The sequence below is a fragment of the Streptococcus sp. 3167 genome (assembly GCF_013277175.1).
Lineage (GTDB): Bacteria > Bacillota > Bacilli > Lactobacillales > Streptococcaceae > Streptococcus > Streptococcus pseudopneumoniae.
The window spans coordinates 1-57,671 of record NZ_VMML01000028.1 but is presented as its reverse complement, the minus strand read 5'-3'; the positions used below and the strand labels follow the sequence as shown (position 1 = coordinate 57,671).

54 protein-coding genes, 7 pseudogenes and 1 riboswitch (1 of these 62 running past the window's edge) are annotated in these 57,671 nt (G+C 37.9%); of the genes and pseudogenes, 12 read left to right on the top strand and 49 right to left on the bottom strand.

Going from position 1 to position 57,671, the window contains the following annotated elements:
* The 18 genes and pseudogenes from HT678_RS05260 to HT678_RS05175 all read right to left on the bottom strand — a co-directional run.
* Positions 1-790: the 5' end (the start) of an iron ABC transporter permease gene (locus HT678_RS05260; protein ID WP_001216175.1), read on the bottom strand. The gene continues 902 nt to the left of window position 1, outside the view; only the first 790 of its 1,692 coding nucleotides appear in the window; the start codon lies at positions 788-790; its stop codon lies off the left edge, out of view.
* Positions 791-801: 11 nt separating this feature from the next.
* Complete coding sequence (locus HT678_RS05255; protein WP_050207478.1) at positions 802-1,812, bottom strand: ABC transporter ATP-binding protein; 1,011 nt, start codon at positions 1,810-1,812, stop codon at positions 802-804.
* Between the two features lie 102 nt (positions 1,813-1,914).
* On the bottom strand, positions 1,915-2,982 hold the full coding sequence (locus HT678_RS05250) for an extracellular solute-binding protein (RefSeq protein ID WP_000738377.1): 1,068 nt from the start codon (positions 2,980-2,982) through the stop codon (positions 1,915-1,917).
* A 24-nt stretch (positions 2,983-3,006) separates the two neighbouring features.
* Entirely contained in the window at positions 3,007-3,666 is a 660-nt protein-coding gene (locus HT678_RS05245; RefSeq protein WP_000793811.1) for a DUF1868 domain-containing protein, read from the bottom strand.
* 163 nt (positions 3,667-3,829) lie between these two features.
* Positions 3,830-4,840 carry a UDP-glucose 4-epimerase GalE gene (gene galE / locus HT678_RS05240; RefSeq protein WP_000996560.1) on the bottom strand — a complete coding sequence of 337 codons (1,011 nt, stop codon included), beginning with the start codon at positions 4,838-4,840 and terminating at the stop codon, positions 3,830-3,832.
* A 12-nt stretch (positions 4,841-4,852) separates the two neighbouring features.
* On the bottom strand, positions 4,853-6,328 hold the full coding sequence (gene galT, locus HT678_RS05235; protein ID WP_172922061.1) for a UDP-glucose--hexose-1-phosphate uridylyltransferase: 1,476 nt from the start codon (positions 6,326-6,328) through the stop codon (positions 4,853-4,855).
* A 12-nt stretch (positions 6,329-6,340) separates the two neighbouring features.
* Entirely contained in the window at positions 6,341-6,982 is a 642-nt protein-coding gene (locus HT678_RS05230) for a phosphate uptake regulator PhoU (RefSeq protein WP_084675175.1), read from the bottom strand.
* 57 nt (positions 6,983-7,039) lie between these two features.
* On the bottom strand, positions 7,040-7,786 hold the full coding sequence (locus HT678_RS05225) for a protein phosphatase 2C domain-containing protein (RefSeq protein WP_084675176.1): 747 nt from the start codon (positions 7,784-7,786) through the stop codon (positions 7,040-7,042).
* Entirely contained in the window at positions 7,770-9,926 is a 2,157-nt protein-coding gene (gene pfbA / locus HT678_RS05220; RefSeq protein WP_172922062.1) for a multi-ligand-binding adhesin PfbA, read from the bottom strand. The genes HT678_RS05225 and pfbA overlap by 17 nt, the downstream gene beginning before the upstream one ends.
* 1,163 nt (positions 9,927-11,089) lie before the next feature.
* On the bottom strand, positions 11,090-12,316 hold the full coding sequence (locus HT678_RS05215; protein WP_084675178.1) for a DegT/DnrJ/EryC1/StrS aminotransferase family protein: 1,227 nt from the start codon (positions 12,314-12,316) through the stop codon (positions 11,090-11,092).
* Positions 12,317-12,358: 42 nt separating this feature from the next.
* Entirely contained in the window at positions 12,359-13,051 is a 693-nt protein-coding gene (locus HT678_RS05210) for a sugar transferase (protein WP_000922216.1), read from the bottom strand.
* Between the two features lie 183 nt (positions 13,052-13,234).
* Positions 13,235-14,977 (bottom strand): ABC transporter ATP-binding protein, encoded by a 1,743-nt coding sequence (locus tag HT678_RS05205; protein WP_001180122.1) that lies wholly within the window; start codon positions 14,975-14,977, stop codon positions 13,235-13,237.
* Complete coding sequence (locus HT678_RS05200) at positions 14,967-16,712, bottom strand: ABC transporter transmembrane domain-containing protein (protein WP_000022577.1); 1,746 nt, start codon at positions 16,710-16,712, stop codon at positions 14,967-14,969. Before HT678_RS05200 ends, HT678_RS05205 begins: the two co-directional genes overlap by 11 nt.
* A gap of 54 nt (positions 16,713-16,766) precedes the next feature.
* A pseudogene (locus tag HT678_RS05195) lies at positions 16,767-17,398 on the bottom strand (DUF421 domain-containing protein).
* The gene (locus HT678_RS05190) at positions 17,395-17,850 is read right to left on the bottom strand and encodes a DUF3290 family protein (protein ID WP_000675346.1); all 456 of its coding nucleotides are present in this window, start codon (positions 17,848-17,850) and stop codon (positions 17,395-17,397) included. Before HT678_RS05190 ends, HT678_RS05195 begins: the two are co-directional and overlap by 4 nt.
* A 126-nt stretch (positions 17,851-17,976) precedes the next feature.
* A complete protein-coding gene (locus HT678_RS05185) occupies positions 17,977-18,618 on the bottom strand; it encodes an SdpI family protein (RefSeq protein WP_079247579.1) in 642 nt (213 codons plus the stop codon).
* Entirely contained in the window at positions 18,599-18,886 is a 288-nt protein-coding gene (locus tag HT678_RS05180) for an autorepressor SdpR family transcription factor (RefSeq protein WP_050222921.1), read from the bottom strand. Before HT678_RS05180 ends, HT678_RS05185 begins: the two co-directional genes overlap by 20 nt.
* Positions 18,870-19,769: a type II CAAX endopeptidase family protein gene (locus HT678_RS05175; RefSeq protein ID WP_101514727.1), complete on the bottom strand. Its 900-nt coding sequence runs from the start codon at positions 19,767-19,769 to the stop codon at positions 18,870-18,872. The genes HT678_RS05180 and HT678_RS05175 overlap by 17 nt, the downstream gene beginning before the upstream one ends.
* Before the next feature lie 219 nt (positions 19,770-19,988).
* Between HT678_RS05175 and HT678_RS05170 the strand changes: the two genes are divergently transcribed.
* The 4 genes from HT678_RS05170 to HT678_RS05155 all read left to right on the top strand — a co-directional run bounded on the left by HT678_RS05170 (position 19,989) and on the right by HT678_RS05155 (position 23,510).
* The gene (locus tag HT678_RS05170; protein WP_000767458.1) at positions 19,989-20,816 is read left to right on the top strand and encodes an exodeoxyribonuclease III; all 828 of its coding nucleotides are present in this window, start codon (positions 19,989-19,991) and stop codon (positions 20,814-20,816) included.
* A gap of 11 nt (positions 20,817-20,827) precedes the next feature.
* Positions 20,828-21,214 (top strand): VOC family protein, encoded by a 387-nt coding sequence (locus HT678_RS05165; protein ID WP_000386216.1) that lies wholly within the window; start codon positions 20,828-20,830, stop codon positions 21,212-21,214.
* 233 nt (positions 21,215-21,447) lie between these two features.
* Positions 21,448-21,543, top strand: a riboswitch (purine riboswitch).
* Positions 21,544-21,666: 123 nt separating this feature from the next.
* Entirely contained in the window at positions 21,667-22,248 is a 582-nt protein-coding gene (locus HT678_RS05160; protein WP_000770400.1) for a xanthine phosphoribosyltransferase, read from the top strand.
* Positions 22,248-23,510 carry a nucleobase:cation symporter-2 family protein gene (locus tag HT678_RS05155; RefSeq protein WP_023940821.1) on the top strand — a complete coding sequence of 421 codons (1,263 nt, stop codon included), beginning with the start codon at positions 22,248-22,250 and terminating at the stop codon, positions 23,508-23,510. Before HT678_RS05160 ends, HT678_RS05155 begins: the two co-directional genes overlap by 1 nt.
* A 55-nt stretch (positions 23,511-23,565) precedes the next feature.
* Here HT678_RS05155 and HT678_RS05150 read toward each other — a convergent pair.
* Positions 23,566-25,056, bottom strand: a pseudogene (locus tag HT678_RS05150) (Sau3AI family type II restriction endonuclease).
* Positions 25,057-25,173: 117 nt separating this feature from the next.
* On the opposite strand from HT678_RS05150, the pseudogene dcm reads away from it, so the two are divergent.
* Positions 25,174-26,438, top strand: a pseudogene (dcm, locus tag HT678_RS05145) (DNA (cytosine-5-)-methyltransferase).
* Positions 26,439-26,501: 63 nt separating this feature from the next.
* Here the strand turns inward: dcm and HT678_RS11505 are convergent.
* The 22 genes and pseudogenes from HT678_RS11505 to HT678_RS05035 form a co-directional block, all read right to left on the bottom strand.
* Positions 26,502-26,882, bottom strand: a pseudogene (locus HT678_RS11505) (DpnD/PcfM family protein); the annotation flags it as partial.
* Positions 26,878-27,640 (bottom strand): annotated as a pseudogene (locus HT678_RS05130) (DpnI domain-containing protein). The pseudogenes HT678_RS11505 and HT678_RS05130, both read right to left, overlap by 5 nt.
* Positions 27,641-27,779: 139 nt before the next feature.
* A pseudogene (locus HT678_RS11500) lies at positions 27,780-28,118 on the bottom strand (hypothetical protein); the annotation flags it as partial.
* A 256-nt stretch (positions 28,119-28,374) separates the two neighbouring features.
* Positions 28,375-28,725 (bottom strand): 30S ribosome-binding factor RbfA, encoded by a 351-nt coding sequence (rbfA, locus tag HT678_RS05120; protein ID WP_001273597.1) that lies wholly within the window; start codon positions 28,723-28,725, stop codon positions 28,375-28,377.
* Positions 28,726-28,890: 165 nt separating this feature from the next.
* On the bottom strand, positions 28,891-31,767 hold the full coding sequence (gene infB / locus HT678_RS05115; RefSeq protein WP_172924648.1) for a translation initiation factor IF-2: 2,877 nt from the start codon (positions 31,765-31,767) through the stop codon (positions 28,891-28,893).
* A gap of 16 nt (positions 31,768-31,783) precedes the next feature.
* Entirely contained in the window at positions 31,784-32,083 is a 300-nt protein-coding gene (locus tag HT678_RS05110) for a YlxQ-related RNA-binding protein (protein WP_101514479.1), read from the bottom strand.
* Complete coding sequence (locus HT678_RS05105; RefSeq protein ID WP_000857562.1) at positions 32,076-32,369, bottom strand: YlxR family protein; 294 nt, start codon at positions 32,367-32,369, stop codon at positions 32,076-32,078. Before HT678_RS05105 ends, HT678_RS05110 begins: the two co-directional genes overlap by 8 nt.
* Positions 32,370-32,390: 21 nt before the next feature.
* Positions 32,391-33,527, bottom strand: a complete 1,137-nt coding sequence (gene nusA / locus HT678_RS05100; RefSeq protein WP_172922070.1) for a transcription termination factor NusA — start codon at positions 33,525-33,527, stop codon at positions 32,391-32,393.
* A 43-nt stretch (positions 33,528-33,570) separates the two neighbouring features.
* Positions 33,571-34,050 (bottom strand): ribosome maturation factor RimP, encoded by a 480-nt coding sequence (rimP, locus tag HT678_RS05095; RefSeq protein WP_001808916.1) that lies wholly within the window; start codon positions 34,048-34,050, stop codon positions 33,571-33,573.
* Positions 34,051-34,175: 125 nt separating this feature from the next.
* The gene (gene trmB, locus HT678_RS05090; protein WP_023938706.1) at positions 34,176-34,811 is read right to left on the bottom strand and encodes a tRNA (guanosine(46)-N7)-methyltransferase TrmB; all 636 of its coding nucleotides are present in this window, start codon (positions 34,809-34,811) and stop codon (positions 34,176-34,178) included.
* Positions 34,808-35,602: a phosphotransferase family protein gene (locus tag HT678_RS05085; RefSeq protein ID WP_016399198.1), complete on the bottom strand. Its 795-nt coding sequence runs from the start codon at positions 35,600-35,602 to the stop codon at positions 34,808-34,810. The genes trmB and HT678_RS05085 overlap by 4 nt, the downstream gene beginning before the upstream one ends.
* A gap of 161 nt (positions 35,603-35,763) precedes the next feature.
* Entirely contained in the window at positions 35,764-36,375 is a 612-nt protein-coding gene (locus tag HT678_RS05080; protein ID WP_023938707.1) for a type II CAAX endopeptidase family protein, read from the bottom strand.
* A gap of 29 nt (positions 36,376-36,404) precedes the next feature.
* Positions 36,405-36,653 carry an immunity protein BlpZ gene (blpZ, locus tag HT678_RS05075; RefSeq protein WP_023938708.1) on the bottom strand — a complete coding sequence of 83 codons (249 nt, stop codon included), beginning with the start codon at positions 36,651-36,653 and terminating at the stop codon, positions 36,405-36,407.
* A gap of 40 nt (positions 36,654-36,693) precedes the next feature.
* Positions 36,694-37,383: a CPBP family intramembrane glutamic endopeptidase gene (locus HT678_RS05070; protein ID WP_023938710.1), complete on the bottom strand. Its 690-nt coding sequence runs from the start codon at positions 37,381-37,383 to the stop codon at positions 36,694-36,696.
* Between the two features lie 51 nt (positions 37,384-37,434).
* Positions 37,435-37,818: pseudogene (locus HT678_RS05065) on the bottom strand (immunity protein).
* Positions 37,819-38,443: 625 nt separating this feature from the next.
* Complete coding sequence (locus HT678_RS05060) at positions 38,444-38,848, bottom strand: immunity protein (RefSeq protein ID WP_101514701.1); 405 nt, start codon at positions 38,846-38,848, stop codon at positions 38,444-38,446.
* Positions 38,845-39,009, bottom strand: coding sequence for a hypothetical protein (locus HT678_RS05055; protein ID WP_049511538.1), 165 nt, complete (start codon positions 39,007-39,009; stop codon positions 38,845-38,847). Before HT678_RS05055 ends, HT678_RS05060 begins: the two co-directional genes overlap by 4 nt.
* Before the next feature lie 286 nt (positions 39,010-39,295).
* Positions 39,296-39,415 (bottom strand): PncF family bacteriocin immunity protein, encoded by a 120-nt coding sequence (locus HT678_RS05050; protein WP_101514702.1) that lies wholly within the window; start codon positions 39,413-39,415, stop codon positions 39,296-39,298.
* Between the two features lie 278 nt (positions 39,416-39,693).
* Positions 39,694-40,050 carry a hypothetical protein gene (locus HT678_RS11930; protein WP_101514703.1) on the bottom strand — a complete coding sequence of 119 codons (357 nt, stop codon included), beginning with the start codon at positions 40,048-40,050 and terminating at the stop codon, positions 39,694-39,696.
* Positions 40,051-40,118: 68 nt separating this feature from the next.
* Positions 40,119-41,468: a sensor histidine kinase gene (locus HT678_RS05045; protein WP_172924646.1), complete on the bottom strand. Its 1,350-nt coding sequence runs from the start codon at positions 41,466-41,468 to the stop codon at positions 40,119-40,121.
* Positions 41,469-41,481: 13 nt separating this feature from the next.
* Positions 41,482-42,219, bottom strand: a complete 738-nt coding sequence (locus tag HT678_RS05040) for a LytTR family DNA-binding domain-containing protein (RefSeq protein WP_001219132.1) — start codon at positions 42,217-42,219, stop codon at positions 41,482-41,484.
* A gap of 4 nt (positions 42,220-42,223) precedes the next feature.
* On the bottom strand, positions 42,224-42,562 hold the full coding sequence (locus HT678_RS05035; RefSeq protein ID WP_000682128.1) for a LytTR family DNA-binding domain-containing protein: 339 nt from the start codon (positions 42,560-42,562) through the stop codon (positions 42,224-42,226).
* A 358-nt stretch (positions 42,563-42,920) separates the two neighbouring features.
* On the opposite strand from HT678_RS05035, the gene HT678_RS05030 reads away from it, so the two are divergent.
* Both HT678_RS05030 and HT678_RS05025 read left to right on the top strand, forming a co-directional pair.
* Entirely contained in the window at positions 42,921-43,172 is a 252-nt protein-coding gene (locus HT678_RS05030) for a hypothetical protein (RefSeq protein ID WP_001130045.1), read from the top strand.
* A gap of 28 nt (positions 43,173-43,200) precedes the next feature.
* Positions 43,201-43,524: a hypothetical protein gene (locus HT678_RS05025; RefSeq protein WP_000131861.1), complete on the top strand. Its 324-nt coding sequence runs from the start codon at positions 43,201-43,203 to the stop codon at positions 43,522-43,524.
* Positions 43,525-43,585: 61 nt separating this feature from the next.
* Here the strand turns inward: HT678_RS05025 and HT678_RS05020 are convergent, their stop codons facing one another.
* Positions 43,586-44,635, bottom strand: a complete 1,050-nt coding sequence (locus HT678_RS05020; RefSeq protein WP_000653756.1) for an ABC transporter permease — start codon at positions 44,633-44,635, stop codon at positions 43,586-43,588.
* Positions 44,632-45,363: an ABC transporter ATP-binding protein gene (locus tag HT678_RS05015; RefSeq protein WP_000889950.1), complete on the bottom strand. Its 732-nt coding sequence runs from the start codon at positions 45,361-45,363 to the stop codon at positions 44,632-44,634. The genes HT678_RS05020 and HT678_RS05015 overlap by 4 nt, the downstream gene beginning before the upstream one ends.
* 67 nt (positions 45,364-45,430) lie before the next feature.
* Here HT678_RS05015 and HT678_RS05010 point away from each other — a divergent pair, with 67 nt between their 5' ends.
* Positions 45,431-45,841, top strand: a complete 411-nt coding sequence (locus HT678_RS05010) for an HIT family protein (RefSeq protein ID WP_001278321.1) — start codon at positions 45,431-45,433, stop codon at positions 45,839-45,841.
* Between the two features lie 9 nt (positions 45,842-45,850).
* Entirely contained in the window at positions 45,851-46,138 is a 288-nt protein-coding gene (locus tag HT678_RS05005; protein ID WP_000777749.1) for a hypothetical protein, read from the top strand.
* A 637-nt stretch (positions 46,139-46,775) separates the two neighbouring features.
* Here HT678_RS05005 and dnaJ read toward each other — a convergent pair.
* From dnaJ to HT678_RS04975, 6 genes are all read right to left on the bottom strand, one after another.
* A complete protein-coding gene (gene dnaJ / locus HT678_RS05000) occupies positions 46,776-47,915 on the bottom strand; it encodes a molecular chaperone DnaJ (protein WP_172924644.1) in 1,140 nt (379 codons plus the stop codon).
* Positions 47,916-48,193: 278 nt separating this feature from the next.
* Positions 48,194-48,595 carry a hypothetical protein gene (locus HT678_RS04995; RefSeq protein WP_000114360.1) on the bottom strand — a complete coding sequence of 134 codons (402 nt, stop codon included), beginning with the start codon at positions 48,593-48,595 and terminating at the stop codon, positions 48,194-48,196.
* 1 nt (position 48,596) lies between these two features.
* A complete protein-coding gene (gene dnaK, locus HT678_RS04990) occupies positions 48,597-50,420 on the bottom strand; it encodes a molecular chaperone DnaK (protein ID WP_000034669.1) in 1,824 nt (607 codons plus the stop codon).
* Between the two features lie 366 nt (positions 50,421-50,786).
* On the bottom strand, positions 50,787-51,311 hold the full coding sequence (gene grpE / locus HT678_RS04985) for a nucleotide exchange factor GrpE (protein ID WP_000046032.1): 525 nt from the start codon (positions 51,309-51,311) through the stop codon (positions 50,787-50,789).
* A gap of 26 nt (positions 51,312-51,337) precedes the next feature.
* On the bottom strand, positions 51,338-52,372 hold the full coding sequence (gene hrcA, locus HT678_RS04980) for a heat-inducible transcriptional repressor HrcA (RefSeq protein WP_000255739.1): 1,035 nt from the start codon (positions 52,370-52,372) through the stop codon (positions 51,338-51,340).
* 139 nt (positions 52,373-52,511) lie between these two features.
* Positions 52,512-53,045, bottom strand: a complete 534-nt coding sequence (locus HT678_RS04975) for a DUF2812 domain-containing protein (protein ID WP_001088699.1) — start codon at positions 53,043-53,045, stop codon at positions 52,512-52,514.
* Between the two features lie 607 nt (positions 53,046-53,652).
* Between HT678_RS04975 and HT678_RS04970 the strand changes: the two genes are divergently transcribed.
* The 3 genes from HT678_RS04970 to HT678_RS04960 form a co-directional block, all read left to right on the top strand.
* Positions 53,653-55,986: a DEAD/DEAH box helicase family protein gene (locus HT678_RS04970; protein ID WP_000229094.1), complete on the top strand. Its 2,334-nt coding sequence runs from the start codon at positions 53,653-53,655 to the stop codon at positions 55,984-55,986.
* A 12-nt stretch (positions 55,987-55,998) separates the two neighbouring features.
* Complete coding sequence (locus HT678_RS04965; RefSeq protein ID WP_000029046.1) at positions 55,999-57,462, top strand: class I SAM-dependent DNA methyltransferase; 1,464 nt, start codon at positions 55,999-56,001, stop codon at positions 57,460-57,462.
* The coding region (locus tag HT678_RS04960) for a hypothetical protein (protein WP_032495955.1) at positions 57,462-57,671 on the top strand (210 nt) is incomplete at its 3' end. The genes HT678_RS04965 and HT678_RS04960, both read left to right, overlap by 1 nt.

Genomic DNA, 57,671 nt, shown 5'->3' with positions numbered 1-57,671 from the left:
TAGTAAGCAAAATTGTAGTTGCAATACCTAAAATAATTGCAAGTAAGGCAGCTAAATCACGAGAATTCCCCATCCCTGCAAATGTAATAATCATTGGATTTATAGTTTGAAATTCTTTACCACCAACAATCATGGGTGCTGCTACTGCAGATAAACCACTAAGAAAAACCATAATAGTAAGTGCAAATAGAGTTGGAATTAAGGTTGGTAACACTACTTTTCGGAAAACAGTAAATGGTTTTGCTCCCATATTTCGAGCAGCCTCAATAGTGTGATAGTCAACGCTTCGAATTGTATTTGTTAAAAACAATGTATGATTAGCCGTTCCTGAAAATGTCATAATGAATAAGACTGCACCATACCCAATAAACCAGTTAGGGTCTAAAGAAGGGATAATATTTTGTAAAAATTTTGTAATCAATCCATAAGGACCATAGACAAATTTATATCCAGTCGCTAAAACCACTCCTCCATAAATTAAAGAGGTCATATAACCTAATTTTAAAATTTTAGCACCTTTAATATCAAAGTACTCTGTAAATAGAACACAAAGAATACCTACGACATTAACTGTAATAATGAGTGAAAATGCTAACTTAAAACTGTTCATAATACTCTGAAGTGCCCTCTGAGATTTTAGAACACGATGTACAGCATCAAGGGAAAATTCTCCTCCTTTTACAAATACATTCACTACTAGATCAAAGTTTGGATAAATAATAAATGTTACTAAGAACCAGATTAACCCTAAACGAATAAGCCAATCTTTTAAATTTAATTTATGACGCATACTGCACCTCCTTAAAATTGCAGAACGTCTGATGGAGTGATAAATAATTCCACACTTTCTCCGACAGATCTAATAGCAGCCTGACTATCAATACTTGTTACATTAAGAATCTGACTTTCAGAAACTTTTATTGTATAGTGAATTGTAACTCCAGAAAACTCAACATCAATAATTGTCCCTTTTAGAGTGAAATCTTGTTCAGTTTCACGATTGAATCGAACTTTCTCTAATCGAATGTATCCTTTTTTATCTTCTAAGAAAACGCTTGTATTTTTCAATAATACTTCGTGGACTGTTTCATCGGTCAAAACATTAATATCTCCAATAAAATCACATACAAATTCAGTTTGAGAATTATGATAAATTTCTACTGGTGTACCGACCTGTTCGATGTATCCATTGTTAAAGACTGCAATTCTATCAGATAAAGTCAAGGCTTCCTCTTGATCATGAGTAACATATAAAGTAGTAATACCTAACTCTTTTTGAAGTCTTTTCAACTCTTTTCTCAAATCTACACGTAATTTTGCGTCAAGGTTTGACAATGGTTCATCTAGACAAAGAATTTTAGGTTCAAGAACCAGAGCACGAGCCAATGCTACCCTTTGTTGTTGACCCCCAGATAATTCTGATACATTACGCTGTAACTGTTGATCAGAGATCTTAATTTTTGCTGCTACTGCTGATACTTTAGCTTTAATAACATCTGGAGCTACCTTCTTAACTTTTAAACCAAATGCAATATTATCAAAAACAGTCATAGTTGGAAATAGCGCATAAGATTGAAATACAATACCAATTCCACGCTTTTCAGGTTCCAAATGAGTGACATCTGTTCCATTAACTTCAATACTTCCTGATGATGGATTTAGAAAACCTACCAAAGCTCTCAAAGTAGTTGATTTACCACATCCTGAAGGCCCAAGAAATGTAAAAAATTCCCCTTCATGTATATCTAAATTCAGATTATCAATTGCAACAAAATCACCATATTTAATTTGAATATTATCAAATTTAATCATCTCACTAACTCCCTCTATTACTAAACCAAAAGCCTCTCTTTATTTCTTCCATAAATTTAGAAATAATAGAGAGACTTGGACATAAAAATTAACTCTTATTTCTTATTGTACGTATTCTAATTCAGCTTTTTCTACCCATTCATCCAAATGCTTTCCAACAGCTTCCCAGTCAATATTTTGTGGTTTCACTTGATCAACAAATTTCTTAGTATCTTCTGGTAGATCTTTGAGGGCATCTTTATTTGCAGGAATAGATCCAAAGTTCTTACTATATTCTACTTGAATTTCTGATTGACCAAACCAATCAATAAATTCTTTAGCTAACGCTTGTTTTTTACTAGTGCTTAAAACCATAGTTTGTTCAGTTACAAATGGTACACCGATCTCAGGAGTCATAACTTTGAAAACAACATTTTGTTCTTTTTGTCCAACTAATGCACCAGAACCCCACATCATTCCATATTGTATTGGATCTTCTTTGTCTAACATCTTAACAATTGAACTTTCTCCCTTTTGAAGAGTGTATGCATTTTTCAAATATTCTTTTGCTACTTCCCAACCTTTTTCGGAAACACCTAATTCACCTTTATCATCAAGGTATCGAACTAAGATACTTGCTAGAATTGCACGTCCTGTACCACCTTGAAGACCAGAAATTGAATATTTACCTTTATACTTACTACCTAATTCAGTCCAATCTTTAGGCATTTCTTTTACATCAGGCGCCCCAATTAAAACTAATGGTTGAACAATCACAGGATTATAATAATTATCTTTATCTGATAAAGATTGATCAATTTTATCTAACCATTTAGGCTTGTACTGTACTAGTAATTTTTGATCTCTAATTTTATTTGAATCAACAGCACCAATTCCAAATACCATATCTGCAACTGCATTATTCTTCTCAGCAATAACACGGTCTGCTAATTGAGCGCCAGGGATATCAACCATTTTGATATTAAAACCAGCTTCTTTTGCTTTAGCAGTTAACCAATCACCACGACCATTTGAGACTGAGTTCGAATAGATTACTAGTTCTTGACTTTTATCAGCTTTTTCTTCAGATGAAGAAGCAGTCGTAGAATTTGAACCTCCAGAGCAAGCAGCAAGTGTAGTAAGAGCAACTCCCGTTGCAAGTACAGTAGACCAAACTTTCATTTTTTTCATGATAAGTTCTCCTTTTTTATTATTTTATTTAAATTTTTCGTGATATGGAACAAATTGTCTCATATCTTCAAATACAGTATAGTCAATACGGTTTACAGTAATAGTTGGAATCTTCTCTAATAAAATTTCAGTTAATTCTGCTCTGACTTTAGTAAACTCTTCTTCCTCCTCTTCGGTTAGAGGAATCCGAAGATACCCAATTGAAATATGGAATTGATATCTATCATGATTAGGGAAACGAACACCTGCTTTTTCTGAGACATAAGTACGAATTTCTTCTAATCTCTTTGCAGAAGCTTCATCTGCAGGTTCAACTAGTATGTTTTGTTTTCCCATTTCAGTTACACGCATATGAATTTCTTCATCCAACAATGGAAAAATTTCAAGTTGTTTAGCAAAGTAATCATGTATTTCCTGTAAAGGTGTATCTAGAGGAAGATTACTGCTCCAAAACTCCGTTTCACGATTTTCATGGCACAACAATTCAATTACAGTCATGTGAATAGAATTCCTTGGAGTTAAAGTAAACTTATCGATAAATGGTAATTCTCTATAACGTGATTGAATAATATCAACAACTTCCATCAAATCTTGTTTAGTATAAAGATTTGCTACAACTGTATTCCCAGGGAAATGATTAAATTCCCCATTCTCTTTGAACTTAATTTTTGTTAAGTTTTTCATATAAAGACCTTCTTTTTTTATATTTGACATCGGTGTCATCATGTTTACATTATACAATGAAACCGTTTCCTTTGTCAAGCGCTGTCAAACATTTTTTTAATTTATCTTTCATTAAAAGGTTAAGTAATTTTTCCAAAATACAGCACTCATATAGACAGTATCATCAATTATAGCCATTGGGATTTTTTGATTGCCAATTCCATGTATCTCTACACATGTCTTCAATCGATTTTGTTGTTCTCCAATTTAATTCCTTATATGCTTTGTCTGCATTTGCATAACAAGTTGCAACGTCTCCTGAACGTCTTGGAACTATTTTATAAGGAATAGGGATCTTATTAACACTTTCAAATGTATTTACAAGTTGTAATACACTAGTGCCTTCTCCCGAGCCTAGGTTATAGATATAAACATCTGTTTTTTCAGATACTTTTTCTAAAGCTTTTATATGTCCTATTGCTAAATCTACTACATGGATATAATCACGCACACCAGTACCATCAAGCGTATCATAATCATTTCCGAACACACTTAGCTCTGACAGCTTACCTACCGCTACTTGTGCAATATAAGGCATCAAGTTGTTAGGAATTCCTGAGGGATCTTCCCCAATAAGCCCAGACTCATGAGCACCAATTGGATTGAAATAACGAAGCAACGCAATACTCCATTCTGAATCTGCCACATGAACATCTTTTAAAATTTGCTCAAGCATCACTTTCGTATACCCATAAGGATTTGTCGCACTTGTTTGCATCGTCTCAATTAGAGGTGACTGATTGTTAATTCCATATACAGTCGCGCTTGAAGAAAAGACAATCTTTTTAACATTAAATTCTGACATCACTTCAACAAGTGCCAATGTACTCATAATATTATTTTTGTAGTACATCACAGGCTTTTGCACGGATTCTCCGACAGCTTTATAACCTGCAAAATGAATTGCAGCATCAATCGATTCTTGTTCAAATACCTTTCTCAATGCTTGTTTATCACAAACATCTAATTCGTAAAACACAGGACGTATTCCTGTAATTGCTTCAATACGGTCTAGCACCAAGATGCTAGAATTCGAAAGGTTGTCGACAATGATAACTTCCTTTCCTAAATTTAGTAATTCTACTACGGTATGGCTACCAATATAACCAGCTCCGCCTGTTACCAATATTGCCATTTGGGTTTCCTCCTAATTAATTCCAACCGACTTAACAAATCTCATAAACGCTTCATGTCCAGATGAAGTATTCTTATAAACACCTGCATCTTCTAGGACTCTCGCAAATGCTTGTCCTACTTCGTGTTGAACTACGCTATTAACCTCTTCTTTTTTAATGTTAGGATATTTTTCTTTCAATTGGTCGGCCCATTCTAAATGATAATCCGCAATTGCGTTTTCCTCTCCTAAAAGATATTTTCCAACTTCTTCTAACTCTGGTTTCAAACGAGGTGGTAATATCGCAAGTCCCATCACTTCGATTAATCCGATATTTTCCTTTTTAATATGTTGTACATCTTGATGAGGATGGAAAACACCATCTGGGTATTGTTCAGTAGTATGATTATCTCTTAGAACAATATCTAATTCATATCTCCCGTCCACTTTACGAGCAATAGGAGTCACCGTATGGTGTGGGACATCTTCAGTCATAGCAATGATGTCTACTTCTAAATCTGAATATTCTCTCCACTTATTTAGAATTTTAGTAGCTAAATCTAACAAGCGATTTTTATTTTCACTTTGTAACCTAATTACTGACATTGGCCATTTTACAATACCAGCATTAATATCCTCAAAGTCTTTAAAACGAAATTCACTCTCAAATTTTGCTTTTTCCATTGGGAAAATATGTTTCCCTCCCTGGTAGTGGTTATGACTAAGAATGGAGCCTCCTGAGATAGGAAGATCAGAATTTGAACCAGCAAAATATCCTGGCAAAATATCAACAATCTCCAATAATTGTTCAAATGTTTTAGAGGTAATAGCCATTGGTACATGTTGACTATTTAAAAATATCGCATGCTCATTAAAGTATGAGTAGGGAGAATACTGGAATCCCCATACTTCGTCACCAAGTTTCAACCGAATAATTCTATGATTCGAACGTGCTGGATAATTTATTCGCCCCTGATATCCTTCATTTTCCATACATAGTAAACATTTGGGATAATTAGTTGCTTTTACTAATTTTTCAGCAGCAATTGTTTTTGGATCTTTTTCGGGTTTTGACAAATTTATCGTAATCTCTAGCTCTCCATATTTAGTTGATGCTCTAAACTCAATATTCTTAGCAATAGCAGAAGTTTTAATATAATCACTATCTTTACTTAACTTATAAAATTCTTCAACTGCTTCTTGAGGTGATATATCATATGAACTCCAAAAAATATCATTTAATCGACTAGGTAAAGGAACTATGAAATTCATTAACTCTGCTCCTAAACATTCCTTTTCCTCAATTAAATCTTTAATTTTACCGTTTTTTAAGGCGATTTCCACTAAGCAATCTTTTATTTGTTTCAGGTCATTTTCATCGGAAATACGATCAGTTCCCTCCTCACCTATTAACGCTAGTACTCTATTTTTCACATATATTTTGTCAATTTCATTATACATTCCGTATTCAATTACTCTATCAACAAAATTATCAATAATTGTTTTCATATATTTTTCTTTCTAATTTATGTTCCCATATTTTCTATACATTATCCATTTATAAATTGCTTGCGTAGTATGAGCAATTTTATCAAGGTGATGAATAATATCTAAAGCACCAATTACTTCAGAAACGTTCCCATCATCTTCAAATATGTAATTCATTATTTTCTTTTCAATATTTATACTAAGCTCTTCTATCTCATTCTGTTTTTGTATAACAACCATATCTAAACATCCAGATTGTTCCTCTCTATAACAAGATATAGCCCTATTCATATGCAGTCCGATAACTTCATGAAGTATTTTTATTTCTGAAATAATTTTCTTCAAATTTTCATTATTTTGAATAATCTGTAGATTTTTTAAAATTTCAACAATTCTATCCCCAATACGTTCAATGTCAGTTGATATTTTTATTACACTAATAATTCTTCTTAAGTCATATGAAACAGGATGTTGTAAACAAATTAACTCAAATCCTTTTTTATCAATATTTAGAACTGACTCATTTATGATTAAATCTTCTTTAATCAATTCTACTCGTTCTTCATTTGATAAATATTCAAATAACTTCTCGTATTTATCAAGCACAGATACCCAAATAGTCTCTAAATTATTTGATAATTCTATAATTTCATTTTCTAAATATAACCTTAACATTTAGGTACCTCTTCTTAACAAAGTTCAATAGTAACAATTAATATTTTAAACAATATATCAAACATCAATAACTAGAATACTTGCATCATCCTTCTTTCCATAGATTGGATCAATAGCAGAAGAATTAAATCTCATCTTAATTAACTCTTCAAAAGTCTTATTTTGATTATTTTGATAGAATTCATAAAAGCCATCGCTCATTAAAACAATTTGTTCACTAGTAACATCTATTTGATTAATAATAGCATGGTCTAAAAATCTCTCATCCAACGAACCTATCCAGTACCCACTCGGTTGATTAGATAATTTTCTGATTTTTTGTAAAATAATTTTTTTATTTAAAGCACTATTTGTACCAATTGAATCTTTTATCTCATTTTTTCCTTTTTCAAATAAGTTATCTACTCTATGATCAGTTATTTCCATTTCGTTTACTAACATGACGCAGTCACCTAGCATCATATACTCCAACTTTTTTTCTGAAAGTTTAGCAAATATAAAAGCAAATGTTGGTAAGCGATAATACTCTGTTAATTCATATGAGTTTAAACCGATTTCATCTTTAACCTCTAGTAAAGCAGTTTCAAATATTTGTTTAAGAGTTTTTGATTCTTTACAATTAACCGACAAACTTTCTGATAAAATATGTACAACTTCTGAGACTGAATAACCTATCTCCTCTTTAGAATTATATAAATCTGTAGCTCCATCGATAATCCAAAAATACTGATTTTGTGAACCTACAGTATCCTCATTTTCTACAGAACTTCCTTGTATCGAACAAATTTTATTTATCTTTACCATAATACTTCAACCCTTTTAGTGTCAAAAGTAAACCAATTCCTGTCACTGTTAAGAATAGTTCCATAATCTTGTTCGAACCAGTCTTTGGTAATTTTTGTTTTACATCTACTATTTCTTTAGATTTATTAATATGATTTTCAGTTTCTCTGCCATCTCCAACTATTTTATAGTTTACTTCTTCTGTCTTATTATCTTGTTTATTGTCGATCTTGTCATTAATTTGTCTATTATCTTTACTTGAGTTAAACTCTCCTTTCTTCTGGTTACTATCAATTACATTATTTGAATTAGATTGTTTTTCATGCACATATGAACTTGTTTTAAATTTTTCCTCTTTGTTTTTTTCTTTTTCGTTTTTATCACTTAAGTTATTTGTTACAATTTTATAAAGCCCATTCTCCGTTACAATATTGAAATTACCATCGCTATCACGTATAACAGGTTCTTTCTCATTTGCATTAGATTTGATGAATGATATATACTTACCGGATAAATTATAAAATTGGTTATTTAAAACGGTTATTTTACCCTTTGAATCCTCAATAACAATTCCTTCTTTACCACCGAATATACTATTCTCTGAGACTACTAAATTATCACTAACTCGTAATAATTCAATATTTGGTTGTTCTGTTTCCTTAGAATTATTATTAATTACATTTTTTGTTACAGTAATATCTGATACTTTTCCTAAATATTCTGCACTATCTTTTGCAACTCGTATCGCTTTTGTTTTAGGATCGGCAATATTAAATATATTTTCGGCGATAACCACCTGTTTATTTAAATCTAATAGGTCTTTAGTGTTTTTATAGCTATAAGCATTTACTAAAGCTGCTCCGCTTTCTCGATAATGTACACTCTCTCCTTTAACTTTCTTATCAAAGCGATTTCCTTTGATTAATACATCAGTGAATCCTGTAAAACGTACACCTGCATACATCATGTTATCAAAATGATTATTTAAAATTTTAATATTAGAGGGGTTCTGTGTCGACAATGTTTGATAGTGTGTGCCAATTGCTGTTACTAATTCTCCAGATTTATCACTTTTGCCAAAATAGGAATTTTGAATAGTCACATTTTCAGATTTTTTCCCATCATCATTCAAGGCATAAGGAAAACCTTTTCTAGTTAATGGTTCAATCTGAATGCTCTCCTTACTTATGATTTGCCCATCCTTCATCGTTTTGGGTAAGGCTTGCCCAAGAAAACGAGAATTATCAACTAATACATTTTTCGAACCTGCAATTTGAATAGCATGCCCTTGATAACTATCCTTGAATGTTACATTTTTTATAGTTACGTTATTTGAATTCCCAATAGCAAATGCACCTGAAGAATTTATAAGTGGTAGATTTTTTGCTTTAGTTCCTTCTTCATTCAAAGCACCGTTCATATCAATAGTACCACCAGAATAACTAATATCTTCTGTTGGGCTCCATTCTACTTGCGCACCATCATCCGTAAATAAACCTGTCATAAAAACAATGGAAGGGTGATTCTTAATATTTATACCATTTAGAATTGTAGCTTTCTCATTCAATTCTAAGTGTGTATGACTTTTTAAAAAAACAATTTCTTTTACTAAATAAGTTCCTTCAGGAAAATATACATTTCCTCCACCTAGTCCTTTAGCTGCAGCATCTATTGTATCTTGAATTGCTTGACGATCATCATTAACTCCGTCACCTATTGCTCCATAATCTTTTACACTTAAAGCAGTATCTTCAAATTCTTTTTTGATAATTCTGTCACTTATAACATCTTCCTTATAACTCTTATTTTCATTAGTAGATGTTACTGTAGATTCAACTGTTCTGTTGTCTAATTGTGAATTAGAACGAATAGTACCATTAGAGCTGATACTATTAACACTTAACGAATTATCTAAACCATTAGTGGTTGAATTAGAGGCAATCATTTCAGCAGAACGATTCTGATTAACAGTTGGTGAATTATCTAAATCATTAGTAATTGCATTAGAAGACTCTTTTGTAGCCATCGGTGAAGAACTAGTAACAACTTCATCCGATAAAATACCTTGGCTTCCCAAAATTGAAATTGCCAATAGTACCGAGCAAGTCCCCACCTTTAATTTACGAATACTGAATACCTCATTAGGAACAAAATATTTCATCAGAACCTCCAATTTTTTTACTATTTTTTAACAATTGATTATTACTTTTCTTAAAATAGATAGAATGACACCGCTGTCATTATCTTTATCATATATTTTCCAAATTGAATTGTCAAGGAATAACACAAGAAAATATTAAAATTTATACTCTTCGGAAATCTCTTCAAACTAGGTCAGTGCCGCCTTGCCCTAAGTCTAGGTTACTGACTTGGTCAGTTCTATAGTAGATTGAAACTAGAATAGTACACCTCTACTTCTAAAACATTGTTAGAAATCGATTTGACTATCCCGATTGATTTGTCCTATTCTTATTTCATTTTACTATATCTACAACCTCAAAGCAGGGTTTTGAGCTATCTATGGCCAACTTCCTAGTTTGCTCTTTAGCCTTCCATTTAAAAATGATGCTATCTTTCTTAGCTTGAATATAAAATATCCCATTTACTATATTTAAATTTATTGATATGTTGTAAATTATAAATGAAAGAACAAATACCTTGTCATACAAGCATTCGCCAGGGATATTTACCTGAATATCGCTCATATGGCGGATTGAAACTAAAACACTACAATATATTTCTTAAATAGACCTTCTATAAAAGCTAGATTTAACCTCGATAAAAATAGATGCAGTGCTTCTAAAATACTGGAATAGGGTATATAGGTAATCGTAGACAAGTGTTTTATAGATTGTCTCGCAGGAGATCTAATGATGTATAGCAAGCTTCACTAAACATATGGGATATTTGTATTATTATAATATCAAAACGCTATAAATTCTATCATGCAAAAGAATGACTAGAACATGAAAGACAGGCACAAAACTTTGAACAATATTCTGAAAACAAAAAAAGACGCGAGTTTCCACAATCTCACTCATGGAAACTCACGTCTTTCAAAAAATAGGGTGAATTGAAAACTAGAACAAGACACTAGATTTTCTAAATGATGTCTAGTAAGGATTCTAAATGCTACACCAAATTGCTCACATCTTATTTCAAACCACGGGACTCCCACAAGAAAGGAAAATCCTATAAAAATTCTCTCTCTGAGGAGAAAGGAGCCTCAACTACAGGTGTAAACTATTATCAATTGAAAACAACAGTTTTTACACTCAATTAGACTTTTTAAGGACAGGATCACTTTCGCTTGTCTGTAGTTTGTCATTTTTTTGATAAAGTTAGTACTTTTTCAGAAACTGTTTTGAAAGTCTCAATGATATAGTCTACTTCTTCATCGCTTAATTTAGTATGAAGAGGGAGGGTAATTTCATTCTCAAAGAAGGCATAGGCCTTAGGATAGTTCGTCATATCAAATCCAAGATTCTTATAGGCTGTCAAGAGAGGAAGCGGTTTGTAGTGAACATTACTTGCAATTCCTGCTTTAGCCAATTCTTGGATGATGAGGTTGCGTTCTTCTAGGCTTGCTCCTTCTACACGGGTGATGTAGAGGTGGCGTGAAGATTCGACAGTTTCAGTCTTGTGTGCCAAAGGATGGATGCGAGAACCTGCAAAACCACTATCATAGCGGTCCACAATGTCCTTACGGCGTTGCAACAAACTTGGATAGCGGTCCAATTGTACCAAACCAAGTGAAGCCATGATATCGGTCATGTTGCACTTATAGGCTGGTGTAACGATATCGTATTCCCATGACCCCAATTGCATCTTGGCAAGAGCATCCTTAGTTTGCCCGTGAAGGGAAAGGATTTGGAATTCCTTGTACATCTCTTCGTCATCAATCACTGGATTGGCTTTCCAAGTCGCACTTCCACCTTCTGCCGTTGTAAAGTTCTTAACGGCATGGAATGAGAAGGAAGTAAAGTCAGCGATAGAACCAGAAGGTTGTCCTTTATAAGTAGATCCCAAAGCGTGGGCACTATCAGAGACAATGACAATACGGTTAAAGGCCTTTTGCCACTTGCTTGAAGCGGTAAAGAAGTCACGTTTTTTCTCCACGACTTGGAACAAACGGTCATAATCGCAAACAATCCCTGCGAGCTCTACTGGGATAATCACCTTAGTTTTCTCAGTGATAGCTTGCTCCAGCAAGTCATAGTCCATTTCAAACGTATCTGCTTGGATATCTACCATGACAGGGGTCGCTCCTACGTGCGTGATGACACTACATGAAGCTGTATAGGTCATGGCTGGAACGATGACTTCATCACCAGGCCCAACTTCAAGCACACGCAAAATTAACTCCAGAGCGGCTGTCGCAGAGTTAAGGCAGACAGTCTTAGGCGTCTGTGTGTATTGGGACAAGCGACGCTCCAGTTCTTTGGTCTTAGGACCTGTTGTAATCCAACCAGAACGAAGGGTATCCGCTACTTCAGCAATTTCTGATTCCGTAATATCGGGTGGTGAAAATGGAATATTGTAATTTGGCATTGATTTGCTCCTTTTATCTGTACTCATTCTCTTATGACTACTTTATTTTAGTACCTCAAATACGGTTTGAAACATGATTTTGATGTCTCCAAGGAAACTAAACTCTCGGAGATAGACGAGGTTATAGCGCATCTTTTCAGGAAGGACGTGTTCGACATAGGCTTGGTCAACCGACAGACCTTTCTCCGTCATTTGACTGATGATAGTGTCCTCATCCTTGTAGTTGATGCTGGTTGGAGAGGTAATCCCTGCTGGTAAGAGCAAGGTCGCCATCATTTCAGGGCTATACCGCTCTGTGTAACGAGGCACTTCAGGTCGTGTACCGACAAAGGACATTTCGCCTTTCAGGACATTGACCAACTGAGGAAGTTCATCCAAACGCACACGGCGGATGAAATTACCAACCTTGGTAATGCGGCTATCGTTAGCAGAAGTCACCAGGCTCCCTTTTTTATCCGCATCCGTCACCATGGTACGGAACTTCCAAATCTTGAAAGGTCGATTGTACTGGGTCACGCGCTCTTGCTTGTAAATCACTGGCCCCTTGCTATCCAACTTGATCCAAATGCTCAAGATGAGAAAGATGGGTGAGGTCAGAACCAGTACTACCAAGGCTAGAACCCAATCCAAGCAACGCTTGAAAATCAGCGAACTCTTCCTTTTAGAGACAAGCTGGTAGTAAGACTCAACCTCGCTTGATTTCATTTCCACGGGCAAGTCTTCCCATTTCAGCATGCTGTTTCTCCTTTGTTTTTATTATACTATTTGTCAACATTTTTCATTATACCACAAAATGGAAAAGGCGGTGAAAGAAATCTGTAATTTGAAAGATTTCCTTCTGGTACTCAATGAAAATCAAAGTACAGCTTTTAGGTTGCAGATAAAGCTGACCTGGTTTTAAGAGATTTTCAAAAAATATTAAGACATAGCTCCTGCCTGCAAGCTATACATCTTGTGATAGGTCCCTCCCAAGGCCAAGAGTTCCTCATGTGTTCCACTCTCAATAATGCGCCCCTTGTCCAAAACATAGATGCAGTTGGCGTCTTGAATAGTAGAAAGGCGGTGAGCGATAGCAATAGTTGTTCGGCCCTGTCTCATCTTCGCCAGAGAAGCTTGAACCAAGCTTTCTGTTTCAGAGTCAATATTGGCGGTCGCTTCATCCAAAATCAGGATTTTAGGCTGGCTGGCAACTGTTCTGGCAAAGGCAAGAAGCTGTCGCTGACCAGTTGAAAAACTCGATCCACGCTCAGACACAGGGGAGTCGTACCCCTTAGGAAGTTCTTGAATAAAGGAATCTGCATCCACAAAGGCTGCCGCAGCCTGAACCTGATCATCACTGATTTCTTGGTACATGGCGATATTGGACTTAATAGTTCCATGATAGAGAAAGGGTTCCTGCAAGACCAAACCGATGTTTTTTCTCAGCTCTTCTTGACTGAAATCCCTGATATCCACATCATCCAAGAGAACTCTCCCTGACTGGAATTCATAAAAGCGCATGAGAACATTTATAATCGAAGATTTCCCCGAACCTGTATGACCTACAAAGGCAATGGTTTCACCCTTGTTGACCGAAAAAGAAATATCATCCAGAATAGGATGTTTGCCATCATATGAGAAACACACATGTTCAAAACGAATATTGCCTTCTTCAACCTCAACCTGACTATTTTCTTGAAGAGGCTCATAGGTTGCCTCGTCAATCAAGGCAAAGACACGGCCTGCAGACACCATAGACGTTTGCAGGGTTGAAAAGTTTTGCGTTACTTCAATCAGAGGATCAAAGAGACGATTGATGTACTGGATAAAAGCATACATAGTCCCGACCGTTATCCCGATAGAAAGACCACGGTAGCCAAAATAGGCCATTAAGACAGTATAACCTAGGAGTTTCAACAAACTCATAGCAGGGCGCAACAAGAGGGCATCAAAGGCTACAGAGCGGTTGGCATAGACCAAGTGTTCTTGGTTAATCTCATCAAATTCTGCCTGCTGGCGCTTTTCTTGATTAAAGACCTGGATAATCCTAATTCCTTCGATATTTTCTACCAGCTTACTATTGATATCTGACAAGAGACTTCTGGTTTTCTCGATAATCTTGACTGATTTTTTACGATAGAGATTGACCAAAAGGAAAATCAAAGGGAGAAAGAGCAGGACTAATGCTGTCAAACGAAAATCCAACACCAACATGGTATAAAGGGTTGTCAAAAAGATAAAAATTGCTGAGATAAAACTGGATAAAATCCCCGAAAACATATCACTGATTGTCTCGGTATCATTAGTCAAACGAGAGACGATAGAGCCTGCTGGCGTCTTGTCAAAATAAGACATGCCTAGCTTCTCCATATTGGCAAAGGCATCGCGACGAATATCCCTCACAATACTGTAAGACACCCGTACAAAGAGAAGATTTCCGACATACTGAACCAGAGTTTGCAGGATATAGAGACCATAGTAGGCCAGCAACACTGTCACAGCGAGTTGATTGAGATTGCTGAGATACTGGTCGATAAAGTGGGAAGCCACAAGGGGAATGACACTTTTAATGACCGTAGTCGCTAGGAGAAAGCTGAGTGCCAAAAAGGTCAGAAGACCATAAGGCTTGAGATAAGATATCAAGCGCTTCAATACAGCCCATTGTTCTTGTTTATTCTGCATCTTCTTCTCCCTTCATTTCCAGCTGCTGAGACTGGTAGGTTTGGGCATACCAGCCATCCAAAGCTAGCAAGTCTTCGTGCCTGCCTCGTTCGATGATTTGACCATTTTGCAGGACTAAAATCAAATCTGCATGGACAACTGCACTGAGGCGATGAGCCGTAATAATGGTTGTCTTGTCCTTTCGCGTCTCCTTAAGGTTGTCGATAATCGCATACTCTGTCTTGGCATCCACGGCCGACAAAGAATCATCCAAAATCAAGATATCAGGGTCTAAAATCATAGCCCGACTCATAGCCAGACGCTGCTTTTGCCCACCAGAAAGACTGACTCCCTTTTCACCAATCAACGTATCAAATCCCTGTGACATGGCTACAATGTCTTGGTAAACTTGAGCTAGCTTAGTCGCTTCCTCGACCGCTGAAATGGGCAAGTTAGGATTGCCAAAGCGAATATTGTCTAAAATCGAAGTCGCAAAGAGGAACTGGTCCTGAGGGACGTAGCCCATAAGACTACGAAGGTCTGTCAAACGATAATCGCGAATATCGTGACCATTTAGATAAATAGCTCCCTTATCCACATCGTACTCACGCAAGAGGAGTTTAATCAAGGATGTTTTCCCAGAGCCTGTCTGCCCAACCAAGCCCAGAGTTTGCCCTTTTTCCAAACTAAAGTGAATATCCATTAGCGTTTCCTCGTTTTCAAAAGCAAAGTTATCAATAGCATACTCCAAGCGCCCGTTTTCAATACCATCCAGAGGAAACTCGGAGTCTTTTACAGATGATTCCTGAGACAAAAGATTCTCAATCCGCTGGTAAGAAACCTTTCCTCGCTGAGTGATATTAAAGAGGAAACCAATAGCCATGAGAGGCCAGACCATCATATCCAAATAACTAATAAAAGTGACCAAATTTCCAACTGTAATCTGCCCCTCCCGAACCATCAAAGAGCCGACTAAGAGTGTTAAAACATAGGATAATCCAACAAACAAGAAAACCATTGGGTCAAAGAGTCTATCGTATTTCATGGTTTGGAGATTCTTTTGGAAGGTTAATTCATTGACTGCCTGAAAGGACTCCAGCTCATCTGCCTGATAACCAAAAGACTTGGTCACTTTGATACCTGATACAGACTCCTGAACCTTGTTATTGAGTTCAGAAAAGGCATCCTGTGACTCTCCAAAGACCTTATGAGTCTTTCTTCCCAAACGACTGGTCGCATATGCCATAAAAGGCAGGGGTAAAATTGCAACTAGAGTCATCTGCCAGGAAATGCTAAAGAGCATGGTCAGCAAAGTCACTAAAGCTGTAATAGAGGCATCCACCGCAGATATAACACCACCACCTGCAAGACTCGTCAAAGAATTGATATCATTGGTTGCGTGTGCCATCAAGTCCCCCGTCCGATAGGTTTGATAAAAGGCTGGAGACATCTTTGTAAAATGCTCAAACAAGCGAGACCTCATAATCTGCCCCAGACGGTAGGATGTCCCAAGAATATACATACGCCAAACATAGCGCAGATAGTACATACCAAAGGCCGCAAGAAGCAAGTAAAATAGGTAAATAAGTAGTTCATTCTGAATTAATTGCCCCGATGTGATAGCATCAATGATCCGCCCCATGACCATTGGGGGAATGAGGTTAAGGACAGAAACCAAGACCAAGGCCACAATTCCGACTAGATAACGGCGTTTTTCTAGCTTAAAAAACCACCAGAGTTTTTGAATAATGGACATAAAATTCCTTTCTAGTTCCAAATGGAAACCTGAGACTCCGACCCCAGGTTTTTCTTATTCATAGGTTACAACTGTAACGTCACCTTTGTCATACTCAGCGATAAAGATATTGGCTACATTGTCATGCCCTTGTTTGCCGAGATTATCAATCAACCACTCTTCGCTACAGCCAAGCGATTCCAAGACTTCTACTTGGATAACACCATCAGTCACAATTAGATACTTAGGATTTTCATCTCCCATTTGGACCACGATGAGTTGGTCATTTTGCTCCTGCACAGCTCGTTCAACTTGCTTCATCTGGAAAATCCCTTGGCTACGAAGTTTGAGGGTTACATCCACCCCAAACAAATCAACCGAACGACAGGCTTCTAGGTCAATCTTCTCATGTTTGATGAGGAGAGTTGGCTTACCATCAATCAAACATTTCACAAAACGAATATTATGAAGCCACTTGAGGGTCAAAACCAAAATAGTCCACATCAGTAAAATCACCTCGTACTGCAAAATGCTGATAGAACTATTGTAAATCACACCACCAATGATAGCACAGAGAACATAATTCTGAATTTAATCTGTCGCAGAGTTAGGTGCTAAGTTCCCCTTTCCTGTCACATTGATAACAAAACAAGTGAGAAGAGCCCCAAGGCCAGTTCGATTACAATTTCCATACAGTTGAGTGTCACTTGTTTACCTTCACCAATTCAATAACGTCTGTTTGATGCAATTCTAATTTCTTTAAAAGATACTTGTCTAATTCGCTCCCGTTCATAGCACGATAGACATTTGAACCTACCTTGACAAGCGCTCCATCAGTGGTAACTGAAGTATTTACGTAAACTTCTGATTTATCCACTCCCAAGTCTTTGGAAACGACCTCTATAAAATGAAGTGAAGTTTGAAATTGGTTGTTAGAGGCTTGATTGGTCTGGTATTTTGAAATTGTCACCAAAAGCATGGCTACTAAAGTCAAGGCTAAAATCATGACCAATTCCCGAAACTTAGTCCCCTTTTTATCTCGATAAGCTTTAAAAGCAAAAAAACCTGTGATAGCTAGGAGAATAATCCCAAAGCCAATCATGATTCCATTTTGCTGACTGATTTGGCTAAGAACATATTCATATGAGTAAAATTTCATTTATTTTCACGCCTTTTCATAAAATCATTCTTCATTATAAATGAAAGAGGGTGATTTTTCAAACCATACGTTGGGGAAACAGACATATCAGACCAACTTCTCAAACTAATGACTCCAGTAGCTATTTCAAGATTCTAATTTTGATAATTGATAAGAATAGACACTAGGAATTATCACTACAAAGAAAAGTGTCAAGAAGAATACCCAGTAAACATATAGTTGCACAAAGGAATTTAGAAACAATAACAATCCTCCGAATACCCAAATTTTCCCAGCTAGGCGATGCGTTTTTCTCCAGTTTTTATCATTCTCCAAGGTCCACGGAAGTCGAATACCGATTATATAATTTCGGTGTGTTTTTGGTAGATAATTTCCAATTACGATCATCACGACTCCCATAAAAATCTGAGCTAGAATCCCGCTCATCATGGAATAACCCAAAGATTCTCCGAAGATAGAAATCATTAATAGACAAGATACAAAAGGAATAATCCAGTAAATCAAAACTTGTATTTTTGAACTGATATTGCTAGATTTAGGATCCTTAATCATTAAAAATAGAAGCAACCAATGCATCAAAAGCATGAGAGTCGGTAATCCAAAGATAGCAGACATTTTATGATTGTAGCCATCTGCTTGACCCAGTAGATTAAAATGAGTGGGTATCTCCTCTGGTAATTGATTCCAGAAAACACAACCTACAAGGGAAGGTAGTAGGATGAGAATGCTCGTAAATAATACCAATTTCTTATTGATTTTTATCTTCATCAAAATGATCTCCTTTCAGATCTGCTAACCAAACCATTATATCCTCTAAAACCGATGTATTTAACTCATAATAAATAAAGTTTTTTTCTTTCATTTCATGAATCAAATCCGCTGCTTTCAAAATCGTGAGATGGTGTGAAATAGTTGCACTAGTCAACTCGAATTGACTGGCAATTTCTCCTGCAGGTAATCTACCTGTTTTGAGTAAATTCAAAATCTCTCTCCTAACTGAATGAGATAAGGCTTTAAAGCTATTTGCAAAACTCATAATGCCTCCTTTCCCTTTGTAATATTAGTAGGGCTAGGACTAAGCAAGGTAGAACTGATAGCATTCCTGTCGGTGATGGGTCTAAAATCAAGAGGCTTGAAACTTTTTCTCCTGGTAATTGAAAGAGTAACCCAATACCTGCAGTTGCATTGATTGCCCCATGAAATAGGACTGAAGCCCAGATAGAGCCTGTCTTTTCCAACAACCAGCTTAACAATATTCCTAGGCTAAAACAAAATAGAAACATGGCGACAACTCCTAAAACGGGATAAGAAAAATAAGATAGTCCATAATTATAGCCTTGCAAATTGATTGGTAGATGCCAAAGACTCCAAATGAGACCAAGCAAGACATGAGTCTGGACTCTTGAAAAGCGTCCTCTTAGCACTGGGTAAAGATAGCCACGCCAACCAATTTCCTCCCCTAATGCAAAGAAACTATTAAGAAAAGGAGCGTAAGTCAAACTAGCTAGGATTTGAATCAAAGCCAAGAAAGATAAGGGAATGGCTGATTGAGAGACACCTTTTTCTTGTAAAATAGCTTGAATAGATTCAAAACCAAGGCTGAAATTGCTAGGAAATACAAGAAAATAAAGTCCCGCTCCTAAAAAACTGATAACTGCTGGTAACCAGATAGCTAGTAAGTAAAAGCGCCAGTTCCTCTTGAGATTCACGGCTAATTTAGATTTGATTCCACTAGGTTGATTCGTGATTTTCCCTAAGAGAAAGACTGCAAGCGCAGGCATCCACATGGCTACAATACTAGCAAGTTGACTCCATGGAGAATTTAGACCAACACCACCTATCCATAGTGCCAACCATATTATCCAAGCAAGGGCATAAGCCAAGACCACAAAAAGAAGGATTGTTCTCTTATTTGACATATATGTAACTTCACTTTCTATTTAGATATTTTTCTAAATAACATTATACACCTTTCTATTCTAAACACAAGAGCTATTTAGATTTTTTTCTAAATAGTTTAGGGAATTTTTATTTTCTCAGGATAAAGTCTAAAGAGTGATTTTTCAAACCATACGTTGGGGAAATAGACCTTTTTTTGGTATAATAAAATCTATAATCTGAATGAAAAAGGTAACTTTATGAAACTTATCTCATGGAATATTGATTCCCTAAACGCTGCCCTAACTAGTGATTCAGCTCGTGCCAAATTGTCCCAAGAAGTCCTACAAACCTTGGTCGCTGAAAATGCTGATATTATCGCTATCCAAGAAACCAAGCTTTCTGCCAAAGGGCCTACAAAGAAACACTTGGAAATTTTAGAAGAACTCTTCCCAGGCTACGAAAACACGTGGCGCTCTTCTCAAGAACCTGCCCGCAAAGGCTATGCTGGTACTATGTTCCTCTATAAGAAAGAACTCACACCTACTGTCACTTTCCCAGAAATCGGTGCCCCTTCTACCATGGACTTGGAAGGCCGCATCATCACTTTGGAATTTGATAAATTTTTCGTGACCCAGGTTTACACACCAAATGCTGGTGATGGTCTCAAACGCTTGGAAGAACGCCAAGTCTGGGATGTCAAATATGCTGAGTACTTGGCTGAACTAGACAAAGAAAAACCAGTTCTTGCGACCGGTGATTACAACGTTGCCCACAATGAAATCGACCTTGCAAATCCTGCTAGCAACCGCCGTTCACCAGGATTTACCGACGAGGAACGTGCTGGATTTACCAACCTTTTGGCAACTGGATTTACAGACACCTTCCGCCATGTTCACGGCGATGTTCCTGAACGCTACACTTGGTGGGCACAACGCAGCAAGACTTCTAAAATCAACAATACAGGCTGGAGAATCGACTACTGGCTCACAAGTAACCGCATCTCTGACAAGGTGACCAAGTCTGATATGATCGACTCAGGAGCTCGTCAAGACCATACACCGATTGTCTTGGAGATTGAACTCTAAGGAGAAAACGAATGGACTATCAAGCTGTCATTCCTGAATTTGTAGTATCTGACATCGAAAAATCACGTCACTTCTACTGCGACCTGCTAGGATTCTCTGTCGAATACGAGCGTCCCGAGGAGAAATTTCTCTTCCTCTCGCTTGAAGACTGCCAACTTATGCTAGAAGAAGGCAGCGCAGAAGAATTAGCTCAGCTGACCTATCCTTTCGGGCGCGGTGTCAATATTTCCTTTGGCATTGCAGATGTTCCTCAGCTCCACCAAAAACTGCTGGAAGCTGACTATCCTATCCATCGTCCCCTGACAAAAAGAGAATTTCGAGTAGGAGATAGCTTTATATATCCCCATGAATTTGCGATTTTGGATCCAGATGGCTATTTTTTAAGATTTAGCGAGTAGAATAATAAAGATTGGGAAAAAGTCTTTAAAGTTAGAAAGAGGCATATTGTCAGGTATTTAAAAACCTAATAATATGCCCTTTTATGATGGAAAAACCTTCTAAATGTTAGTCAATAAGTTAATTCTTGCCCATTTTTATTATATTTGTTCGTTTTTTAAACCAAAACACTAACAAAACAGTTGATTTCTAAAGTTATTTAGTGTAAAATAAAAACATTGGCTCAAGCCTATTTGAAATTGAATATCATGTTACTTGTTTATGTCGTGAATTGGCACGACGTTTCTACAAGGTGCCGGAACACCTAACAATAAGTAAGTTAACTTGGAGATATGGCCGTTTTTGCCATGCCTATTTTGGGGACTTACTTAGGGATTAAGTAGATCCTTTTTCTATTTCTTGCTGGAAACTATAAACAAGCAAATGGATTGGCTTTTAGACTTTAGGAGGTCTTATGAAATTATTAGAAGAGCGCATCCTCAAGGATGGGCATATCTTGGGTGACAACATCCTCAAGGTGGATTCCTTTTTAACCCACCAAGTTGACTTTAGCTTGATGCGAGAGATTGGTAAGGTTTTTGCGGAAAAATTTGCTGCTGCTGGCATTACTAAGGTTGTGACCATTGAAGCGTCAGGCATTGCCCCAGCCCTTTTTACAGCTGAATCCTTAAACATTCCCATGATTTTCGCTAAAAAAGCTAAAAACATCACTATGAATGAAGGCATCTTAACTGCCCAAGTCTACTCCTTTACCAAGCAGGTAACCAGCACCGTTTCTATCGCTGGAAAATTCCTCTCACCAGAGGACAAGGTATTGATTATCGACGATTTCCTTGCTAACGGCCAAGCTGCTAAAGGCTTGATTCAGATCATCGAACAGGCTGGAGCCACAGTCGAAGCTATCGGTATCGTAATTGAAAAATCTTTCCAAGATGGCCGTGATTTGCTTGAAAAAGCAGGTTACCCTGTTCTATCACTCGCTCGTTTGGATCGTTTTGAAAATGGTCAAGTCGTATTTAAGGAGGCAGATCTCTAATGCAAACTCAAGAAAAACATTCGCAAGCAGCCGTTCTTGGCTTGCAGCACTTACTAGCCATGTACTCAGGATCTATCCTGGTTCCCATCATGATTGCGACAGCCCTTGGCTATTCAACTGAGCAGTTGACCTACCTGATTTCCACAGATATCTTCATGTGTGGTGTGGCAACCTTCCTCCAACTCCAACTCAACAAATACTTTGGGATTGGGCTACCAGTCGTTCTTGGGGTTGCCTTCCAGTCGGTAGCTCCCTTGATTATGATTGGGCAAAGCCATGGTAGTGGCGCTATGTTTGGTGCCCTTATCGCATCAGGGATTTACGTGGTTCTTGTTTCAGGTATCTTCTCAAAAGTAGCCAATCTCTTCCCATCTATCGTAACAGGATCTGTTATTACCACGATTGGTTTAACCTTGATCCCTGTCGCTATTGGAAATATGGGAAATAACGTTCCAGAACCAACTGGTCAAAGTCTCTTGCTTGCAGCTATTACTGTTCTGATTATCCTCTTGATCAACATCTTTACCAAAGGATTTATCAAGTCTATCTCTATTTTGATTGGTCTGGTTGTTGGAACCGCCATTGCTGCTAGCATGGGTTTGGTGGACTTCTCTCCTGTTGCGTCAGCACCACTTGTCCATGTCCCAACTCCACTCTACTTTGGGATGCCAACCTTTGAAATCTCATCTATTGTCATGATGTGTATCATCGCAACGGTGTCTATGGTTGAGTCGACTGGTGTTTACCTAGCCTTGTCTGATATCACGAAAGATCCAATCGACAGCACGCGCCTGCGCAACGGTTACCGCGCAGAAGGTTTGGCCGTACTTCTCGGAGGAATCTTTAACACCTTCCCTTACACCGGATTTTCACAAAACGTTGGTTTGGTTAAATTATCAGGTATCAAGACTCGCCTGCCAATCTACTACGCAGCTGGTTTCCTGGTTCTCCTTGGACTCCTTCCTAAGTTTGGTGCCCTTGCTCAAATCATTCCGAGCCCTGTCCTCGGTGGTGCCATGCTGGTGATGTTTGGTTTTGTATCCATTCAAGGGATGCAAATCCTCGCTCGTGTTGACTTTGCTAACAATGAACATAACTTCCTTATCGCAGCTGTTTCAATCGCTGCAGGTGTCGGACTCAACAACAGTAATCTCTTTGTCAGCATGCCGACAGCCTTCCAAATGTTCTTCTCAAACGGAATCGTCGTAGCCAGCCTACTCGCCATTGTCCTCAATGCCGTATTAAATCATAAAAAGAAATAAGAAAAAGAGGTGTGAGCCTCTTTTTTTGTTTATCACAAATTGATTATAAATACTATCAATCCCAATTCCCATCTAATATTTCTTTTATAAACTTCTTAGGCATCCAAAAGGAGTGTTTTGTAATCCTACGTCCATCTGGAAGTTCATCTGTATCAGATAATGAGCCTTTCCCAACAAATTTTCCTTTTTCAATTTCATAGTAAGCATTGGTAGCATGTAATTTCGTAAATAGAATTCTATTTATCTTACTTTGAGGGAAATTAGTTGAAACTTTATTACCATTTTGAGTTAATTTAACTCCGTCAGAAATAATTTGTCTAGTTTCCTGCCACACTCTTTGGATTTCTTCTAATTGTCTATCCTGAAATCCCCAAAATTTGATAGAATCTAATACAAATAGCTTAGGTTCAATTTCCTTAAAAATAACGAAAAGGAATCGTTTATTATAAATTTCATTATAAACATGTGATGATTCCTAACTATCTGTTGCTGCTAATTCTTTAAAACAATAAGTTTTAAATGGAGAGTCTTCCTTAGGTAAATTATTCTTATCTACTCGAATAACTCTCAAATTCATGTTTGCTTTTTGAAATTCTTTGGTCTTATCCAAATCCCCTGTCAAGCCTAAAATTTTTCTAATCAGAGTACTATTCTTACCTTTTGCCTTGGGATTCACTTCAAATCTATCATATAACTTTTGTTCAGAGAAACCTTTGTAGGAAAGAATCTTCTCTGCAATAACCTCAGTAAATGACTTTTTTTCACCCCTAAAATTAGCCAAAACACTTTCTTGATCTGATTGGTTAAAAATTTTATGATTAATCAGATAGGTCATATAACTTGATTTTAATTCCCAAGCTCTTTGTTTTGCTAATTCATGACTAAATGGTTGCTGTCTTAAATCCTTTCCTTTACCTGCACCTTTTGTACAAGTTGATAAATAGTTTCCATCTGATTCTGATAATTCATGTGCCCTTCCATTTTTGATTTTATCTATAATCTTCTGATAGTCTTCAAGGATGACTGCCATATCCTCCTCAAACCATTCATATAAAAATATTTTTTCAATGACATAGTCCTTCATTGTTTGATTGGGAATTAAGCCATTGTAAAACAATAACAAAATCTTTGCACATTTTTTCCATAAATGAGTGGAGTAAAAATCCTCTAAATTTTCCTCCATATAGTTTAGTATTGTTAATACAAGTCGTTCTTTTGCACTAAGTGTCCCATTTTTGTTTATCTTAAAAGGAGTAACTTTTAACTCTACACCTATTTTTTCAAAGTCAGCTTCCGAGTCACTATTTGGCTGGTAACCATAGAAATATTTTTCAATATAATTTCCATACTGCCCTTTTGACTTCATACTAATTGCTTTATCTTGTACCTCAGAGACTACTCTATCATTATAATCGTCATATGATTTATAAAGCGAACGATTATACTCTTCCATAACATCGGAAAATTTTCTATTTAATAGTTTATGAGAATATTCAATAACACTATCGATATCTTCATCGTTATAGTTAAATAAGTTTTGATCCATTTTCTTCTCCTATCTTTTATATTATATCAAATTAAACTAAAGCAAACATTAATACTTGATCAATCATTGAAAATAGTATATAATGGATTAAACTGTAAAAAAAATGAAGGAGAAAAGATGAAAGTTCTCGAACTATTTGCTGGAGTTGGCGGTTTTCGGATAGGATTAGAAAATGCCGATAAGCAACTCTTTAAAACAAAATGGGCAAACCAATGGGAACCATCTCGTAAATCTCAAGACGCATTTGAGGTCTATGATTATCACTTCCCCAATAGCGAAAACATCAATATTAGTATCTCTGATGTAACAGACGAACAATTTTCCAAAATGGATGCCGATATGATTGTCGGTGGTTTTCCTTGCCAAGATTACTCTGTTGCGCGTAGCAAGAAAGATGAAAAAGGTATTGAAGGAAAAAAAGGAGTTTTATTTTGGGAAATCATTAGAGCAACTGAAATCATTAAACCCAAATACTTAATTCTGGAAAACGTGGATAGGCTTTTAAAAGCGCCCTCAAAACAGAGAGGACGTGATTTTGCAATCATGCTAACAGCTTTTAATAACCTTGGATATTCTGTAGAGTGGAGAGTTATTAATGCTGCTGAGTATGGAAGAAGCCAACGAAGACGTCGTGTATTCTTTTTCGTATATCGAAATGATACAGTCTTTGCCCAAAAAATGACAATCTTTACGAAAAAAATGAAGAAATCTTTGAAGATAATAGGTATGATGACTATATTTTCAATCAAGGTCTATTTGCAAAACAATTTCCTATTAAACCTATAGCAGTTAAAAATCGTCATGTGTTTTATGAGTTACCAAATGATATAGTTGAAGTTTCAGATACTTTTACTGGTACTGTTTGGAATACAGGAATTATGAGACATGGAAAATACTATTCTATTGATACAGAACCTAATTACAATGGCAATCCTATCACTCTAGGAGAAATTCTTCAAGATGAGTCTGAAGTACCTGAAAAATATTTTTTAACTGATCAGTCAAAATTGGAAAAATTTCAATATCTTAGAGGACCTAAGAAAATTGAACGAACATCCTCTGACGGACATCAATACATCTATTCAGAAGGAGGAATGTCCCCTTATGATGATTTAAACCTTCCAGGACGAACAATGCTTACATCCGAAGGAACAGTTAATCGTTCCACACATTTATTATTTGTAAACAATAAATATAGATTAATTACACCCATTGAAGCTGAACGCCTTCAGGATTTCCCAGATGATTGGACAGCTAAAAAGAAATTGTTAGATGGATCTATTGTAGAGGTATCTGATAAAATGAGAATGTTTTTTATGGGAAATGCTTTGGTTACTGAGATTGTAAAAGAAATTGCTAAATTTATTAAAAAAATTGATTAATTTATCTGAAACTAAAAAAGAGGTGCGAGCCTCTTTTTTGTGTGACAAAATAAAAACATCTATCTAATCATATATGCTAGTGTCATAGTTCTGAAAATCATCTGAATCAAGAACAATTTCACAACTCTTATACTTTTCTCTTACAAGTCGTTCGGCTTCATCTGGATTTTCAGCCTCTATACTTACTAAACGTGATAAAGTTTCTGTAATTTCTACTGTATACTTTTTCAGTTTTAAATTGCTTTCCAATCATTCACTTATTAGCAATAATCTATATAGTTTTGGGCTTTCCAACCACTCTGGTAATTCATCTCCATATTCCCAGCTATATTTTTTATTCAATAAAAAAAGTTGTTTCTCATCACCAAACTCCATATTTTCAGACAACCACCTCACACAATCAGGGTCTGATAAAGTATAAACCATTACACATAAGTTTTCATAATTTCCGATACTTTCCTCTACCTTTAAATTCTATTATTTCTTTGTCTCTTAATATTTGAAGCTGTTGCCTAATCTTTTCTTTGATATGATTGTTCTTAACAAAGATATTTTTTAGGTCACTTTCAAAACGATACATATCTTCAAGGGTAAATTCTGAACCCTCTATCTTATCTATACAATTTAGAATTTCTATTGTCCAACCTCTTACTGAAAGAGAGTTCTTCCTTAAAAATAAACTTTGCTTAAATTCTTTTGTAACTTTTTCTGGATCTCTAACTTGTCCATTTTTCACAAAAAATATTCTTCCTTTAGAAAGTACTTGTGATAAATCAATGTTACAACCAATCCAACCTGCTCGTCTAGCAGTTGGCGCAAGTGGCTTCCTTTGAATAATTGATTTCGGTGTAACAAATTGCTTCGGAAGGACAAGAAAATTATTTACCTCAAAATTTTTTGTATAAGTTAAAAAAGAAATTAGAATTATTATCTACCTGCACACGCTCCATCATCGTTACATAAGCACCATCATTGATTGTTGATGAAAAATTTCCTTTTTTGCTCTTTAGTTCAAACTCCTCACTACAATGATTACAGTAAAAATCTGCTACAGGTCTATTATTTTCAAAATGATTTAAAGGATTTTTCCCACAATTAGGGCAATAAGACTGACGATAAACCCAATCCTCCATTAAGATACGTGCCTTCTGACTATTACTTTTATAGGTTTCTACTAGTTCTAAATTAAATTGTAATTCCATTTAAAAATTCCTCACTAATATGAGAATTCACTCGATATAAGCAATTAAAATCTACTATAACTAGTATACCACATATATGTACCTATTACATTTGTATTTCATCATTCTCTTTTATATTTCCTTCTCACATATCTCATAAAATATACCCTAGTTCTTGAGCTAATTTTAAAGAAAAAGCATAAAATTGAGCTATATTCGCTGGTATGGTAATTGCCATGGCAAGTCCACCTGGTAATCCTGCAACAACAGAAGTCCCACTCGCTAATAAAACATTATCCCTAATACAGACATTAGCCACTCGATCTAAGATTTCTTAAGATAAGAGAGACGTTGGGCCTTGTTCTAATAAGGTAGGAATGTCCTGTGAATCTAATTCTTTGGAAAACTTATCCACTAAAAACTTCGAACGATCAACCTTAACAACAGGTAGTTTCACCACTTGTTGCAATACTTGCATAGCTAAGTCTTGTTCAGCCATATAAATACCTCTTTCTCTTGTATCTTTATCTCATAATATCACACTATCTAAATTTTATAAATCTTTTTAATAATTTTTAATACTCTTCGAAAATCAAATTCAAACTACGTCAGCTTCACCTTGCCCTACTCCAGTACAGCCTGCGGCTAGTTTCCTAGTTTGCTCTTTGATTTTCATTGAGTATAAGTCTAGAAAGATTCCCCCATCATGTTTTATTGCCTTTTTCTCCACCAAAAAAGAGGGTTGCCCCTCTTCTTTAGTTCTTATCCAGATTGCGTAGCATCTCGTCAATCTTGTTTCCATACTCGATGGACTCGTCTTTGACGAAGGTCAAATCTGGGATTTTGTACAATTTCAAATTGCGACCAAGTTCACGTTTGATGGTACCAGTTGCTTTTTCAAGCCCGATTTGGACTTTTTGGATATCCGAAGCAAGGTTACTCAAAATGGTGTAATAAACCTTGGCAACAGACAAGTCACCCAGCATCTGAACATCTGTGATGGTCACACCTTGGACACGTGGATCACGGACTTTCTTTTGCAAAATCTCATTGACTTCACGCTTGATTTCCATGCCCACACGATCTGTACGGAAATGATTTGCCATGATATTCCTTTCTCTACTTTGAACCAAAAGCTAGGCCAGCAGACCTAGCTATTTTTATTAGATAGAGGAACTAGAGCCATTTGAATCTAGGAAACAAGCCTTAGATAGAACTGAAGTTCATCAAGGCGCTGTTGACGACGAGTCAAATGAGCTATCGTTTCTCTATTATCTCTTGATTTCTTCCATGACATAGGCCTCAATCACATCATCCATCTTAATATCATTGTAGCCGTCGATCATCATTCCACCTTCACGGCCGTTTGTAACTTCCTTAACGTCGTCTTTATAGTGTTTCAAGCTTGCGAGTTCACCATCATAGATAACGACACCATCACGGATAACACGGACTTTAGAGTCACGGGCAACCTTACCGTTGATAACCATAAATCCACCGATAGTTCCCACTTTAGACACCTTGAAGGTTTCACGAATAACTGCTTCACCGATAACTTTTTCTTCGAATTCTGGATCAAGCATCCCTTTCATGGCTTCTTCCATCTCTTCGATAACCTTATAGATAATGCTGTGGAGACGAATTTCCACATCGTCAGCTTCTGCTTGTTGACGAGCTTGTGGTGTAGGGCGTACGTTGAAACCAACGATAAAGGCATTTGAAGCTTCGGCAAGGGTCACGTCAGATTCATTGATAGCACCGACCGCTGAGTGGACGATGGTCACTTTGACACCTTCCACATCGATTTTCTGAAGTGATGCAGAAAGGGCTTCAACTGAACCTTGTACGTCAGCCTTAATGATAACGTTAACAGACTTGAGTTCACCAGCTTTAAGGGTATCAAAGAGGTTTTCAAGGCTAACACGTTGGGTAGCTTGACGTTGTTTCATGAGGGCACGTTTGGCACGCTCTTCACCTGCTGCACGCGCAGATTTTTCATCTTCGTAAACGGCAAAGTGGTCACCCGCCATCGGTGCTTCATTCAAACCTGTAATTGAAACTGGTGTTGATGGTCCAGCAACTTTAACACGACGACCAAGGTCGTTGGTCATAGCACGGACACGACCGAAGGTATTTCCGACAACGATTGGGTCTTGAACATTCAAGGTACCTTGTTGTACAAGAAGGGTTGCGACCGCACCTTTTCCTTTATCCAAGCGCGCTTCGATAACCGTACCGATAGCACGCACTGTTGGGTCTGCCTTGAGTTCTTGAATTTCAGCTACAAGAAGGACTGTTTCCAACAATTCTTCGATGTTTTGGTTGAATTTAGCTGAGATTTCAACAAATTCAGAATCTCCACCCCAAGCAGTTGACATAACTCCATGCTCTGCCAATTCACCGATAACGCGTTCTGGGTTAGCACCTGGTTTATCAATCTTGTTGATAGCTACGATGATTGGAACATTGGCCGCTTTTGAGTGGTTGATGGCTTCGATAGTCTGAGGCATAACCCCGTCATCTGCCGCTACGACCAAAATCGTAATATCGGTAACAGAAGCACCACGCGCACGCATAGATGTAAAGGCCGCGTGTCCCGGTGTATCAAGGAAAGTAATCTTCTTGCCATTTTCCACGATTTGGTAGGCACCGATATGCTGAGTGATACCACCTGCTTCACCTGTCGCAACACGAGAATTACGAAGGGTATCTAGGAGTGTTGTTTTACCGTGGTCAACGTGTCCCATGATAGTTACAACTGGTGGACGCTCAACCAATTCATTTTCATTGAGATAACCATCTTCGACAAAGAAACGTTCGATGTCAGCATTATCCACTTCAACCTTTTGTTTGGCTTCGATACCGTAATCCACCATGAGGAGTTCAATTGTTTCCCCATCCAAGGATTGGTTTTGTGTGGCCATGACACCCATCATAAAGAGTTTCTTAACAATTTCAGCTGGTTCACGTTTGATACGTTTTGCGATTTCCGCAACGGTCATACCATCTGTATACTCAAATTCTGTTGGCAATTCATGGAATTTACGCTCTGTAACAGGTTTTGGAGTCTGATTGCGGTTGTTCTTGTTATTGCCTTTTTTGTTCTTTTTGTTGTTATTCCAGTTACTATTTCTTTGATTTCTCACTTGATTTTGACTACTTCGATTCTTTTGTTGTTTTCTAGGACCATCTTCTTCATGATCATAATCGTCACGATTTTTGTCTGGTCGAGCTTGTTTTTTACGACGTGTATCCACTGCAGGTTCTTTTTTCTCAGGGACGACTTCAACCACTGCTTGAACTTGCTGTGCTTGTTCAGCTAACTTAGCCGCTTCTTCAAAGATTTCCTCTGGTTCCTTGCGTTTGTTAGCTTGAGCCAAGGCTTCTTTAGCAGCCTGGTACTGCTTGAAGCGTTCCTCACTTGAACGAGCGTACTCTGCATTTTGCTCTGCTTTTAGGGCTGCTGCACGGGCTTTAAAGTCAATACGTGGAGCCGCTTGATTTGAACGTTTATCCTCTTGCTGACGGCGCTCATTTCTACGTTTTTGCTGACCTTGCTGCTTCTTAGCTTGGTCATTAAAGCGACGATTGTCGCGGTTGCTTTGACCTTGTTTTCCACCATTACGGCCGTCGTTTTTCTGACGGTTTCCGTTTTGTTGTTGGTCACGGTTATTGCCCTTATTTTGCTTGCGTCGTTCTGCCTGCTCTTTAGCACGGGCTTCACGCTCAGCCTTGAAATTACGACTTTGCGGTTTCGCTGCTACTTTTTCTGTTTTCGGAGCAACTGGCTCAGCCGGTTTTGCCTCTTCCTTAGCTACAGCTGGTTTAGCTGGCTCAGATTTTTCGGCTTTCTTTTCTGCACTTACTTTTGGTGCTGCAGGTTTTGCCTCTTCCTTAGCTACAGCTGGTTTAGCTGGCTCAGATTTTTCGGCTTTCTTTTCTGCACTTGCTTTTGGTGCTGCAGGTTTTGCTTCTACTTTCGGAGCAGCTGCAGGCTTAAAGCTGGCAGCGATTTTTGCAGCGACAGCTTCTTCCACACTTGATGAGTGGCTTTTCACATCCAAGCCCAACTCTTTTGCACGCGCTACAACTTCTTTACTTTCTTTTCCAAGTTCTTTTGCGATTTCGTACAATCTTTTCTTAGACAAATCATGTCCTCCTCTTCTATTCCATAAGAGACCTCATTTTCTTTGTAAATCCAGCATCTGTCACAGTCAAAACCTTTCTTGATTTACCGACTGCTATGCTTAATTCCAGTGTTGAAAACACGGTTACAATTTCTACTTGATAATAATGACTTTTATCTTGAATCTTCTTGGTCAGATTGGGTCCAGCATCATGAGCTAGAAAGACCAACTTGGCCTTGCCGTCTTGAATGGCCTTGACCACCAATTCTTCACCCGATATAATCCGCCCTGCTCTCTGAGCAAGTCCCAAGAGATTGCTTATCTTTTGCTTATTCAAGTCCTAACTCTCTTCTTTTCACTTTGTGATCCACATAAGCGATCAACTCGTCATAAAAGCTTTCTTCCACTTCCATGCTAAAGCTACGGTTAAAGACCTTCTTCTTTTTCGCCTCTAGGGCTTCTGCATTGTCTAGTTTGATATAAGCACCACGGCCATTGGCCTTGCCTGTCGGATCGATAAAGACTTGTCCTTCCTTGTTCTTGACAATGCGGAGCAAATCACGCTTATCAATCACTTCATTGGACACGACAGACTTGCGCAAAGGGATTTTTCTCGTTTTCATCTTTCCCTCCTCTAGCAGCTTTTATTCTTCTACAGTATCGTTTTCTACTTCCAACTCTACTGAAGCAGCGTCTTCCATGGCTTCAAATTCGCTAGCAGATTTGATATCGATACGGTAACCAGTCAAGTGAGCCGCCAAGCGCACGTTTTGTCCACGACGACCAATAGCAAGAGAAAGCTTGTTATCTGGAACAACCACCAAGGCATGTTTGCTGTCGTTTTCATCAAAGATAACTTGGTCAACTTCAGCAGGAGCGATAGCATTGTAGATAAATTCAGCTGGATCTGCTACCCACTCGATAACGTCGATGTTTTCTTCGATTGGTACCATGCGGTCATTCTTAGCATCGTAGCGAGCTGGGTGGAATTTGCTAGTAATCTTCTTGATATTAGCACCACCACGTCCAACGATTGTACCGATAGCATCCACGTTTGGATTGTGGCTACGAACGGCAACCTTGGTACGGTCACCAGCTTCACGAGCCACGCTCATGATTTCAACAGTTCCGTCATAGACCTCAGGAATTTCTTGCTCCATCAAGCGTTTGATCATTTCTGGATGGCTACGGCTAACAAAGACATTGACACCGCGAGGGTTATCTTCAACCTTGTAGACATAAACTTCAATACGATCATGAGAAGCAAAAACTTCTCCAGGGATTTGGTCTTGTTTTGACAATTGGGCTTCGATGCTGCCAAGGTTGACATAGATGAAGCGGTTGTCAAAGCGTTCTACAGTACCAGACATGATTTCTTGTTCATGCTCTTTGTAAGTATTGTAAGTGATGGCACGTGTTTGCTTGCGCATTTTTTCCATGATAGTTTGTTTGGCAGATTGGGCTGCTACACGACCAAACTCAGCAGGCGCTTCTTCAAACTTGATTTTATCACCAAGTTCATAGGCTGAATTGATGGCAAGAGCATCTTTCAAGCTGATTTCCAAACGGCTATCAAATACTTCATCAACAACTTCACGGACAGTGTAAACGGTAAAGTCACCTGTTTTTTCGTTAAAGTCAATGGCTACGCTGTCTGATTGACCATAGCGTCTGCGATAAGCGGAACGAAGCGACTCTACTACTGCGTCGATGATATCTTCTTTTTTGATTCCCTTGTCTTCTTCCAAAATGCGGAAGGCCTCTAGCATTTCTTTACTCATGTTTTCTTCACTTTTGAATCCTCAAAAGCTATCCTTTCTTTTTCTATAATTTAACTGCTAAACGTGCTTTTGATACTAAACTGTATGGAATTTGGACAGTTTTCTTACGTGTCTTGTCCATATATTCCATAGTCAACTCGTCCTCTTCGAAGGCCAACAAGGTTCCTTCAAAGACCTTTTGCTTATCGATGGCTTGGTAGAGCCCGACATGGATGTATTTCCCAACCGCTCCAGCGACGGCATCTTTGGTTTTCAAAGGACGTTCCAAGCCTGGACTGGTAATTTCTAGGAAATATTGTTCTGGGAAGGGATCTGGCTTGATGGTGTCTAGGACAGGACTGATCATTTCTGTCAAGTCTGCCGTGTCGTTCAAGGTAATTCCTTCAGGTTTATCTACAAAAATACTGAGAATCATGTCACTGCCAATCTTTCCATACTCGATATCCACGAGTTCGAAAGGTGCTTCTATGACAGGTTCTACAACTTCTCTGACTAATTCTACGATTGTTGCGATTGCGTCCACCTCCTCATAAGCAAGAGGCGAAGATATTTCCCCGCCTCACTTTTCATATTCTTACTATCAGTATAGCACGTTTGCCAACTTATGTAAAGCAAAAGCACTTATACAGCCTGATTTTAGGCTATTTCTTAAAATTCTGCCTCAACTCGGTAGATAACTTGCCCCTTGTTGGAGAATTTTTGCTCGTATTCTGTCATGACATTGCCTTCAAAATCACTGGCATGTAAATCTAACCAGACACCATTGAGTTTCATGCCATACTGAGAAAAGCTCACTAGGCTGTACTCAAACAAGCCACGGTTATCCGTCTTGAAATGAATTTCTCCATTTTCAGGCAAGATACGTTTGAAGGTATCCAAGAAGGTCTTGTAGGTCAAACGACGCTTTTCATGGCGTTTTTTCGGCCAAGGATCTGAAAAGTTCAGATACAAGCGATCAATCTCACCGTCTTCAAAGTAGTCAGTCAAGTCAGAACCATCTACCCACAAGAGCTTGATGTTAGGCACTCCAACTTCAAGAACCTTGTCCAAAGCGTAGCTCAAAACAGACTTTTGAATATCAATCCCGATATAGTTGATGTCAAGGTTCTGCTTGGCCATCCCTGAAACAAAGGCACCCTTTCCACTTCCAACTTCCACATGAATGGGATTATCATTGCCAAACAAGTCCCGCCATTTTCCCTTGGCTTCTAAAGGATTGAGGACCACATACTGGGGATTTGCCTCTAGTAATTCTGTCGCCCCTTTACGATTTCTAACTCTCATCTTCTCTTTCCATACTTGTCTCGGAAGTGACGCAAGCCATGAATCTCCCGATTGACATTTTCTAAATCTTGGTTCATATAATACTTGGAAATCTGGCTCAAATAAGACAATTGACCATACCAATACAATTTACTTAATACCGTTTGATTGTACTTGTAACCGTAGTAGGTCAACCATTCCTTCCACTGATGTTCTGGAATATAATGGCAGAGCATATGGGCCACATCAAACATGCGGTCGGTCAAACGAACCGAATCCCAATCCACCAAATAAATCAAGCCACTGTCTGTCTCAATCCAATTACTATGTCGTACATCTCCATGGACAATGGTCGCATGGTCCTCTCTAAATCCTGGAATAGTCTGACGTAAATCAGCCATCACTTCACTGATAAAATGATTTTTACGCAAAGCATCTGGAGCCGTTTCTTGCCAAGACTGCAGTAAATCTACAGGCGTTTCCATGGCATATCCCAAACGACTCAACTGTGTCATCAACGGACGTGAGCGATGAAGGCGGGTTAAAATATTGACGATTTGCTTACGATTCATATCATAGGGGGTCAATATCTTGCCTGTCAACCATTCTTGAGCACACATATCACGCCCATCTGCCAAACGGCGACTCCATAATAATTGTGGAGCAATTTGTTCTCTAGCTAGACCAGGTAGGATTGGAGAGGTGTTCATTTTTACAAAGATGCGCTTCCCATCAGGATAGCTACCCATATAAGCTTTGCCACTTTTCCCAGGTATGGGAGTCAGTGTTAGCTCATTATCACCCAAATCCATTTCTTTCCTCCGTATAAAGTTTCCTTACTATTCTACTAGTTTTTGGCCTATTCGTCAACCGCTCCACGCCCGATTCTCAAAGAAAAGCATCTGGATTGGCTTGGGTATCATTATAGAAAGAAAAAGGCAAGCACCGTCTTCTGCTTACCTTTTCATAATTTTTATAAATAATATAAGAGTGGCCAACTGTTGTAAAACATGTGGACTAGAGTAGAAACCCATAAGTTTTGGCTCTTTTTATAAGCAAAGCCCAGCAACAAGCCCCCAAGTAGATAAAAAATAAACGAAGGGACATTAGAAGGTCCATGCATAAAAGAAAAGAGAGAGGAAGTTAGCACAAGCCCTAACCAAGAGTTGTCAAAAACCGCACCTTGAAGAAGTCCTCTGAAAATGAGTTCCTCCTGGATGGGGCCAAAAACTGAGGTAGTCAAAATCAAAGACAGAGAAATTCCTCTGCTGACTTCCGCCAAGTGTTGAACTCCTGCGCCAGAAGAAACAGCAAAGAAATGAATATAAACCAGCGTCTCAAGCACACTTAGAAGAAAGATTGCAATGAAAAGTAAAAGTTGTTTCCTGCTTAACATCCCAAAAGAAATCATTTCAAACTTTCTAGCATAAGCAACACTCAGCGAGGTTACTAGAAGACTTACAATAATCAATTCAGATTCATTTTGAAAAAAATCCCCATGGTTAATCGTATAAGGAACTGTAATGACGATTAGTAGTACTAAAAATCCAAAACACAAGGCATGAAATTTATCAAAAAACTCCATCAAATTATCCTCCTCACCAAACAGACTTCCTACGCGTCATCCTTTAGCTCTAACCTTTCCAAAACAAACCATTTGAGTAACCAAAATCCGACCACATAGCCAGCCCCTAAGAAGATAGCCATTAAAGCTAGCATGGGATTCAGGAAATAAAAGACCACCACAGATACAAAGGTTAGCACAAAAACATTAAAGGCAATGGTGTCAGAAGCCAAGTCTAGAATATAGGGCGTCAACCAGTCTAAGGTTTTTGAATCTAGGAAAAATAAGTGTTTATACATGATGACCTCCTCTATGGCTGAAAAGCAAGCCTTTTGTTTTTTACCCCAAGACCCTATGTAAAAAAGTCAGCAAAAATGGTAATGTTGCGAAAATATTATTGATCACATGCACCGCATAGGATGGATAAATACTCTTGGTATAGCGGGTCAAACCGGCAAAGATGATTCCAACTGTTGCAAAGATGAAAATATCTAACAGACTAGGCAGGCTTGAAAAATGAGGAAGAGCAAATAAAATTGACGGAAGAAGCAAATCAAGGCCAAATCTCGAATACTTAAAAAAGGCGTGTTGCAGTAATCCTCTATAGATCAGCTCTTCCATAAGTGGAGTCAGAAAGAACAAAGTTATATAGATACCTAGCTCGGCAAAGTTGGTCCCACTATAACCGATCAATACAGCCCAACCTTCAGCAGTTGACTGAACATGTTTAGCTGTCTGAACGTTAAAAGAGATCTGGAGCACTAGCACTAATACTGTCAAAATCGAATACCAAAGCCATTTTTTTCTCGGAATGCGAAAAAGATAGCCGTGCCCTGTCTTAAACAGAATCCAAATCATGACTCCACTAAATAGCAAACTCAAGAAATTTTGAATCCAGACGAAATTGCCAATCTGGGAAGAAAATTGCCAATAATTTTGAACAATAAGCGTCAGCCGAGAAAGACCAAATACGAAAAATAGGTAAGACAAGACTACACTTATTTTGAATAGAAGTTGATACTTTTTCATAGAAATCCTCCCCACTATGACCTCCCCTTGTCAGGCTCTACTGCTGTAAGATTAAGAAGACAGCTTGTTCTTTTTAAGGCTAACCTGACTACTAGATAATAGATACATTAAGGCATTAAAGACAATGAAAATATGTCCATAGAATAAAATCAATCTCGCATCCAAACCAAGATACAGTTTGACCATCAAAAAGATGAGCCAAAGAATTTGAAACCATAGCGTTTTTCAAAAAATAAATTTAAAGCGGTTTTGAATGTCTGCTTCCTTAATCTTTACCGCCAACCCTTTATTGGCAAGAAGGAAAATTCCTGCTTCAAATAATCCACTGTAGAGAACAATCCAACCTATCGATACATTAGAGATTTGTAAAAATGTCCCTAAAAGAATATCCAACATACTACTCAAGAAAATAACAAGAAATAATCTGTATTTCATATTAAATACCTCCATTCATTTATTTCACTAACAATTTAATAGAGCCTTCTACTCAAATATCCTGTCAGAAAAGAATAGAAAGCTACTTTTAATACTTCAAGCCCCAAATGAGCAGAAGCGTGATAAACAAGTAGAGAATACACCTATATAAGCGATTAGTTGTTGATAGAATTCTGTTTCTGAAATACCTCTATACAAACAAATAATAGACATAAAACCTGTCAAGCCGATGAACATGAGTTGATTGGTTCTAGGACTAACCAAATCATCATTTACGTATATTTAAGAGCATCTCTTTTATGTTAGTGTATATTAACACTAAAAAACAAGTTAGGCCAATAATATTTAAAATGAACAATAACGGGGTTAAGTCTCTAAAAAAATTATCCACTGACTCTACAAGAAATACTATACATATTATAGTCGAAACTATCTTTTTCTTATCCATAATTATTTACTCCTTTCCTAACAAATCCAACTTATCAATCAAGAGCGATTTTTAACAGAATGTAGCAGCACCCTTTGCAACTTTGACAATTTCAGTATAGCACTATTTGTTAAAGTTTTTCATCCAAATCTTGAATTGTCATCGAGACATCTTGAATTGTAAAAACTTCATTAGCCCCTACTTTTTATAATACTTCAAACCCCAAATGAGTAGAAGCATGATAAGCAAGCAGAGAATAGCGCCAATATAAGCGATTATTTGTTGGTAGGATTCTCCTGCTGTGATACCTCTATACAAACAAATAATAGACATAAAACCTGTCAAACCAATGAACATAAGTTGATTGGTTCTAGGACTAACCAAATCATCATCTTCAAACTCTCTTATCCTCATTTCCCTAGTGAGGTAAACAGTGACCAAAATAGAAGCCAAGTTAATAACCACTAAAAGAAATTGGAAAACCAAGGAAAAATTTAAAAACTGACGAGATAGAAATAGATAAGTAGAGACAAGCAAGGGCAACTGACCTAAGAACAATCTCGCAAGGAAGATGTTCCGTTTTTTAGCAAGAAAAGTTTTCATTTCTTTGCTCCTTTCTTTTTAGTTAAAGCAAGATAAATCATAACCGCAATCATATAGGCTATGGTATAAAATAGCTGATACCAAGCACTCTCCCTAAGCGGATATAGAAAGATGGACATGATTAGATACAAGATGAAAATGACAAGTATTTTTTTCTTCATAAGATTTCCTCCTAAATGTTTGTTGAGCTAGAACCTTTACACTATTAGTATAGCACTTATTTTGACCTTGGATCACTCAAATCACGAATGGTCATCAAAACATCTTGAATTGTAAAAAATTTAAAAAGCAAGCATGAAAAACATACTTGCCCTTTACACCATATTGATACCAACTTAATTTGTAGACTTTTCATCCTGCTATCACATATCATTTTGACAGGCGAAACAAAATTAAAGAAACTCCCCTGTAAATTAAGCTAGCAAATACAGGGGAAAAATTTATTTTTTAGGGGGTACTATCTGTATCCTTCTTTGGAGATTTTAAAAATTTTTCCCTAATTAAATAAGTAATAAAAGAAACAAACATACCAACAACAAAAGCAATAAGAAAACTTTTGAAATCCATAATTACCTCCAAGTACACAAGCTCAAGTCTTTAAGCAACCATAATAACCAATTGTAACATTGTTTTTGCATTCACGAGGAATACCTCTTTTTACTTTCGTCCTATTACAACCTTAATAAGGTTAGTATACTACTATTTTTTAAAATTTTCCATCCAAATCATAAATGGTCATCAAAACATCTTGAATTGTTAAAAAATTTAAAAAGCAAGCATGGAAAACATACTTGCCCTGGGGAAACTTGACAATGTGAAAATACAAAATAGAAAACTACTTACCCTCACTTCCGTATGTTCTCATATATTCTCATAATCGCAACAAGGATAGCAGCTGTCCCACTTGCCAAAAATAGGAGGGTAATGATAATGTTGAGAATTTCAGGCGTACTCCCTATTCTGTTGATAAGGCGGAGTAGAGATATAACTGTCAACTGAATCAGAAGTATTGACTCTACTCTTATCAATGAAGTCAGTTGGTTTTCAACTGCATATAAAAAGGCTGGTAGCAAAATACAGGCTATAGCAATCACAAACAGATTGCTCCCTGTTTCTTCTCCCTTGTTCACCACGGAAATCATGAGAAGATTCGATGCTATGATCAACGTAGAACAGATGATAAAAAAGGATTTCTTATTCATATAGGATACCTCATAAACTATAGTATTTTAATCGATGACTGCAGACAGTACTTCTTTCCACAAATCTTCTAATCATCAACCGACATCGAGTGAATCGTTAAAACCTGACGAAAGACTTGATTTTGACAGGTGGTATTTAAACTAGTATTAGGATAAGTTTCCACAAGCTTCATAACGGTATAGAGACCAACTCCTCTCTCCTCTCCTTTAGAGCTTGCTCCAAAGGAGAAGATTTCAGAAATATCTATTCTCTCTTCTTTGATGGAATTTTCGATGATGAAGGTCTCCTGTGCTCCATTTTTTAAAAAGGCGATTGAAACGTGAGGTTGACCAACCTCTACACTGGCTTCAATAGCATTGTCACAAAGGATAGACACAATGGTTAGAAAATCAAGTAGTCTCATCCCCTCGACCTGAATCTCCTCAGGAACTTCAACATTAAAGACAATGTTCTTTTCTCTAGCTTTTAGAAATTTCCCTGCTAGGAGACTTTTGAGGGCGCGGTCCCGAACATTCAACAATCGCCCAAGGTCATATTTATTGTCCTGCAATTTCTGACTGGAATCTTTTAAGACGGAGCCGTAGACCTCTTTTATCTGCTCCATATCCTCCTCTTCAATACCCAGACGTAAACTAGTCAAGAGGTTGGTGTAGTCATGGCGAAAACTCCGTACTTCCTTGTAAAGCTCCTCTATATGCCGACTATAGCGTTCCATATCTCTATAGCGCAAGGCCTGCTCTTGGTCCAATCTCTCATGGAGTTTGTCCTTCAAATAGGTATCTAATTTCTTGATAACCCCCATAAAAAAGAGGAGGTAAAACACTAGAATCAGATGGCGAACAGTCTTTGATTGAATACCTTGTTCATATTCAAGGTAAGATAGACTTTGCATCACTAGATAATAAGACCCCATTACCCAGTTAATCTTAGTATGAGACTTTTGAAAACCTTTATCGAGAAACTCCTTTCTCAATCTAGTGAAATCATAGTCTAACCATTTCAAAAAGACTAAAACTATGAAGCAAACGAATATCATAATCAATACAAAGATAGGATTGCCATCCCCATCTACAATTCCTTGCCCCAAAAATGGAAGCACAAAATAGGAAACACCTCTGTAAAAGAGCTCTACTAATATCATTGGGAAGAGACCATAAAAAATAAGGATTTTTTTAGGAAGCCCTCTTAACAATAAGAAAGATAGACCTATACCGAACAAAGGTTCTATAAAATAGGACAAATATTCACTTACATCCAAAAATTGAAAAGTCGCAAAAATGGCTCCTAGAAGAAATTTCAGAAGAAAAGCTTTGAAAATCCTCTCAAAAGTGAGACCAATTCCATCTACCTTAAAGAAAATGACAATTTCTAGTCCATTAATAACAAGCGTATACAACAATATCCAAGCAACAGCCATAATTTCTCCTTAATCAGTGTAAGTTATTGATAGCTTCAGACACTTTCCTGACCTTATAACGCGCGATTAGACAGCTTCCACCATTGGGAAAGAAAAGCAGTTTTTCTTTCTTATCTAAATGCACCACATTTGCTGGATTGATAAGAAAAGAGCGATGGCACTGCAGGAGACGAGGCTCCTGCTTGAGAATCTCCTCTAAACTCGCTGTAAATTCCAGTCTGTCCGTCTCGGTATAGAGAATAACATGATGAGATTTTGGGGACGTTTCGAGATAGTAAACCTCTTTAAAAGGATACTGGAATTGAGCAAATTTTGATTTAAAATAAAAGCAATCTTCCGCCAGACTTTTACTGTCTTGACCATTGGCATAGAGGAGGGCTGTCTCGATACGAGATTCAAACTTCTCTGCCGAAAGGGCCTTATCAATATAGTCCAAAGCAGACACTTGGTAGCGAAAGGACAGGGGCATAAACTCCGAGTGAGTCGTCACAAAGACGATCAGGGCATATGGATCCCGATCTCGAATCTTTCTAGCCACTTCTAGCCCCTTCATCTCCTCGTTTCGAATCTCAATATCCAAAAAGAATAGCTGATGTGCGCCCTTCTCATGCACCTCTGCCAGTAGCTGGTCTGGCTTACCAAAGACCTCAAAAGAGCTGGGAATGATATGATGTTCTTTCAAAAGTTTCTCAATCGTCGTTTCAATCCTAGTCTGTTGGGAAAAATCATCTTCCAAAACAAATATTCTCATCTTCCTACTCTCCTTCTTTCAACCATTTTTGACGAATTTCTCTATAGCGACGTCTGGCATACTTGACAGCGTATTGACCTTCTTCTCCGAGAAAAAGGATTCTTTCTTGAAAATCAATCGATTTCACTTTATCAAGATTGACCAAACAATTTCGATGACATCTCATCAAGGTTTTCCCATATTGGTTCTCAAGATCACTTAAATTTTGAACCATATTAAAACTAGCTTCTTCTGTAACAATCTGTACAGTATGGGCTTTAGTTGGATGTGTTTGGATATAGTAGACATCGTCGATGTTTACTTTATAAACTGTTTTCTGTGTCTGAATAATCATATGTTTCATTGGATTCTCCTCCTAAGAAAAGAATAACAGAAAAGTTCTCACACAAGCGCACCCAATCCTAAACAGTCTTTGAAAACTCCTAAAAGGACTATTTTTCTACAACATCATGATGAGCTTACAACTATTTTATCATAAAATCTTAACAGTACCATTCAGGAAATTTCAAGGACAATTAAAGATTTGATGGTGAAAAAGGAGATAAAAGTGATAGACTATGATTATAGAAAGACTATGTTTGCAACAACTTTAAAAATCATCAAAAAAGGAGGGGTGCATATGATTTATTCACATCCACCATGATTAACACCCTATAAATATACTCTATTGCAATTGACGTAAATATAACAAGGAGAAAATTATGGCCAAGTCAAATAAAACAAAACAATTAACATCAATCGAACTTTCTCATATAAATGGCGGTAGTATTCCATATGGATGGTATTCTCCGTTTCATATGATTAGCGATAATGTACTATGTAGAAATGGATATTCATATAATAAAGCTAATCTTGATAATGGTAAATGTATCATTGATTGGGGCAACATAGTTGGCAATGTTGCTAATAATATAGGTGCCTCACTAGGAGATTTACACAATCCCTTACCTTAAAACATAAATTATATAGGAGGTCACGTAAATGACAGACCCAATTAAAACTGCTCAGGCACTGATAACTGACTTAAACAAAGCCTACCAAGCATGCAGACAGGCAACCGCTGACGACGTCCGCTTTCAGGAGCAATTAAACTCTATTCTTGGCTTTCTAGCAAAGGCTGAGACAGTGGATAATCGAGTCTTGATTGAACTGGAAAAATTTTACCAGACTTCCAGTCTTCTCATGGGACTCAGCGCTCTCGATCCAGATGCTCCTACTCGTGCCGCTTGGCGGGCCTATGACCGCTTCCACTTTGACCAAGTCAAGACCAAGTTGAGCCTCTACGGGCCAACCATTATCTTGTAGAAAATAAAAGAAGTTGAGGCAAACTGAACTCAACTTCTTTTTTAGTGTCATATAGGCAATGTTAGTCCTGCATCTGACGTTTTACCTGATAAGGCAAATACAAGACTTGTAAAACCAAACCTGCACCCAGCAAGGCTAGAAGGGCTAGTTTTTCTTGGAAGGTAATCAACCCGACAACTAATTCCACAAGTAAAACAAAACTGGTCAATCCTCGGACTACCGCCTGCAAGCCTTTTTCCTTTTGCCCCTTGTCCAGTGGAAAGAGTTGAGTCAAATACTGGTAGTCAAAGGCATGATAGAGGGCCAGCAACTGGAAGAGCAAGAGGTAGTTAAAGAGAACTACCACTGCTGTCGCAATCCAAGCTTGCTCGATAAAGACCTGCGCCAGCAAGGAAAGTAGGAGCAGACGGAGACTGAGCGCAAAGAGATCTCCATTTCGCAAATAAGAACGAAGATAGAGATTTTGCCAAATCTTCCCAGGCACCTTCTGAACAACCTTTAGGATAAAGTCCAGATAGGCACGACGCTTGACGCTGTTTGAAATTCCCTTTACCTGCGTAAAGAGGGCAAAGAAACGAAGCAAGACTTGTTTGCGCTTGCTTTCTTGGGAAATGACATAGTCCCAGTTCAGTCCAGTTTCAGTGAAAAATTTGCTGGCCTTTTGACGAAAGAGGAAATATTTACCTAACCCAAACAAAAGCACATAGATTAGGAAGACAGGCAAGCCATAACCCATGGCTAAAAATAAGGGCGCAAATAAAAGCAAGAAAAGGGTCTGTACAAAGAGCCAAAAGACTAGGGAAATGCCAGTTTGACGCTTGAGATGGAGCTTGATTTCCTCTTCTCCAACTAAGAGAAAGAGCTTGTCTGGAGCCTCCATATAGGTGGCAATTCCACCCCAAAGCAACAGTAAAACAGAGGTAATTCCTACAAACAAAAGGATGGGCCAATGATTTTCAGGAAAATCTTGCAAGAGTTGACTGTACTGGTAGGCTAGAAAGCCCAGCAGGACAAGCAGGAACAAGACAAAGTGGTCATTGAGAACATAACGTAGATAACCAAGACACTCCTTACGAAAAGCCTGCTTTCTCTTTAAAAACAAGTCTTTCATAGGTCCTCCTCTTTGGTCAGAGCCAAGTAAATATCATTCAAACTAGCCTCAGGCATGTTAAAGGCTTCGCGCAGTTGCAGGAGATTTCCCTTAGCACGCACTTCCCCTTTGTGAAGAATGACAAAAGCATCACACATCTTTTCCGCTGAATCCAGCACGTGGGTACTCATGAGAATAGACTTGCCTTTTTGCTTTTCCACTTCCAAAAGCTGAATCAAGTCCGCAATAGCCAACGGGTCAAGACCAAGGAAAGGCTCATCCACGATGAAAAGACTTGGATCCACCACAAAAGCACAGATAATCATGACCTTCTGCTTCATCCCTTTTGAAAAATGAACAGGGAACCAGTCTAATTTCTGGTCCAGACGGAACATTTTTAACAAAGGTTCTACTCGATCAAAAGCAAGATCTTGCTCAATACCATAAGCCATGGCAACCGTTTCGATATGCTCTCTGAGGGTCAATTCCTCATACAAGCTAGGTGTCTCAGGAATGTAGCCAATTTGCTTGCGGTAACTTGTCGCATCTTCTTGCAGGGTCAGGCCATTGATATTGATGGAGCCACTATAAGGTGTCAACAGACCGATAATTTCATTGATGGTCGTCGATTTTCCAGCACCATTGAGACCAATCAAACCGACCAACTGCCCACTTTCAACAGTAAAAGACACATCTTTCAAAACAGGGACATGAACATAGCCACCTGTCAGGTTTTTAATTTCTAACATATTTTCTCCAAATCTGGTATAATGTAGCTATATTATATCAAAATTCAGTACAGTAGAGGTAGATTTTATGTCAGATTGCATTTTTTGTAAAATCATCGCAGGGGAAATTCCTGCTTCAAAAGTATATGAAGATGAGCAGGTTCTTGCCTTTCTTGATATCTCTCAAGTGACACCAGGACACACCTTGGTCGTGCCAAAAGAACACTATCGTAATCTTTTAGAAATGGATGCTACTAGCGCCAGCCAACTCTTTGCCCAAGTACCAAAAGTAGCTCAAAAAGTCATGAAAGCTACCAAGGCTACTGGTATGAATATCATTGCTAACTGTGAAGAAGTCGCAGGTCAAACCGTCTTTCATACCCATGTTCACCTCGTACCTCGCTACAGTGCGGACGATGACCTTAAGATTGATTTTATCGCCCACGAACCAGACTTTGACAAACTCGCTCAAGTCGCTGAAACCATCAAAAATGCCTAAGGAGTTGCCATGAAATTATCCAATCTATTGCTATTTGCAGGAGCTGCAGCTGGAAGTTATCTGCTCACAAAAAATCGCCAAACCATCACAGATGAAGTCTTGAATACCACTGACCGCGTTCAAGCTATCAAGGACGATGTGGATATTATCCAAAACAGCCTACAAATCATTGACCAGCAAAAAGAACTCATCAAGGAATATCAAGAAGACCTGACTTACAAGTTTAAGGTCTTGGAAAAGGATATCCAGACTAGACTAGCTGTGATTAAAGAAACACAGGAAATCGAAGATAAGTAAAAAGAGCCAGTCGGCTCTTTTTTAAAACGTAAACAAGTTATATCCCATCAACTATACATCATAATTTAGGCAACTCATACTCAATAAAAATCAAAGAGCAAACTAGAAAGCTAGGCGCAGGCTGCTCAAAACACCGTTTTGAGGTTGTAGACAAGCCGACGCTGACGTGGTTTGAGGAGATTTTTAAAGAGTATCATTCACCATTTCACAACTAAATCGAAGATTTTCCGCCGTACTGAAAACGAGTCTGGGATAAAAGTCTAATCTTCAATATAAAAAGCGAACAAAACGAGTTATCTGACACTCAGAATTCTGTCTTGTTCGCTTTTTTATCTAATCTATCGATTTTTAAAATTTATAATAAAGAATTCCTGAAATCAAAATCTTTTTGTCTCAGACTCGTCCGGAAACTTTGAGACCTAGGCTCAAAGTTTAGGTATGGAACTTCGAAGAAGATCGCTACCGTCCGTCATTACTTAAGGAAAGTCTTAAAAAATCTATAAACAAAAAGAGCCACTCGGCTCTTTTTGTTTATACTCAATGAAAATCAAAGAGCAAACTAGGAAGCTAGCCGCAGGCTGTACTTGAGTACGGCAAGGCAACGCTGACGTGGTTTGAATTTGATTTTCGAAGAGTATTATTCTCCTTCAAAGGCATCTTTAATATGGTCAAAGAAGCCCTTTTTCTTTGGATTGACTTTTAAATCACCAGCAGCTGCAAATTCTTTCAAGGCTGCTTTTTGACGATCGTTCAAGCCTGTTGGTGTTACGACATTAACGGTAACATATTGGTCACCAACTGCACCACCACGAAGACTCGGAGCTCCTTTGCCACGTAGGCGGAATTTCTTACCAGTCTGAGTTCCCTCTGGGACAACCAATTCAACATCACCGTGAACAGTTGGAATATCTACTGTGTCACCAAGAGCTGCTTGGACAAAGTTGAGGTTGAGATTGTAGAAGATAGTAGTTCCTTCACGTTCAAACTTATCGCTGGCTTCCACAGAAACAACCACGTACAAGTCACCATAAGGTCCACCGTTAAATCCAGCTTCACCTTGACCAGCTAGGCGAATTTGTTGACCAGTTTCCACACCAGCAGGAATTTTGACATGTACGCTATGATCTTGTTTTTCATGCCCTGTTCCGTGACATGTTGTACATGGATCTTTGATTTCTTTTCCGCGACCATGACAGACATCACAGGTTACTTGACGACGCATCATACCAAGCGGAGTCTGCGTATCGACGTTAATGACACCAGCACCATGACAGCGTCCACAAGTGACTGGACTGGTTCCTGGCTTAGCACCTGAGCCATTACATGTACGACAGCTTGCTTCACGGTTGTATTTAACTTCTTTTTCAGCTCCAAAAATAGCTTCTTCAAAGGTCAAGTTCACACGATACTGGAGGTCATCCCCTTGGAGAGGAGCATTTGGATTGCGTGAAGCACCGCCTCCGCCGAAGAAACTTGAGAAAATGTCCTCAAAACCACCGAAGCCACCTGCCCCATTGAAACCGCCAGCTCCACCACCGAAGCCTCCAAATCCACCATTGGCGCCTGCAGCACCATATTGGTCATAGGCAGCCCGTTTTTGGTCGTCACTCAAAGTCTCATAGGCTTCTTGAACTTCCTTGTACTTTTCCTCAGCACCAGGCTCCTTATTGATATCTGGGTGATATTTTTTCGAAAGCTTACGATAAGCCTTTTTGATCTCGTCTGCCGAAGCGTTTTTTGACACCCCCAGACGATCATAAAATTCAGTATTGTTCATACAAGATACCAAGACCGTAAAATTCGACTGAAAAATAGGAAATCTGACGCTGGAGCGATGCTCCTAGACAGATTTATCTTTTTTCCGAGAATTTAGGTCGGGTTCAATTCCTTTCTGTTATATTAAGTAAGAAATTTGGGAACCCGTGTTCAATTCCCTGAACACATTTGTTCCTTTCTTTCATATTGATGAGACAAAACCCAAACAAATGATATTCCGTCCCTTTTTATCGAAAAACAGAGGCTGGGTTGCAACCTCTGCAAATAAGTAAATTAACTTTATTTTGATTTTAAATATCCTATAAGTACAGAAATATTTATATATTTTTGTCTCTTCTTAGTATTTGCTATAAAATTCCAATAGATTAGAAGGAATACACCGACAACCCAAATCATGCCCATTATAAACGATATTATAAATTCTGGTTTTTGTATGGTTGCTGATACTAGTGCTGATACTAGCGCTGACAACAATACTGAAGTAACAAAATTCCTTACCGCCTCATCATTTTTAACACAACTTTCATGCTCAGCTAAAATAATTGCTTTATACCTAGCCAAATATACTGCTGGAATATTATCTATAAAATCTTTTGCAGACTCATAACTATCAGCTTTATTACAGAAATCATTATAAACTTTTCGTGTATTTTTTAGATATTCTTCAGCCAATACACTCATCTTACTTTTCAGTAAACTCTCCGTCTACGACGTCATCGCCTGCGTTTCCTGTTGCTTGTGTGCCTTCTGCTCCTGCTTGAGCTTGTTGCGCTGCTGCTGCTTGTTCGTAGAGTTTAACAGCAAGTCCTTGAGCTTTTTCGTTCAATGCTTCAAGTTTTGCTTTCATATCGTCCAAGTTGTTGTCTTCTTGAGCTTTTTTAAGGTCATCAAGGGCAGATTGGGCAGCGTCACGTTCTGCGTCGAATCCTTTGCCTTCAGTTTCCTTGATTGTCTTTTCAGTCGCAAAGATCGCTTGGTCTACTTCGTTACGAAGGTCAACTTCTTCTTTACGTTTCTTATCTGCTTCAGCGTTAGCTTCTGCATCTTTCATCATGCGGTCAATTTCTTCGTCAGTCAAACCTGAGTTAGATTGGATCACAATAGTTTGTTCTTTTTGAGTTCCAAGGTCTTTAGCTTTAACAGACACGATACCGTTCTTGTCGATGTCAAATGTTACTTCGATTTGAGGAATTCCACGAGGTGCAGCTGGGATATCGGTCAATTGGAAACGTCCAAGAGTCTTGTTATCTGCTGCCATTGGGCGTTCACCTTGAAGAACGTGGATATCAACGGCTGGTTGGTTGTCTGCTGCAGTTGAGAAGACTTGTGATTTAGATGTTGGAATTGTTGTGTTGCGGTCAATGAGTTTTGTGAAGACTCCACCCATTGTTTCAATACCAAGTGACAATGGTGTTACGTCAAGAAGGACAACGTCTTTAACGTCACCAGTGATGACACCACCTTGGATAGCAGCACCCATAGCCACAACTTCATCAGGGTTTACTGATTTGTTTGGTTCTTTACCAGTTTCAGCCTTAACAGCTTCAACAACGGCTGGGATACGAGTTGAACCACCAACAAGGATAACTTCGTCGATTTCTGACAAGCTCAAACCTGCATCTGAAAGGGCTTGACGAACTGGAACCTTTGTGCGTTCTACAAGGTCACGAGTCAAATCGTCAAATTTCGCACGAGTCAAAGTCATTTCCAAGTGAAGAGGTCCAGCCTCGCCTGCAGTGATGAATGGTAAGCTGATTTGAGTTGAAGTTACACCAGAAAGGTCTTTCTTCGCTTTTTCAGCTGCATCTTTCAAACGTTGCATTGCCATCTTGTCAGTAGACAAGTCAATACCGTTTTCTTTTTTGAATTCTGCTACCAAGTGGTCGATGATTTTTTGGTCAAAGTCATCACCACCAAGTTTGTTGTCCCCTGCAGTTGACAATACGTCGAAGACACCGTCACCCAATTCAAGGATAGAAACGTCGAATGTACCACCACCAAGGTCAAATACCAAGATTTTTTCTTCTTTATCAGTCTTGTCCAAACCGTAAGCAAGGGCTGCTGCAGTTGGTTCGTTGACAATACGTTCTACTTCAAGACCAGCAATTTTACCAGCGTCTTTTGTTGCTTGACGTTGAGCGTCGTTGAAGTAAGCAGGAACTGTGATAACTGCTTTGGTTACTTTTTCACCAAGATAGTCTTCAGCGTATCCTTTCAAGTATTGAAGAATCATAGCTGAGATTTCTTGTGGAGTGTATTCTTTTCCATTAGCAGAAACTTTTTCAGAAGTTCCCATTTTAGATTTGATAGAGATAACTGTATCTGGGTTTGTAACTGCTTGACGTTTCGCAGCGTCACCAACAATGATTTCTCCGTTTTTGAATGAGACTACAGATGGAGTTGTGCGGTTTCCTTCTGGGTTTGCGATGATTTTACTTTCAGTTCCTTCAAGAACTGCTACTGCTGAGTTTGTTGTACCTAAGTCAATACCGATAATTTTAGACATGTGTTTTTCTCCTTGTTAGTTAATTTTCTTTTTTTATATTTCCCTTAAGTGGTGGGGACGTGAGCAACTCCCTTCGGGATTTCATCACTTATTTTTGAGCCTATTGTCTCAAAAATCCCCTGTTTCAGTAGCAAAAGCTACTGAAACTTTTACCACGGCGGGAAATATCTTCCTTGCAAGCCTCCGGCTTGCCTCTTATCTTTCTTCATAGTTTATTGTCGTTTCGGACAAGTTTTCTATTATGTAAATTGCGACACGAGAAGTCGAAATCGATTTTATTTCGACGACGAGTTAATAAGGAGGCTAGGCAAACGCCATAGCGATTGCCGTTTTCTGACGAGTTGCTTTAGCTACCGTCAGAATTGCCTAGTTGTAAACAACTACCATGGCTGGGCGTAGGATGCGATCATAGAGTTTGTAGCCTTTTTGGAAAACTTGGGCGATGGTATCTGCCGGGTGTTCATCGTCTGCTGGGAGAGTTTGGATGGCCATATGGTAGTTATGGTCAAATTTACCGTCAGCTGCGATTTCTTTGATTCCTTCTTCTTTCAAAGCGTGAATCAAGCTTTCTTGCACCATCTCCAATCCTTTTTTGACATCGTCTGTCAATCCTTCAACCGCGAGTGCACGCTCAAGGTTATCCAAAGAAGGGAGAATCGCTTTTGCTAAGTCCTGGCTACGATAACGTTGCATGTTTTGACGCTCTTCATTAGCACGGCGTTGGATATTTTGCATTTCCGCATGAGCGCGAAGGTATTTGTTTTCGAACTCATCTGCACGTTCATTCGCCAAGTCCAACTCAGACTTCTCAGGAGTTGTTTCTTCAGCTGTTTCCACAACTTCCTCTTCTTGAACTTCTTCTACTTCTTCATTTTTTATATCTTGGGCCATTTTCGCCTCCTTTAATGATTTCAATCTTAATGTACTTCGTAATGATTACTGCTGAGGTAGCGGTAAAAATCTGTCAACTTCATGGTCAAAACACGGTTGACCACATTGACTTGGTTGATTAGCTGTTGGTAATCCAGATTGACTGGACCGATAATGGCTAGAATTCCAACTCCCCGATAAGGAATGAGGAACTTGCTACTAATCACAGCTAGGTCAGCTAGACAGGACTCCTGACTGTCTGCAACACGGACGTTTTGCATCTGATCTTCACGCAACCCCTCACGAATCTCCAGAGCCACCTTTTGCGGTTGATCAAAGAACTGATAGACTGCTAGATTGGCAAAATTCAAGAGATTAACCTTGCCCGCCACCACAATGTTTTCGTTGAACATTTCCTTAAAGATATGTTCAAAGAGATCGATCACATTGTCCGTTGTTGTAAAGTAACGCTGGATAATCTGCGGAATCTCCGTCCGAATCTTGTAGTGAATATCTAAAACGGTGTGACCGAGGAAACGTTCCTGAATGATGCTCTTCAGTTTCAGCAAATCTTCCTGCAAGAAGTTCCTTGGAATCAGAAACTGACTGGTAACCGTTCGCGACTCGTCTAGGGTGAATACTGCCAAGGCTGTATGTTGCCCCAAAACAACGATATCAAAGGCTGTCAAACGTTGCCTGCTCGGCTCAACATCCAGTGCCACTACCGTACAGCCACTCAGGTCTGTCAGTAGATTAGCAGCTTCTTGCAGAATATCCTCCAGTTTGAAGAATTCCTGATCAAAGGCTTTGACAATCTCATATACCTCATTTTCAGCCAGTTGATCAAAATCCAGTGAGTGTTTTACATAGTACTGAAAACCAGCAATACTTGGCATCCGACCGCTTGAAGTATGAGCCTTTTCAAGCAAACCTTGCTTTTCTAGAGCCGCCATGTCATTACGAATGGTTGCACTGCTAGAGTTAATAGACTCTTGCAAGGCTTTGGATCCGACAGGTTCGTGCGTTTTGGTAAAGATGTCAATAATCAGATTTAAAATATCCTGCTGACGCTCTGTAACCATCTCATCACTCCTCTCTGTCTGATAAATTAGCACTCGATACATTCAAGTGCTAACTTATGATTCTATTATACACCCTTAGAAGAGAATGTCAAGATAAAAATTCAAAAAATTAGCACTCTTTTATCAAGAGTGCTAAAAATCAGTCTGAAGACCTAGAACCCTGCCTTCCATCTACTCGGTATTTACTTTTTAGTCTGAAATAACCATAGATTAGATAAGAAATCATAAAGGCATATAGAGCAAAAATAACAAAGAAAGATTGCGACAGTTCTTCTCGAAACAAACTCATACAAACAACAAAACCTCCTAAGAAAGTAGCTGCACATGAACGAAGTCTATATCGCATAACTTCCCACCTGAGATTATTACTCATATAGACTTGATCCTCTGAAAGTATATCAGAAGCCGATTTACGAAGAATCGAACAAAAACCTGCTCCTATCAATTCCCAACCTCTATTTCTAAAATCTTGCAGTTCATGCTTATATTTTTTAAGAAATCTAGAATCATAGATACGGTAGATGACATCGTCTGGTTGACATTGGTCAAGATAGAACAAACCAAAACGACTAGTTCTATACCTCCAACCTTTCAAATGCATCTCATGTAAATATTCTTCTTTCTTGTCCAAATCAACAATGGTGAAAATCCGAAATTCTACTCTGCTATTCATTGTCTTACCCCAAAATTAGACAACATGCCTAGCGTTATTTATTAGATAATTCTTTCCACTTTTGACTCAATCTCCAAAAAATATAAGAAATCTGAATCGCAAAAACTATCAATAAAACCCAATCTATTATGAAAATCAAAAACACTTCCCAACTGAAAGAACTACCTCCAGTGACAAACTTTGAGAAAAACGGTAGTAGAGCTAAAAAGAGAAGCAAAATAGGAAGCATCCGCATTGTTAAAATCCTTTTGGCATAAAAAAATCTTTATTTAAACGAAAATATTATAGCAAAATTTACGCCAGTTTTTGAACGGCTGATGTAGATATTTTATACTTTCAAAATGTTTAAATGTGATTATTTATTTTTGAAAAATATCTCACCAGCCCGACTGAAAGTGCTTATAGAATGATAATAAGTCGCCTGCCGAAAACAGCGGAAAATAGCGGTGTTATGCGGAGATAATCTGACGCGATGCGAAAGTATATTGCATACTTATTTTCAACAATTTAGCAGAGTATTTTTATAAGTGTGATATAATAGAAGTATAATTTGTTCTGATAGTTTATTTTATGGAGAAGTAGATTTTTAGAATGCGGAGGGTTCAATATGGTTGAGTTTATAAAGTCTAAGAAAGAAATGAGTGAGGAGGATATTAAAGCAAATTTCATCACTCCTGCTATTGTATCCAAAGGATGGAAAAATGGTGAGCATATCGCTTACGAAGAATACTTCACTGATGGTCGAATTGAGGTTAGAGGAGATAAGGCTCGCCGTAAAGAAGGAAAAAAATCAGACTATTCACTGTATTACCAATTTGGAACTCGAATTGCAATTGTTGAGGCAAAGGATAATAAACACAGCGTTCGAGCAGGATTACAACAAGCTATTGAATACGGAGAGATTTTAGATGTTCCATTTGTTTATTCTTCGAATGGTGATGGCTTTATTGAACACGACCGTATCACGAGAGAAGAACGTGAGCTGGAGTTAGACGAATTCCCTACTCGTGAAGAATTATTTTCTCGTATGACGAAGGAAAAAGGATTGACGTACGAAATTACAGAAGCTATCTCAACTCCATACTATACAGACGCCTTCTCAATGAAAACGCCACGCTATTATCAGCAAATAGCTATCAACCGTACTATTGAAACAGTTGCCAGAGGACAAAAACGAGTAATGTTTGTGATGGCAACAGGAACGGGGAAAACGTTCATGGCTTTTCAAATTATTCATCGCCTTCGAAAAGCTGGTTTGGCTAAACGAGTTTTATTCTTAGCAGATAGAAACATCTTAGTAGACCAAACGATGGCTGAAGACTTTAGACCATTCGAAAAGGTAATGACGAAAATTACACCAAAACTTTTGACTGCTCCTGAAAAATTAAATTCTTTTGAAATTTATCTAGGGCTTTATCAGCAACTAACTGGTGAAGATGGAACTGAGACACATTATCAAAAATTTGACAAAGACTTCTTTGATTTAATCGTAATTGATGAAGCGCACCGTGGTTCAGCTAAGGAAGACAGTAACTGGCGTAAGGTGATTGATTATTTCAGTTCTGCGACACAGATTGGGATGACCGCTACTCCTAAAGAAACCAAGAATGCTTCCAATACGGAATACTTTGGTGAGCCAATCTATACTTATAGTTTAAAACAGGGAATAGAGGATGGTTTTTTGGCTCCATATCGTGTTATGAGGGTTAATTTAGATGTGGATGTGGATGGTTATCGTCCAGAAACTGGAAAAGTTGATGCTAACGAACAATTAATAGAAGATAGGTACTACAGCAGGAAAGATTTTGATAAAACCATTGTCATTGATGATAGAACGCAAAGAGTTGCCAAGTTTGTTTCTGATTATATGAAGCAAAGCAATGCACGATTTGATAAAACAATTGTTTTTTGTGTTGATATTGACCATGCCGAGCGAATGCGTGCTGCACTTGTAAAAGAGAATCTAGACTTAGTCCAAGAAGACTATCGTTATGTCATGCAAGTAACTGGTGACAACGCTGAAGGAAAAGCTCAACTGGATAACTTTATGGATGTCAATTCTAATTTTCCCGCTATTGTAACAACGTCTAAATTATTAACGACAGGAGTTAATGCTAAAACATGTCGTTTGATTGTTTTAGACTCTAATATCCAATCCATGACTGAATTTAAACAAATTATTGGTCGTGGCACACGTCTTTATCCTCAAAAGGGGAAAGAATTTTTTACGATTATTGATTTTCGAAATGTTACCAATTTGTTTGCTGACCCTGATTTTGATGGTGAACCAGTGAAGGTTCTGGAAACGGGCGCAAAAACAAACAATGGTACTACACCTGGTTTTGTAAACGAAGGTGGTGACCCAGTAGAAAAATATATCGTTACAGACAAGCAGGTTACCATTCTTAATTCTACTGTTCAAGTATTGGATGAAAACGGGAAACTGATTACCGAAAGCCTGACCGACTACACTCGGAAGAATATCTTAGGTAGCTACGCCACTTTGAACGATTTTATCACAGTTTGGCATACGGCGGATAAAAAGAAGCTTATCTTAGACGAACTTTATAAAAAAGGAGTTTATCTAGATGCTATTCGAGAGTCGGAGGGAATATCAGAACAAGAAATCGATGATTTTGATTTACTCCTAAAACTTGCCTATGGTCAAAAAGAATTAACCAAAACGGAACGTATCAATAAGCTCAAACAAAGCGGATATTTATATAAATATAGTGAGGAAGCGCGTGCTGTTTTGGAAATTTTACTGAACAAATACATGGATAAAGGTATTGGAGAACTCGAAAGCATTGAAACATTAAAACTTCCAGAATTTCAGATATATGGTGGAACCTTCAAAATCATCAATACTTATTTTGGAGATAAAAAACGATATTTACAAGCAATTAAAGAATTGGAGCAAGAGCTATTTACAGTAGCTTAATGAAAGGAAAGTATGTCAATTACATCATTTGTAAAAAGAATTCAAGATATCACTCGAAACGATGCTGGTGTTAATGGTGATGCTCAACGTATTGAGCAAATGTCTTGGTTATTATTCTTAAAAATTTATGATAGCCGTGAAATGGTTTGGGAATTAGAAGAAGACGAGTATGAGTCAATTATCCCAGAGGAATTAAAATGGCGAAATTGGGCTCATGCTCAAAATGGGGAACGGGTATTGACAGGCGATGAATTACTTGATTTTGTCAATAACAAGTTATTCAAAGAGTTGAAAGAGCTTGAAATAACTTCAAATATGCCTATTCGAAAAACGATTGTTAAATCAGCTTTTGAAGATGCGAACAACTATATGAAAAATGGCGTCTTGTTACGCCAAGTCATCAATGTTATTGATGAAGTTGATTTCAATAGCCCTGAAGATCGTCATTCGTTTAATGATATTTACGAAAAAATTCTTAAAGATATTCAAAATGCTGGGAACTCAGGAGAATTTTATACGCCACGTGCAGCGACTGATTTTATTGCCGAAGTTCTTGACCCAAAACTTGGAGAATCAATGGCAGACCTTGCTTGCGGAACAGGAGGCTTCTTGACTTCGACTCTGAACCGTTTAAGTAGTCAACGTAAAACTAGTGAAGATACCAAAAAATATAATACAGCTGTTTTTGGTATTGAAAAGAAAGCATTTCCTCATCTTTTAGCAGTTACAAATCTGTTTCTTCACGAAATTGATGACCCTAAAATTGTTCATGGAAATACTTTGGAGAAAAATGTTCGTGAATATACGGATGATGAAAAATTTGACATTATTATGATGAATCCACCTTTTGGAGGGTCAGAATTAGAAACAATAAAAAATAACTTTCCAGCAGAATTACGGAGTTCTGAAACAGCTGATTTATTTATGGCTGTCATTATGTATCGTTTGAAAGAAAATGGTCGTGTTGGAGTTATTTTACCTGATGGTTTTCTATTTGGTGAAGGTGTAAAAACTCGCTTGAAACAAAAACTGGTAGATGAGTTCAACTTACATACGATTATTAGGTTGCCTCATAGTGTCTTTGCACCGTATACAGGAATCCATACGAACATTCTTTTCTTTGATAAAACAAAGAAAACAGAAGAAACTTGGTTTTATCGTTTAGATATGCCAGATGGTTATAAAAATTTCTCGAAAACTAAGCCGATGAAGTCAGAACACTTCAATCCTGTTCGTGACTGGTGGGAAAATCGTGAAGAGATTTTGGAAGGTAAGTTCTACAAATCTAAATCATTTACACCTAGTGAATTGGCTGAGTTGAATTATAATTTAGACCAGTGTGGCTTTCCAAAAGAGGAAGAGGAAATCTTAAATCCCTTTGAGTTGATTCAGAATTATCAAGCGGAAAGAGCAACTTTAAATCATAAGATTGATAATGTATTAGCTGATATTTTGCAGTTGTTGGAGGACAAATAATGACACCAGAACAACTTAAAGCAAGTATTCTCCAAAGAGCGATGGAAGGGAAATTAGTGCCGCAAAATCCCAATGACGAACCTGCAAGTGAATTATTAAAGAGAATTAAAGCTGAAAAAGAAAAACTTATCAGTGAAGGAAAAATCAAACGAGATAAAAAGGAAACTGAGATATTTCGTGGTGATGATGGGAAACATTATGGGAAGTTT

What these genes read in the sequence shown, in the direction of transcription:
- HT678_RS05255 (WP_050207478.1), bottom strand. Translation starts at nt 1,812, where the DNA reads ATGATTAAATTTGATAATATTCAAATTAAATATGGTGATTTTGTTGCA.
- HT678_RS05250 (WP_000738377.1), bottom strand. Translation starts at nt 2,982, where the DNA reads ATGAAAAAAATGAAAGTTTGGTCTACTGTACTTGCAACGGGAGTTGCT.
- HT678_RS05245 (WP_000793811.1), bottom strand. Translation starts at nt 3,666, where the DNA reads ATGAAAAACTTAACAAAAATTAAGTTCAAAGAGAATGGGGAATTTAAT.
- galE (WP_000996560.1), bottom strand. Translation starts at nt 4,840, where the DNA reads ATGGCAATATTGGTAACAGGCGGAGCTGGTTATATTGGTAGCCATACC.
- galT (WP_172922061.1), bottom strand. Translation starts at nt 6,328, where the DNA reads ATGAAAACAATTATTGATAATTTTGTTGATAGAGTAATTGAATACGGA.
- HT678_RS05230 (WP_084675175.1), bottom strand. Translation starts at nt 6,982, where the DNA reads ATGTTAAGGTTATATTTAGAAAATGAAATTATAGAATTATCAAATAAT.
- HT678_RS05225 (WP_084675176.1), bottom strand. Translation starts at nt 7,786, where the DNA reads ATGGTAAAGATAAATAAAATTTGTTCGATACAAGGAAGTTCTGTAGAA.
- pfbA (WP_172922062.1), bottom strand. Translation starts at nt 9,926, where the DNA reads ATGAAATATTTTGTTCCTAATGAGGTATTCAGTATTCGTAAATTAAAG.
- HT678_RS05215 (WP_084675178.1), bottom strand. Translation starts at nt 12,316, where the DNA reads ATGCCAAATTACAATATTCCATTTTCACCACCCGATATTACGGAATCA.
- HT678_RS05210 (WP_000922216.1), bottom strand. Translation starts at nt 13,051, where the DNA reads ATGCTGAAATGGGAAGACTTGCCCGTGGAAATGAAATCAAGCGAGGTT.
- HT678_RS05205 (WP_001180122.1), bottom strand. Translation starts at nt 14,977, where the DNA reads ATGCAGAATAAACAAGAACAATGGGCTGTATTGAAGCGCTTGATATCT.
- HT678_RS05200 (WP_000022577.1), bottom strand. Translation starts at nt 16,712, where the DNA reads ATGTCCATTATTCAAAAACTCTGGTGGTTTTTTAAGCTAGAAAAACGC.
- HT678_RS05190 (WP_000675346.1), bottom strand. Translation starts at nt 17,850, where the DNA reads ATGAAATTTTACTCATATGAATATGTTCTTAGCCAAATCAGTCAGCAA.
- HT678_RS05185 (WP_079247579.1), bottom strand. Translation starts at nt 18,618, where the DNA reads ATGAAGATAAAAATCAATAAGAAATTGGTATTATTTACGAGCATTCTC.
- HT678_RS05180 (WP_050222921.1), bottom strand. Translation starts at nt 18,886, where the DNA reads ATGAGTTTTGCAAATAGCTTTAAAGCCTTATCTCATTCAGTTAGGAGA.
- HT678_RS05175 (WP_101514727.1), bottom strand. Translation starts at nt 19,769, where the DNA reads ATGTCAAATAAGAGAACAATCCTTCTTTTTGTGGTCTTGGCTTATGCC.
- HT678_RS05170 (WP_000767458.1), top strand. Translation starts at nt 19,989, where the DNA reads ATGAAACTTATCTCATGGAATATTGATTCCCTAAACGCTGCCCTAACT.
- HT678_RS05165 (WP_000386216.1), top strand. Translation starts at nt 20,828, where the DNA reads ATGGACTATCAAGCTGTCATTCCTGAATTTGTAGTATCTGACATCGAA.
- HT678_RS05160 (WP_000770400.1), top strand. Translation starts at nt 21,667, where the DNA reads ATGAAATTATTAGAAGAGCGCATCCTCAAGGATGGGCATATCTTGGGT.
- HT678_RS05155 (WP_023940821.1), top strand. Translation starts at nt 22,248, where the DNA reads ATGCAAACTCAAGAAAAACATTCGCAAGCAGCCGTTCTTGGCTTGCAG.
- rbfA (WP_001273597.1), bottom strand. Translation starts at nt 28,725, where the DNA reads ATGGCAAATCATTTCCGTACAGATCGTGTGGGCATGGAAATCAAGCGT.
- HT678_RS05105 (WP_000857562.1), bottom strand. Translation starts at nt 32,369, where the DNA reads ATGAAAACGAGAAAAATCCCTTTGCGCAAGTCTGTCGTGTCCAATGAA.
- nusA (WP_172922070.1), bottom strand. Translation starts at nt 33,527, where the DNA reads ATGAGTAAAGAAATGCTAGAGGCCTTCCGCATTTTGGAAGAAGACAAG.
- trmB (WP_023938706.1), bottom strand. Translation starts at nt 34,811, where the DNA reads ATGAGAGTTAGAAATCGTAAAGGGGCGACAGAATTACTAGAGGCAAAT.
- HT678_RS05085 (WP_016399198.1), bottom strand. Translation starts at nt 35,602, where the DNA reads ATGGATTTGGGTGATAATGAGCTAACACTGACTCCCATACCTGGGAAA.
- HT678_RS05080 (WP_023938707.1), bottom strand. Translation starts at nt 36,375, where the DNA reads ATGGAGTTTTTTGATAAATTTCATGCCTTGTGTTTTGGATTTTTAGTA.
- blpZ (WP_023938708.1), bottom strand. Translation starts at nt 36,653, where the DNA reads ATGTATAAACACTTATTTTTCCTAGATTCAAAAACCTTAGACTGGTTG.
- HT678_RS05070 (WP_023938710.1), bottom strand. Translation starts at nt 37,383, where the DNA reads ATGAAAAAGTATCAACTTCTATTCAAAATAAGTGTAGTCTTGTCTTAC.
- HT678_RS05060 (WP_101514701.1), bottom strand. Translation starts at nt 38,848, where the DNA reads ATGAAAACTTTTCTTGCTAAAAAACGGAACATCTTCCTTGCGAGATTG.
- HT678_RS05055 (WP_049511538.1), bottom strand. Translation starts at nt 39,009, where the DNA reads ATGAAGAAAAAAATACTTGTCATTTTCATCTTGTATCTAATCATGTCC.
- HT678_RS05050 (WP_101514702.1), bottom strand. Translation starts at nt 39,415, where the DNA reads ATGGATTTCAAAAGTTTTCTTATTGCTTTTGTTGTTGGTATGTTTGTT.
- HT678_RS11930 (WP_101514703.1), bottom strand. Translation starts at nt 40,050, where the DNA reads ATGAATAAGAAATCCTTTTTTATCATCTGTTCTACGTTGATCATAGCA.
- HT678_RS05045 (WP_172924646.1), bottom strand. Translation starts at nt 41,468, where the DNA reads ATGGCTGTTGCTTGGATATTGTTGTATACGCTTGTTATTAATGGACTA.
- HT678_RS05040 (WP_001219132.1), bottom strand. Translation starts at nt 42,219, where the DNA reads ATGAGAATATTTGTTTTGGAAGATGATTTTTCCCAACAGACTAGGATT.
- HT678_RS05035 (WP_000682128.1), bottom strand. Translation starts at nt 42,562, where the DNA reads ATGAAACATATGATTATTCAGACACAGAAAACAGTTTATAAAGTAAAC.
- HT678_RS05030 (WP_001130045.1), top strand. Translation starts at nt 42,921, where the DNA reads ATGGCCAAGTCAAATAAAACAAAACAATTAACATCAATCGAACTTTCT.
- HT678_RS05025 (WP_000131861.1), top strand. Translation starts at nt 43,201, where the DNA reads ATGACAGACCCAATTAAAACTGCTCAGGCACTGATAACTGACTTAAAC.
- HT678_RS05020 (WP_000653756.1), bottom strand. Translation starts at nt 44,635, where the DNA reads ATGAAAGACTTGTTTTTAAAGAGAAAGCAGGCTTTTCGTAAGGAGTGT.
- HT678_RS05015 (WP_000889950.1), bottom strand. Translation starts at nt 45,363, where the DNA reads ATGTTAGAAATTAAAAACCTGACAGGTGGCTATGTTCATGTCCCTGTT.
- HT678_RS05010 (WP_001278321.1), top strand. Translation starts at nt 45,431, where the DNA reads ATGTCAGATTGCATTTTTTGTAAAATCATCGCAGGGGAAATTCCTGCT.
- HT678_RS05005 (WP_000777749.1), top strand. Translation starts at nt 45,851, where the DNA reads ATGAAATTATCCAATCTATTGCTATTTGCAGGAGCTGCAGCTGGAAGT.
- dnaJ (WP_172924644.1), bottom strand. Translation starts at nt 47,915, where the DNA reads ATGAACAATACTGAATTTTATGATCGTCTGGGGGTGTCAAAAAACGCT.
- HT678_RS04995 (WP_000114360.1), bottom strand. Translation starts at nt 48,595, where the DNA reads ATGAGTGTATTGGCTGAAGAATATCTAAAAAATACACGAAAAGTTTAT.
- dnaK (WP_000034669.1), bottom strand. Translation starts at nt 50,420, where the DNA reads ATGTCTAAAATTATCGGTATTGACTTAGGTACAACAAACTCAGCAGTA.
- grpE (WP_000046032.1), bottom strand. Translation starts at nt 51,311, where the DNA reads ATGGCCCAAGATATAAAAAATGAAGAAGTAGAAGAAGTTCAAGAAGAG.
- hrcA (WP_000255739.1), bottom strand. Translation starts at nt 52,372, where the DNA reads ATGGTTACAGAGCGTCAGCAGGATATTTTAAATCTGATTATTGACATC.
- HT678_RS04975 (WP_001088699.1), bottom strand. Translation starts at nt 53,045, where the DNA reads ATGAATAGCAGAGTAGAATTTCGGATTTTCACCATTGTTGATTTGGAC.
- HT678_RS04970 (WP_000229094.1), top strand. Translation starts at nt 53,653, where the DNA reads ATGGTTGAGTTTATAAAGTCTAAGAAAGAAATGAGTGAGGAGGATATT.
- HT678_RS04965 (WP_000029046.1), top strand. Translation starts at nt 55,999, where the DNA reads ATGTCAATTACATCATTTGTAAAAAGAATTCAAGATATCACTCGAAAC.